Source organism: Rhodococcus sp. BE178 (assembly GCF_050433545.1).
Lineage (GTDB): Bacteria > Actinomycetota > Actinomycetes > Mycobacteriales > Mycobacteriaceae > Prescottella.
This window is the reverse complement of record NZ_JBNPXA010000003.1, coordinates 173,015-228,354: the sequence shown is the minus strand read 5'-3', so window position 1 is coordinate 228,354 and position 55,340 is coordinate 173,015. Positions and strand designations below refer to the sequence as shown.

The window sequence follows — 55,340 nt, the reverse complement described above, 5'->3', positions numbered from 1 at the left end:
CTCACCGTGCACGAGGCCGATCTGGCGACGCTCGACCTGCCGGGGGAGCGGTTCGACGCCGTCGTCGCGGCCGGCAACGTGCTGATCTTCGTCGCCCGCGGTACCGAGCGCCGGGTGGTCCAGCGGCTCGCCGACCACCTCGTGCCCGGCGGCATCCTCGTGACGGGCTTCGCGACCGACTACGAGTACACGGTGGACGAGTTCGACGCCGACCTCGCCGCCGCGGGCCTGGTCCGGGAGCACCGCTTCGCGACGTGGGATCTGCGGCCGTGGCGCGACGGCGCCGGTTGGGCCGTAACCGTCGCCCGCAAACCTGGGGACTGACCGACTCGTCGGTTTCGGTTACGGTCTCTGCCGACACAACGTCGTCAGACCCAGGGGGATCCCATGTCCGAACCGACCTACAACCCGGGCCCGAGCTCGCAGTTCGGGGGCGCGCCGGGCTACCCGCAGCAGCCGTACCCGTCCGCGCCGCAGTATCCGGTGCCGCCGGTCCCCGGCCAGTACGGCGGGCAGCCGCCGCTGCCGCCGTCGAACGCCGGTTGGGCCGTCGCGGCGCTCATCTTCTTCTGGCCGGTCGCGTTCTCGGCGTTCGGACACCTGCACGACATCTTCCCGAAGTGGTCGATGGGCGACTACCAGGGCGCGCAGTACGCGTCGGACCGCGTCAAGGCGCTCGGCAAGATCGCGCTGTGCATCGCCGCCGGCCTCATCGTGCTGTACGTGATCTTCATCATCATCCTGATCGCGGTCACCGCGAACGACGTCAGCTCCGGCTACTCGTACAACTACTGACCCACCCGGTGGTCGGCCGAAGCGTGGCCGACCACCGCCGCGGCGCCGGGACGCCGTAGAATCCCTATACCGTGAGCCTTACCCTCGGAATCGTCGGCCTCCCCAACGTCGGCAAGTCGACCCTTTTCAACGCGCTGACCAACAACGACGTGCTGGCCGCGAACTACCCGTTCGCCACCATCGAGCCCAACGTCGGCCTGGTCGAGCTGCCGGACGAGCGGCTGAAGAAGCTGACCGAGATCTTCGGTTCCGAGCGCATCCTGCCCGCCACCGTGTCGTTCGTCGACATCGCCGGCATCGTCAAGGGCGCCTCCGAGGGAGCGGGCCTGGGCAACAAGTTCCTGGCCAACATCCGCGAGGCCGACGCCATCTGCCAGGTGGTCCGCGTCTTCGCCGACGACGACGTCGTCCACGTCGACGGTCGTGTCGATCCGGCGTCGGACATCGAGGTGATCGAGACCGAGCTCGTCATCGCCGACATGCAGACCTTGGAGAAGGCGCTCCCGCGTCTGGACAAGGAAGCGCGCAAGAACAAGGAACTCAAGGCGCAGCACGACGAGGCGCTCAAGGCTCAGGCGTTCCTCGACGAGGGCAAGACGCTGTTCAGCGTCAAGGACAAGCTCGACTTCTCGCTGCTGCGTGAGCTGAGCCTGCTCACCACCAAGCCTTTCCTGTACGTCTTCAACGCCGACGAGGCCGTCCTCACCGACGAGGCCAGGGTCGCCGAGCTGCGCGCCTCCGTCGCGCCCGCCGACGCCGTATTCCTCGACGCCAAGGTGGAGCAGGAACTGCTCGAGCTGGACGAGGAAGATCGCCAGGAGATGCTCGACTCCATCGGTCAGTCCGAGCCCGGCCTGCACGCCCTCGCCCGCACCGGCTTCCACACCCTCGGCCTGCAGACCTACCTCACCGCCGGTCCCAAGGAAGCGCGCGCCTGGACCATCCACAAGGGCGACACCGCCCCGCAGGCCGCCGGCGTCATCCACACAGACTTCGAGCGCGGCTTCATCAAGGCCGAGATCGTGTCGTTCGACGACCTCGTCGAGACCGGGTCCATGAACGCCGCCAAGGCCGCCGGCAAGGTGCGCATGGAAGGCAAGGACTACGTCATGCAGGACGGCGACGTCGTGGAGTTCCGCTTCAACGTCTAGATCCACTGGTCAGAGGCTTGATTTCACTCCTCGGTACGCACTAGAACCCGCAGGGCTCGGAACATTTCGTTCCGCGGCCCTGCGGGTTCTGTCGTCTGCATCGGCCACGTACGCCTTCGATGTGTGTGAGCCGGGTTACGCTCGGCCGGCGGGTGTCGACGGTGAAGAGCCGTCGGTGTTCGAAGGACCGCTCCGCCGCGACAGCGCGCCGAACGTGTGGTTCCATGCCCGTGCGCGAGGAAGCCTGGGAACCCCCGTGTCCACACCGGCACGGTGATCGGAGGAGTCGGACACGATGGCAGGTTCCGAAAGCGACGCGATATTCGAGACCCTGTTGGAATCTGCCAAGCGACTGTCGTTCGATTCGAGGAGTCCGTTCGTGTACCGGCCCGAACCCGGCGACGACGAACGCCACGGCATGACGCCGCAGTGGTCACCGCTCTACGGAACCCCGCTGTGGGACGGCATGTCCGAGGAGGAGCGCGTCCGGCTGACCAGGAGCGAGGTCGCGCAGTTCCTGGGCATCGGCATCTGGCTCGAAGTGGGTTTGCAGGTGGCTTTGCTGAGGGCGAGCCACAGCGCGGATCCGGGACGCCCGGACATCAAGTTCCTCTTCAACGAATGCGCGGACGAGAACCTACATTCGTTGATGTTCGCCAACGCCATCGAGAGCATCGGATCCCACTTCTATCCGCGCGACCGGATGCTGGACTTCTTCGGTTGGCTGTTCCGCCACGTCGTGTGGGACGAAGTCGCGTACGGAATCGTCCTCGCCGGCGAGGAGATCTTCGACGTCATGCAACGTGACTGGATGAACAGTGACGACGTCGCGGCACCCATCCGCCGGTCCGCCTACATTCACGTCGTCGAAGAGTCCCGGCACATGGCGTTCGCGCGTCGGAAGATCCGCGATCGATTGGTCGGACGCTCCCGCTTCCGGCGATTTGTCAGCACCATGATCATCGCGGCAGGAATGCACCTCATCGCGAGAAGCCTGATCAATCGCCGGGTGTACGACGAGCTCGGCCTCGACTGGGATGTCGTGAAGGCGAACATCGACGGCAACGAACACCATCGGATGATGTTCCGGAGGGCAGCGGAACCGTTCGTGGAGTTCCTGAGCAGAGAAGGGCTGCTGAATTCCGGCGCTCGATGGATCTATCGAAAGTCGAACCTTCTCTGACTAGGAGTTGTCGTGGCCCACGTCATCCTGGGACATTGCTGTAAGGACGCCTCGTGTGTGCGGGTGTGCCCGCAGAACTGCATCCATCCCGCCCCCGGCGAGGACGGCTACGCGTTCACCGAGACGCTCTACATCGACCCCGACTCGTGCATCGACTGCACCGCATGCGTCGAGGCATGTCCGGCCTCGGCCATCAAATCCGAGCACGCGCTGACCTCGACCGAACTCCCGTACGCCGCCCGCAACAGGGAGTACTTCGTGCAGACCCCCGCCGCACCGCGCTCCCGCCCGCACGCGGTCTTCGAGCTGCCACTGGCCGGCCCGCGCGACCGACTCGAGGTTGCCATCGTGGGATCGGGTGCTGCCGCGATGTACACCGTCCGCGAACTCCTGCAGCGATCGTCGTCGATCCGTGTCACCGTCTACGAGCAGTACGACACGGTCGGGGGCCTGTTGCGTCGGGGTGTGTCCCCGGACCATGTCGGCGTGCGCGAGATGATCCGACTGTTCGACGTGCCCTTCGGCGACGACCGCGTCACGATCGTTCCCGGAACCGAAGTCGGCGTGGATATCTCGATCGAAGAGCTTCGGCGGGGATTCGATGCCGTGATCCTCGCCTGCGGGGCCTCGCAGCCGCGTCAGATCGGCTCCTCCGGTGCCGGTGACGAGATCCACCAGGCCATCGACATTCTGGTTGCCGAGAACTGCGGCACATCCCCGCCGCCCGCACCTGCCGGACCCCGATGCGTCGTGATCGGCGCGGGCAACGTCGCCTTCGACGTCGTCCGCTGGGTCGCGAAGACCCGCGACCGGGTGGCCGCGAGCGAACAGCTCCGCGAACTGGTGATCCTGTCGCGGTCGGCCCCGGACGGCGCCGCCTTCACTCCGTCGGCGTTCTACGAGCTTCTCGACCTCGAGCCCACCGAGGTCCTGATCGACCGCGCCGGCAGCGCACCCCGCGCCGCCGCGGACAGCCCGCTGCTGCACGCGTTGTCGCACCTGCCCTCAACCGATGTCCGCGCCGTGCCCGCCGCGGCGACCGGCGCTGCGGGGCCCCTGCGCATCGTCCTGTCGTTCGGACAGGAAGTGGCCGACCTGGCGAAGACCGAGCACAGCGCCGTCGCGGTCACTACGACCGCCGGCCGGACCTTCCACACCAACTCGGCGATCTGCGCCACCGGATTCACCACCAAACCGATCGACGGCGTCCCGCTCGGCACCCGCGGTGTCGTGCCCAACCGTCGCGGACAGGTGATCTCCCACGAGAGCGGCGATCCCCTCGAGGGGCTGTACGTCGTCGGCTGGGCGAAGCGAGGCGCGTCCGGCGGCGTCGGCGACAACCGCACCTGCGCGGCCGAAACCGTCACACAACTCGCCGCGGACCTCCGCTCACGGGTGTGACGTAACGGCGACGTCAATCTCCGAACTCGACGAGCGCCTCACTCAACGTCCGTCCGGTGACGAACCACCGCGGCACCAACTGTCGCCGAGGATTCCGACGCCGGACGCTGCCAGGTACACGCGAAGCTGGTGCATTCGTCCGGCGTGCGGGCGCAGGATCGTGTGCAGCACAGCACGTCCCGAGGCGCTCACGCCGGTGCCACACACCTCGATCAGCGTCTCGGAGCTGGGTTCGCGAGAGTCGACGTGCAGGATGTCCTCGTGGAATGGCGCCGGTTTCCTCCTATGTGGGCCACTCGCTCGTGTTCGGCAGTGCGGCGTCGCCGCGTCGTCGGTAACGATCTGCTAAGGCCTGTGGCCGAAGCTGGGCGTGGTGCGCCTGCTGTCATGGATGCTGCAGAGGTGACATTCGCCAAGCGAAGCTGTTCCGCCCTATGGGTGGTGATGCTGTGTGTCGCAGGCTTGTTGGTCGCGGCGTCGGGGAGCAGCGGGGCCGCACCGCCGCCGGGTTGGCGATACACGATGGTGGCGTTCAGTAACACCAGTGACCACGACATGGATGTGTTCGAGTCGGGGGACGGCTCCCAGTTCCAGCTCGTCCAACCGTCGGCGTATCGGCCCCCGTCAGGACTTGTGCGTGACCCGAGCATCTTCCGGAACGCGGACGGGCTGTACTACGTCACGTACACGACGGGCGGCGGGGCGAGTATCGGCTTCGCGCGCAGCAGTGACCGCGTCAACTGGACGCACATGGGCAACCTTCCGGTCCCGTTCTGCTGCGCCCTCATGCCGGGGACGGGAGACGGCACGGGTTCGGCGAGCCCGCCCGGCTCCTCCGGGTCGGCGGGGTCGGCCGACGGGCCGTCGCTGTCGCCGTTCGTCAGCAAGGCGTGGGCGCCTGAATGGTTCGTGGACGGCGACCGCGTCAACGTCATCCTGTCGATGTCGACCGGTGGGGGATTCGTGCCGTATCTGATGACGGCGCTGGAACCCTCGCTCCGGCAGTGGAGCCTGCCCGTTCCTCTCGCCGGGATCGGAGCCGACCACATCGACACCACCGTGGTCAAGGTTGGATCGACATATCATGCGTTCACCAAGAACGAGACGACCAAGGTCATCGAGCACGCGGTCGCCTCGTCGGTGACCGGTCCCTACTCTTTCGTCCCACCCGGAAACTGGGGCACGCTGGTGGAGGGCCCAGCCGTCGTCCAGCTGCCGAACGGTGCCTGGAGGATCTACCTCGACGCCTACACCGAAGGAAAGTATCTTTATTCCGACAGCACGGATGGTCTGAGTACCTGGTCGCCCGTGCAAGAGCTTCCAGGTTCTTCCGGGAAGGTGCGCCACTTCAGTGTGATGCGAGAGCCGGTATGACACCGACCCGATGACAGGCGCTCCGGGTCCTCCACCGGCAGATCGCGGTAGTACCAGGTGAACTGGTGCGCACCCGATGCCGTGCCGCGGCGGGGGGCCGCTCCGACCGACGATCCCGGCATCGCGGCGGTGGCAGCGTCGATCGGACCGGACGGGTCGATACCCGAGATCCGATCGGCCTCGCCCGTCAACGATGTAGCGAGTGAACGCAATGCGTCGGTGTCGACACCCAGCTGATCTCCCAAGGAAATTCTCCCCGTCCTTCTGCCCCGAGCGGCGGTACCGGCCGCGGCCCGGTCCGGGGCTCGCAGCGGAGCCCTGTGTGGTTTGACGCACGCAGGCGGTGAACGGTTCTCTCACGATTGCTGCGGGTTGGTGCCCCCTGTTCGGTCGTGGTCCGACGGAAAGGAGACAGTCGGTTTGCGCGGGGGATGACCACGCAACTCTAGGGAACACTGATGGTTCCGAATCCTGGGTTGACCTGAACCTGGAAGCCTCCCGGGGCGACGACCGAGTCGGTGTCGGCTGTTGCGGTCAGCGTGCCGCTGCCGGTGACCGCAGTGGCCGGGGTGTATCGGCACCATTCGTCCGCGGCGACGGGGCGGCTGTAGTCGACGGGCGTTCGGCGAAGCGCCGTGGTTCCGGTAGCGCCCGTGGTCAGATTCAGCCACCTCACCGACACGTCGGGGCAGGCGTAGGCCGTGCCGAAACTCTCGCGGAGAAGGTTGCCTCGCCGAGTCCACTGGTGGTTGCCGACGGCGTGACGGTCGTCAGCGTTGGTAGGCAAACCCAGGCAGTGAGTGTGCATGCTGTGCCGAACCTGGCCGGAACCTGGAACTCCGTTGTCGTCGCTGGGGGCGGCTGCGGTTCGGCCGACGCCATGGCCGGGGTGCCGAGCGCACCGAGGACGGCCATCGATGCGACGGCACCGGCGACGACCGGTCTAGGAAGCCGGACACAGCGCAAGGCGTGAACCTCCGAAGCGGAACCTGTCCCGACCTGCCGCGGTGTCAGAGTAGCTCGGGAACAGCCTGTGGCGGAACGGATGCCGTGGATTCCCGGTACGTCCGTTGCCTGGTGTCCTCACGGCGGCCGGCTGCGAGCCGGCCGCCTGAGCTGTTCGCGTTTCTGCGATCAGGAGCCGGTCTATTCGTTCGCGAGTGATCCGTTGATGATGGAACCGGTGGCGAGGGAACCGCCGAGCGACCCTGCCGCAGAACCGACCTCGAGAGACCCGACCAGAGGGTCGACCAGGGAGCCGACGTCGAGCGAGCCGAACAGGGAATGGAGAAAGCCGCCGTCCAGCTGGGTATCTTGCGTCCACTCGCCGCACCCGGAGGTGATGAACACGTCGTCGGTTTCTTCGATCTTCACCGTGGTCGGGCCCTTTGTCTTACCGGACGCGATCGGTTCCATGCGGAGCGTTTTCATGGTTCCGCGTACCCAGGTGCAGGTCTGGCCCCCGTCGACGAGTGCGCCTTCGGTGGAGTAGATGCCGGGTCGGATGTCCTTGTTCACGTAATACATCCCAGTCCCTTCGGGGATGGTCTTGGATGCTGCGGAGGCGATTCCCGTGCCTCCGAGGATGATTCCGACCGATGCTGCTGCGACGACGCCGGCAGCGATGGACTTGCGCATTCCGTCTTCTTCCTGAGGTTCCGTGGTGGGTCCCGGCGACTGTAGTGGGCAGTGCCGACCTGTCGGGCGGTTTTGAACACATGTCCTGACGACGCGCTCGCCGAGCGGTGCGCCGCTGGCTCTGCTCGGTCCGACGCAGGTCGGACGTGAATGGTTCCATCACGATTGCTGCGGGTGGTGACAGACGGTGCCGCGTGTCAACGCCCCGACGCGGGCGCCTCATCCAACGTCCGGCGGGTGACGAACCGCCGCGGCAGCCCCGACAGCGGATCGGTGAATTCCAGTTCCCGGGCGAGCAGTTGGAGGGGGAGGGCATGATCGTCCGGCGCCTCGGGAAGCAGTTCGGGATACCAACTGTCGCCCAGGATCCCTATGCCGAGCGCTGCCAGATGCACCCGCAATTGGTGCATCCTTCCGGTGTGCGGGCGCAGGATCGTGTGCAGCACAGCGCGTCCGGAGGCGCTCGAGCCGGCGCCACGTACCTCGATCAGCGTCTCGGAGTTGGGCTCGCGGGAGTCGTCGACGACGACCCGTAGCTCGCCGCGCCGCGCCTCGATGTGGCTGCGGTAGACGACGGGAACGGCGCGCCCGGCGAGCGCCGGTGCGTCCGGGTCCCACCCGGGCGGTAGCGCCGACACCGCCTCGTAGACCTTCACGACCCGCCGCTTCTCGAACAGTGACTGGTAGGCGCCGCGCGTCGCGGGGCGCGCCGAGAACATCACCAGGCCGGCGGTCGCGCGGTCGAGTCGATGGATCGGCGTCAGGTCCGGGTTGTCGAGGCGGGTCCGCAACCGGACGAGCGCGGACTCGCGCAGGTAGCGCCCGCCCGGGGTGGTCGGGAGGAAGTGCGGCTTGTCGATCACGACGAGGTCGTCGTCGACGTGCAGGATCTCCTCGTGGAACGGCACCGGTTCCTCCACCGGCAGGTCGCGGTAGTACCAGACGAACCGATGCGCGCTCAGCGTCGTTCCGCGACCGATCGGACGGCCGTCGGCGCCCACGATCTCGCCGGCGTCGAACCTCCGGTACAGGTCGTCGGCGTCCAGGTGGTCGAACCTCGCGACGACGTAGTCCGCGATCGTCACCCACGGCCCGGACGTCGGGACGCGCAGCCGCGTCGGTCCGACCCCGTTCTTGACGGGTAGCGGGGAGGGCATCGGCACCCGCTCATCATCCCACCGGCTGATCGCTCGGCCGCGCCGCGGGTCGCGACGAGGCACCCCACGACGGGCGGTTGCTGCGACAACGGCCGAGAGACGACCGCAGTAACCGCCCGTCGTCGTTGCCGCGTGTCTCAGTGCGCCGGGCGGGGGGATGCAGGAGGGCCCTGGTGTCCTCCTCCGAACGGGTGTTTCCAGCTGCGCTCGCCATCGGTGTGGGCGCTGTCGGGGGCGGCGGGGGCTTCCGCGGTGGTGTCCGCCGCGGCGTGACGGGCGGTGGTTGTCTGCGTCCCGGTGGCGGCGAGTTGGTCGCGTTCCTGGGTGAGTGCCGCCTCGTTGCGGCGCGATTGCTCCAACTCGTTGCGTGCGGCCCGTCCTCGTCTGGAGGCGCGCCGGGCACCCGTGAGTACGAGGCCGAGCCCCAGGAAGCCGACCGCCCCGACGACGATTCCACAGAGGAACAGGGCGCCGGTGGATCCGGTCACGTGGTAGCCGAGCACCGAGAAGTCGTCGGTCAAGGCGTGCTCGACGCCCCCGTTGGAGAGGACGCCGGCAACACCGACGACCACTGCCGCGATGAGAATGATCAGGCCGATGACGATCATGGCAACTCCAGGTGGGCGAGAAGGGTCCGTCCGGGTGGGAGTACCCGTTCCGGGCTCGCCTCACACCTGGACTGCTCAGTTCGGTTGCGTCAGCCGACGTGCTGCCGCACGACGTCCGCGATGGCCGTAGCGACCCTGTCCGCCTGGGTTTCCGGAAGGCACGCGTAACCGCAGACCAGGCCACGGGGACCGTCCGGGTCGGCGCGCAACGACGAGAGCGGCGGCAGGGTGATGCCGCGACCGCGGAGGGCCGACGCGATCGCGGTGTCGTCGGTGTCGTCGGGGAGCCTGAGCACCAGGTGCAGTCCCGCCTCGACGCCGACCAGTCGGGCATCGGTGCAGTGGCGCTTCAGCGCGCCGACCAGCGCGCCCCGGCGGGCGGCGTAGGTGCGGGACGCCTGGCGAGGTGTCGGGTCAGGGCGCCCGACTCGATGAACCGGGCGAACGCGAGTCCGGTTACGGTACAGACGCTCTCGCCGCTGAACGCGAGCGCCTCGGCGACCGGCTCACGAAGCCCCCGCGGCGGCAGCAGCCAGGTCAGGCGCAGCGAGGGCGTGAGCACCTTCGAGGCCGTACCGATGTAGGCGACGCAGTCGCGTCCACCGTCCAGGCTGCGCAGTGCGGGCAGGGCGGACACGTCGTAGCGGAACTCGCCGTCGTAGTCGTCCTCGATGAGCAGCCTGCCGGCCTCGGTTGCCCACGCGACGAGTCGGGCGCGCCGAGGAGCGGGGAGACGGGCACCGAGCGGATACTGATGCGCAGGAGTGCAGTACACGGCCGCGTCGGAGTCGCGCAGTGATCCGGGATCGAGGCCGTCGGCGTCGACATCGACGGAACGCGTTCGGGCGCCGGACATCTGGAGCACCCGGCGTGCCTCGACATAGCCGGGTTCCTCGAAGGCGACGTCACGTCCGGCGAGACCGGCCGCCACGGTGACGGCGCGCAGTGCGGAAGTCACGCCCGGCACGATGATCAAATCGTCTGGCTCCGAGACGATTCCGCGGGTGCGGCGCAGGTGCCCGGACAGGGCGAGCCGGAGCTCGGCGTGCCCGCCGGGGCCCGCCGGTGCGGATGCGACGGGTGCCGCGGCGGCCGCCCGCCACGCGCGGCGCCAGTCGGTGGTCGAGATCAGGTGGTGTCGGGGTGGCCCGGGGTGAGATTCCATATCGGCGGGGTCTGCCGTGGCGCGCGAGGCGGCGCGGTCGCCGGCGTAGCCGTGGGGACGTGCGGCGCGGCGCCCGCGGAGGCCGCGGTGTCGGCGCCGTCGGCAATCCGGGTGCCGGAACCCGGCCGCGCTACGACGTAGCCGGCCGCCGCGAGTTCGTCGTACGCGTCGACGACGGAAGCCCTGGCCACGGCGAGTTCCGCGGCGAGTGTGCGGGTCGACGGGAGCGCGTCCCCGGGGCTGAGCCTGCCGAGCCGGATCTGCTCGACGATCGCCTCCGCGATGCGATGTCGCAGTGGGGAGGTGCTGACGGGTAGTCGCAACGCAAGGTGCATGTCGGGGGAGATGCGGGACACGACGGTCAGGATAGTGGTCTGCCTGTTCGATGCAGTTCTGGACCTACTGGGTAGTCCGGAAATCGTGGACGATTCGTTGCATGGATCGGATCAGGAGATACCCAGAACTCGCCGGCGACCACCGGCGCGATCTCGACGCGGTGCTCGACGCGGCAGCGGTCGGCACCCTCGCGACGGTCGTGGACGGACTGCCGTGGGTTGTGCCCATGCTCTACGCACGCGACGGTGACCGCATCGTGTTGCACGGATCGACGGGTGCCGGGGCGCTGCGGCAGGTCGCGGCGGGTGCGCCTGCCGCGTTCTCCGTCACGATGCTCGACGGGATCGTGGTGGCGGACACCCTGTTCGACTCCACGGCCAACTACCGGTCGGCCGTGGTCCGCGGGTGCCTCACCGACTTCAGTGGAGACGATGCGGTGCACGCCCTGGACCTGATGTCCGACTCGCTGATCCCCGGTCGCAGTTCGGAGGTGCGGACTCACACGAAGAAGGAACTCGCGGCGACCCTGGCGATGGCCCTGCCCATCGAACCCGGATGCTGGACGGTGAGGGTGCGGGACGCGCCACCGCCCGAACCGTCCATGGATTCCGTCGGATGGGCGGGCGTGGTTCCGCTGCGGACGTCGGCGTGCGAACCGATCCCGGCACCGTGGGTGGGCGCGGACATGCCGGCACCCGAGTCGGTCCGGCGTCTGGTCGCGAACGGGAGCCCCTAGGCGCTCGATCGGGCGGTTGTCGGAACAGACGTCGAGTGACGATCCCGACAACCGCCCGTTCGGCGTCGAATCCGGGCGGTGGTCGCGCCCGCACGGCGTATGCTCGCGCAGCACAGGACGGGTCGGCGGCGCAGGCTCCATCGCGTGGCTGGCCCGATGTGCGATGTGAGGGGACTCGATAGAAACCGTCACGAATCCTTCTGTGGTTGAAGACGGCCCGGGCCGGGTCCTGGTGCGCAGCGAGTTCGCCCCGTTGCACACGGTGGCGGTGTCCCGATCGCAGTTCGGTGCCCCGGACGCGATGATCGAAGGCTGTCTGCGCTTGCCGCACCGCCGGCTCGAGGTGCTGGCCAGCCGAGAGATCCTCGCGGACAGGGCGCTCGGAGGCCGCTGCATCTATGTGGGCGCTACCGCAGCCGGCCGTGCCGGACGGTGCGGCCGACGACCTCGGAGCAGGGCCGTTCCTCGAGGGGGGCGATCGCGGGATATGGCGTCACCGTCGAGTACGTCGACTTCGCGGTTACCCGCAGCTTCGGCGGGGCGTTCCGGTGCACGACGCAGGTGCTTCACCGGGAATGAACTACCGACCCGAGGCGTCTCCCCGATAACCCAGAGCTCGAGCCGCTTCCAGACGCTCAACGGGTGGTTACTGCGACAACGGCCGAGAGCCGATCGCAGTAACCACCCGTTCTCCGCTGTGAGTCAGTTGGCCGACGACGCGGCCCGGGTCTTCCACCACGACCAGGCGGCCGTGACGATGATGGCGCCGGCGAGGGAGCCGATGATGCCGCTGGGGCGCAGTGCGAGTCCGTCACCGGCGAGGAGGCTGATGACCAGGCCGCCTACCAACGAACCGCCGAGGCCGGCGGCGCAGGCCAGAGCCCAGTCGATTCCGTTCCTGGATCTGCCCATGATGAGCTGGGCGACGACGCCGACAAGCAACCCGAACAGGATGATCCCGATGATCAGCATGGCGGGAGTATAGGCAGCCATATCCGGCGGATTCTCTGTTTTGTCGCAAAGACACGGTCTCCCGATGGCAACAATCGCGGCGGGTATCGAACTGGAGTGATTCAAACTCTTGAACCGCCTGCACAGGCGGGGGCCGGCCGTCGGTGACCGCCCGGGAGCCGTTGACGACCGCAGCGGTGGGGCACAGGATTCGCGGCATGACATTCAGCGTCGACACCCGGGCACACCGGCACGCCGTTCCGGCCTGCTGCGTGGCCGCCCCCTGTCCGCGCTCCTGTTGATGTCGCCGGCCCTCGGGAACTAGGGGCCGTCACTCTGCTCGCCCGCCGGTCGTCCACGACCGCTCGGGATCGTCTGTGCACTCCCCACGTACGTATCGGAGGTTTTCCATGCGTCGTTCGACGCGTCTACGCTTCTCCCTGACCGCCGCCGCGGTCATCGCATCCCTCGCTCTGACCGCCTGCAGCAGTTCCAGTGCCTCGGAACCGTCTGCCACGGCCGGAAACCCGCGGTCCGATGTCACCCTCCGGATCGGTGACCAGGTCAAGAGCACGCAGTCGCTCCTCGAGGCGGCCGGCGAGCTGGACGGCCTCGACTACGGCATCGAGTGGTCCACGTTCGAGGCGGGACCGCCGCTACTGGAAGCGCTGGGCGCCAACAAGATCGACGCCGGTGGCACGGGCGACGTGCCGCCGGTGTTCGCCCAGGCCACCGGGAATTCCGGCCGTATCGTCGCGGTGCAAGCGCGGACCGGCACCAACGACTTCCTGCTGGTGCCCGCGAACTCGACCGCGTCGTCCATCGCCGACCTGAAGGGCAAGAAGATCGCGGTCACGCAGGGCTCGAGCTCGCACGGCCTCGTCCTCGGCCTGCTCGAGCAGGCGAACCTGCCGGTATCGGACTTTCAGTTCCAGTTCCTCAGCCCCGCAGATGCATTGAGCGCGTTCGCCTCCGGCCAGGTCGACGCATGGGCGGTGTGGAACCCCTACGCGACCATCGGCACGAACACCGCCGGCGCCGAGGTGATCGCCGACGGCAGTGAGGTCGCCACCGGCCAGTCCTACTTCTCGGCCGCGTCGGAGGCCTTGGCGGACCCGGCGAAGTCGGCGGCGCTGGCCGACTTCTTCCAGCGGTTGTCCCGCGCCCAGGTGTGGGCCGACGCGCACCCGGAGGCGTGGGTGCCGATCTTCGCGAAGCTGACCAAGCTCCCGCAGGACGTTGCGGCGGCGTCGTTCGACACGTCGAAGGGCTCCTACGTTCCGATCGACGACCAGCGCATCGCGAAGCAGCAGAAGCTGATCGACCTGTTCGCCTCGGCGGGACTGCTGAAGCAGGCTCCCGTCGCCGGTGAGTACTTCGACGCCCGGTTCAACCCGCAGATCGAGGAGGGCGGGAAATGACCGCGGTCCTGACGCAGAATGTCGTGACCGTCGCCGCAGCGGATACCGCCGCGCCGACGCCGCCGCGCCGACGCCGTTCGTGGACGCCGCTGCTGCGACTGATCTCCCCGCTGGTACTGCTGGTGCTGTGGCAGGTACTCAGCAGCGCCGGAGTGGTGTCGGACAAGACGATTGCCTCGCCGGCGCAGGTGATCTCGGCGGCCGCCGAACTGTGGTCGGACGGCAGCCTGCAGGACGCACTCGCCGTGTCGGTGCAGCGGGTGCTCCTCGGTGTCGTGCTCGGGGTTGCGCTCGCCGTCGTGCTCGGCGTGCTCGCCGGGTTCTCCCGGATCGTCGAACTCGCCATCGATCCGCCCATCCAGATGCTGCGGACGGTGCCGTTCCTCGGGCTGGTCCCGCTGTTCATCATCTGGTTCGGGATCGGCGAGGAGCCCAAGGTGCTCCTGGTGGCGCTCGGGGTGATGTTCCCGCTGTATCTCAACCTGTTCGCCGGCATCCGGAGCATCGACGGCAAGCTGATCGAGGCCGCGGAGACGCTGGGGCTCAGCAGGTTCCAACTCGCGGTCCATGTGGTTCTGCCCGGGTCACTGCCGCAGGCGCTCACCGGGCTGCGGCTGTCCCTCGGCGTCGCGTGGCTGGCGCTGATCGTCGCCGAACAGATCAACGCGGACGCCGGGCTCGGGTATCTCGTCAACAACGCCCGCATCTACTTCCGCATCGACATCGTCATCTTCGGCCTGCTCGTGTACGCGTTCCTCGGTCTCGCAACCGACGCGATCGTGCGGGCCCTCGAAGGGAGGCTCCTGACATGGCGCAAGACGTACCAGGGGGCGTGAGCGACGCCGTCGTCACCGCCCGCGGCGTGCGACGCATCTTCGGCTCCGACGTCGTCCTCGACGGCATCGACCTGACCCTGCGCCGCGGCGAGATCGTCGCGCTCGTCGGACGCAGCGGCTCGGGCAAGTCGACGCTGCTGAGGACCGTCGCCGGGCTCGACCACGGACACGACGGCAGCATCGACGTCGACGGTTCGGTGGCCGTCGCGTTCCAGGAGCCGCGGTTGCTTCCGTGGAAACGGGTGCACCGCAACGTCTCGCTCGGACTGCCGGGTGCCGACGGCAGGCAGCGCGCGGTCGATGCCCTCGCGGAGGTGAACCTCGCGCACCGTGTCGACGCGTGGCCGCTGACCCTCTCCGGCGGCGAGGCCCAGCGGGTGTCGTTGGCTCGGGCCCTCGTCCGCGAGCCCGAGCTGCTGCTCCTCGACGAACCGTTCGGTGCGCTGGACGCGCTGACCCGAATCACCGCCTACGAGTTACTGATCCGGTTGTGGAAGCGGCGCGGCTTCGCGGTCCTGCTCGTCACCCACGACGTGGAGGAGGCGGTGCTGCTCGCGGACCGGGTGCTCGTCCTCGACGGCGGCCGGATCGCCCACGACGTCGCGGTCTCGGCGCCCCGCCCTCGGCTGCGTGCCGACCCCGACGTGGTCGGCCTGCGCAGCACAGTTCTCACTCATCTCGGCGTTCTCGAAGGGATTCCCGCATGACTCTGCATTTCCATTGGTACCTGCCCACCTCCGGGGACGGGCGGGAGGTGATCGGCGCGCTCGACCCGCAGGAGGCCGCGGGGCGCGCGTCTGCGTTTCGTCCGCCGTCGCTCGACTACCTGTCCCTGGTCGCCAGGACTGCGGAGCAGTTGGGTTTCGAAGCGGTGCTCACGCCGACCGGCACGTGGTGCTCTGATGCGTGGATCACGACCGCGGCGCTCATCCGGGAGACCCGCACGCTCAAGTTCCTCGTCGCGTTCCGGCCCGGGTTGATCACCCCGACGCTGGCCGCGCAGCAGGCCGCGGCGTTCCAGCAGTTGTCCGGCGGTCGGTTGCTGCTCAACATCGTCACGGGCGGTGACGCAGAGGAGCAGCGCCGGTTCGGCGACTTCCTCACCAAGGCGGAGCGCTACCAGCGGACGGGGGAGTTCCTCGAGATCGTCCGCGGTGCGTGGAGTGGGACGCCGTTCGACTTCGCGGGTACCCACTACACAGTCGAGGGTGCGGCGGCACTCCCCACGCCGTCGCCGGCGCCGGGGATCTTCTTCGGTGGGGCCAGCGAGCCTGCCCTGGACGTCGCCGCCCGGCATGTCGACACCTACCTCACCTGGACCGAGCCGCCTACGAGGGTGGGCGCCCTGATCGACGACGTCCGCCGCCGCGCCGCACTGCACGGACGGACCCTGAGCTTCGGGATCCGCGCGCACGTCATCGCCCGCGACACCTCGGAGGAGGCGTGGGCCGAAGCACACAAGCTGGTCGAGCGAATGAATCCCGCGCAGATCGAGCTGGCACGGAACCGCCTGGCGCAGAGCGAGTCCGAAGGCCAACGACGTCAGCTCGGCCTGAGCGCCGATCTGCGCAACCTCGAGGTGTACCCGGGGCTGTGGGCCGGGTACGGGCTGGTCCGCGGCGGCGCCGGAACCGCTCTCGTCGGCAGCCACGCGGAGGTGGCGTCGCTGATCCAGGAGTACGCGGCGGTGGGCGTCGAGCACTTCGTGCTGTCCGGTCAGCCGCACATCGAGGAGGCGTACTGGTTCGGTGAGGGGGTGCGTCCGATCCTGTCGCGGCAGGGGGTGCTGCAGGTCGCGTGATCGGTGCACGGCCGAGGACCGGGCGCCACTTCACGTGGCGCGCGGATCCGCGGACTCGGTGATCACACCATCTCGGGCACGTGCAGGTGGGCGATCGCGAGCTCGAACTCGCACACCTCCAGCACCTCGGCTCGGGCCTCACTCAGGGTTGCGTTCCGGATGGTCTCGCCCTGCTCGCGGCTGGCCGCCATCTGCTCGACGCTGTCGAAGGTCACCGAGGACACCGCGCGTCCGGCCGCATGGTCGGCCATCAGACTCGCGCTGCAGAACCCGTCGACCTCGCCCAGCGCGGGCAATGCCGCCAGCTTGTAGACGTCGACAGCGCGCGCCATCGTGCCCGGCTCCACCTTGAACCAGGCCGCGCGGACGCACGCGCCGTGGTGGGACGGATGATCGCGGTGCAGGACCTCGATGTCCCACCGCTCGACGTGCCAGGTGCCGTGGAAGACCTCGGCGGCCCGATCGCGAAGCTGCATGACGGGCCCCTCGCTCTGGCGGAGAGCGTCCTCGTCCATCCACGAACTGGTGGCGATGCAGCGCCCGGAGTCCCGGTCGACCAGCAGCGACAGTCCGGCGCAGCCTTCGATGTCGGCGAGTTCCGGCATCACGGTGTCGCGGACGTGCTTGATGCCGGCGTCGATGAACGAGGGATGCGCCTGGATAGTTGTAGAACGTGCGTACACGATCCACCTCTTTCTGCTCGAGGTGGCGCCCGGGGGCGCCACCGGCCCCATTCCTTACCCCACCTTCCTCCCGCGCGCGGGGCATGGCAATGGCCGGTCAGCGCCGTGCGGTAACCGGTCTCTCAGCCGGGCAGCGCCAGGCCGAAGTCCACCGAGCCGTCGGGGTTGACGTCGTAGATATCGACACCGTCGGCGATGTTGGCCTGATCGGTCCCCGTCGACACCGCGATCTTGTTGCAAGAGTTGCGCATCATGTCGAGCACCAACTCCACCGCCTCGGCGGGTGAGAAGTGTTCGCGCACAGCCGCGATCGCCTGCGGATCGAGATGGCCGGGCTGCCAGGTCAGCCCCTCGGCGAGGCCCAGCCCCGCCTTGTGGCGCGGGGACAGCCCGCCGCTGCGGTAGTCGTCGATCTCGGCGTAGACGGCTTCGTCGCCGCCCGCCAGCAGTGCGGTGCGGTTGCGCAGGGACTTGCACAGCCGGCAGTTGTGCTGGCGGGCCTGGTACAGGCGCACGACCTCGGTGGTCACCGGGTCGAGTTCGCGGAGCCGGGCGACGTCGACCAGCGTGCGCTGGATCAGCGGCCACGGTTCACCCTCGGTGGCCCACTCGATCGGGATGCCCCAGTCGGCGTCGGCGCCCTCGAACAGCGCGTCGAGTCCGGCGCGGACGCGCGGCACCCAGTCGGCGACGTAGAGCGACTGCACGAAGGTGCCGGTCCGGTCGCCGAGCGCCGACGCGAGCGCGCCCCGCATGGCGTCGTCGATCATGGACACGTCGGCGCTGAACTGCTCGGCGAACTCGAGCGGCACCTGGGTGGTCCCGTCGGCGTTCGCGGGTGCGGAGGTCACGGGCGGCGCGGGCAGCGGCGGGAGTGACAGCGTCCGCCCGCACACCTCGCGGGCCCGCGCGACGCCGGAGCCGTCGCCGATGGGTGGGACGAGGGCGACCAGACGGTCGAGCGTGGACGCAACCTCGGGAGCGTGGCGTCGCAGGGCGGTGGCGCCGTGATCGCGAGACCAGTCGTCGTGTCCTGTCATGCCTACCACCGTCCTGTGGATGCGCTCGCCGGTCCCGATCCATTGAACGCCGTCGCGCGGATATTCGCTTGCCCGGTCCCGAAATCGCTCTACGGTGGGACTACCAATCATTCGGACGACGCCGCGGGCGATCCCCGCGCGATCGTCCACGACCGGAGTAGGACAGTGACCCCCACCGAGCACGGCCACAAACTGTTGAACTTTGCCAGCCACGTCGACGACACCGCCCTTGCACAGGCGCGGGAAACCGCGTCCATGCCGTTCGTGTACCCGCACGTGGCGCTGATGCCGGACGCGCACAGCGGCAAGGGATCCGCGGTCGGAACGGTGATCCCGACCCGCGGTGCGGTGATCCCAGCGGCGGTCGGCGTCGATATCGGCTGCGGAATGATCGCTGCCCGAACCCAGTTCGACGCCGGTGACATCGAACGAGCCGGCGCCCGCGGCCGGACGCTCCATGCACTCCGCCTGCGGCTCGAGGATGCAATTCCGTTGTCCCCGGGCAACTACAACCTCACGGCATCCCTCGGGGAATGGTTCGCGGAGCCGAAGATCGCGGAACTCGAGGAGCGCGCGGCGAAGGGCGGCGTGGACCTGTCGCACTCCCCGAAGTGGCGTGAGCAGTTGGGGTCCCTCGGTGGCGGCAACCACTTCATCGAGCTGTGCCTCGACGAACAGGATCGGGTGTGGATGTTCCTGCATTCCGGGAGCCGAGGAGTGGGCAACAAGATCGCACAGAAGCACATCGCGATCGCCCAGAAGCTGTGCCGGACATGGCACATCGAGCTGCCCAACCGGGACCTCGCCTACCTCGCGGAGGGTGCGCCCGAGTTCTGGGCGTACATCCGGGAACTGCGGTGGGCGCAGCGGTTCGCGCTCCTGAACCGGGCCGAGATGATGGACCGCTACAGCGCGGTACTGGGGGAGTGGATCGGTGAGGGGGTGGTCGAGGCTGAGCGGATAAACAGTCACCACAACTACACCGAGCAGGAGGAGCACTACGGCGAGAAGGTGTGGCTCACTCGCAAGGGCGCGGTCAACGCCCACGAAGGAGTGGACGCCGTCATCCCGGGTTCCATGGGCACCCGCTCCTACGTGGTCCGGGGGAAGGGCAGCAAGCCCGGACTGTGCTCCGCCCCGCACGGCGCCGGCCGCAGGTTCTCCCGCACACAGGCCCGGAAGCGGTTCACCGTGGCGGACCTGGCCGAGCGCATGCAGGGGATCGAGTACCGGCACGGCGCCGAATGGATCGACGAGATCCCCGACGCCTACAAGGACATCGACGTCGTCATGGACGACGCCCGTGATCTCGTCGAGATCCGCCACGAGTTGCGGCAGATCCTCAACCTGAAGGGCACCTAGAAGGTTCGTCGACCAGGGGCCCGGGATCGTTCCCGGGAACGATCCCGGGAACGTTCCCGTCTGTTCACCCAGCGGTGCCGATGGCGCCACCGCCGTGTCGGTTCGACCATTGACGATCACTTTCGGAACGAGGTCCCCGAGAGTGAGGTCGTGTGATGGTGAAGCGGTCGGTGTTGGCAGTGGGTGCAGCTGCCTTGGCGGGTGTGCTCGCACTTGCGGGGTGTTCGTCGGGTGGTGGAGGGGAATCGAGCGCGGATTCGATCCTGGTCTATTCGCCGCAGGGCGAGGGGCCGCGAGGTGAGTACATTGCGTCTCACGCCAAAGATGCTCTCGGTCTCGATGTTTCGTTCGTCTCCGGTGGCGGCGGCGAGCTGACCGAGCGGCTGCTCGCGGAGAAGAACAATGCCCAGGCCGACGTCGTTCTCGGGCTCGGCGAGGCACAGCTGAACCAGATCGGGGCTGCCGGTGTGCTGGCCGACTACTCGCCCGTCTGGCGAGATCTGGTGCCCGGCGAGTTCGACTCGGGCACCGGGGCCTTCACCCTGTTCTCGCAGACTCCGATCGTGATGGCGTACAATCCGGCAGCTCTCGACGCGGTGCAGGCGCCACGCAAGTGGGAGGATCTGGCGGACGAGCGGTTCGCGAACAAGTTCGTGTTCCCGAGCGTGACGAGTCAGACCGGGCAGGCTGCGGTCGCGGGGATCTTGTGGCCCCACACCGACCGCGAATCGGGTGAGGTCACGGATGCGGGCTGGGACCTGCTGACTCGGATTCTGCGGAATGCGGTACCGGTCGCATCGGGCCAGAAATTCGACTGGAACCGGGTCACCTCCGGAGAACAGCCGGTGGTCGTGAACTGGCTCGGCGGCATCGAGACCGGCGCGAAGGACAACGGGCTGGATCTGCGTGTGGTCGATGCCGAGGGTGGTTCGCCCTTCGTGTCGACCGGCATCGGTCTGGTGGCCGGCAGCGATCGCGCAGATGCGGCGAAGCGCTTCATCGATTGGTTCGGGTCGGCCGAGGTCCAGGCGGACTTCGTGAAGACGACCGGCAGCGACACCCCGGTGAATCCGCAGGCGCTGGCGCAGCTACCGGAGGCCGAGGCGGCACTGGCGGAGATCGGCAAGCAGGACATCGACTGGGGCGTCGTGGCGCCGCGAATGTCGTCGTGGCTCGAGCGGATCCAGCTCGACATTCTCGGCGGCTGAGCGGTGCCGGTGCAACGGGGAGTGAGTGTCCGACGATGATCGGTATCAAGGGTGTACAGGTCCGGTACGGCGACAAGACAGTGATCCCCCCGCTCGACCTCGAGGTCGGCAGTGGCGAGTTCGTGGCGCTTCTGGGGCCGTCCGGGTGCGGTAAATCGACGCTGCTCCGGGCCCTCGGGGGATTCGTCCCGATCTCGTCGGGCTCCATCGTCGTCGACGGTCGCGACGTCACCGCGGTCGAACCGGAGCGGCGCGGAATCGGCTTCGTGTTCCAGAGCTACGCGCTGTTTCCGCACCTGACGGTGGCGCAGAACGTGCAGTTCGGGTTGAAGGTGCACAGGCTGCCCAGAGCCGAGGTCGTCTCGCGCACCGCGGAAGTCCTTGAACTGACGGGACTGGACGCGTTCGCGAACGCGACGCCGAGTGAACTGTCGGGGGGTCAGCAGCAGCGGGTCGCGATCGCCAGGGTCCTGGCAACGAAGCCGTCGGTGATGCTGATGGACGAGCCCCTGTCGAATCTCGATGCACGGCTGCGGGTCACGTTGCGCGATGAGATCAAGCGCCTGCACCGCGAGCTGGGTGTGACGACCGTGTACGTCACCCACGACCAGGAAGAGGCGTTGGCGCTGGCAGACCGGGTGGCGGTGATGAACTCCGGCCGCATCGAGCAGGTCGACAGCCCGCACGCGGTCTACCACTCGCCGGTCAACCGCTACGTCGGCGAGTTCGTGGGCTCGATCGACGTGCTCGAATCCGGGACCAGGGCATTGTTCGGCGTGGCCCGGGGAGGTCAGCTGGCGCTACGTCCCGAGCGGCTGCGGCTTGCCGACGGAGCCGGGCTCGACTGCGTGGCCGGCGGCACCGTCACCGACGCCGCGTTCCTCGGCTCGACGACGCGCTACCGCGTCGAGATCGGCGGGCAGGGACTGACGATGCTCGCCGGCTCGGACCGCAACGCGGTTCTCCACGTCGGTGACGAAGTGCGGTGCGGTTTCGACCTGCCCGATCTGATCGAGCTGTCGGCATGACCGGGACGACGGCGACGCCGACCGCGACGACGACCTCGCGGTCCGGTGGCCTCACCCGCCGTGTGAAGCGACTGTTGTTCGCCGCCGCGGTCGCCGCGTTCGGGTGGTTCGTCGTGACGTTCCTGTTCTTTCCGAATCTCAGCGTGATCGATGCGGTACTGCGCTCGGACCACGGATCCGTCGGACAGGTCGCGTCGAGGTTGATCGACTCGGGCCGGGTCGTGGGTGCCGTGCGCGACACTCTGGTGATCGCGGTGATCTCGACGGTCACGGCGAACGTGGTCGGGATTGCTCAGGTGTTCTTCCTCGAAGCCTTCGCGATCCGTGGAAGGGGTTTTCTCACAGTCGCCTACGCGGTGCCGCTGGTGTTCGGATCCATCGCGGCAGTGACCGGATACGCGATGGTGTACGGCGAGAACGGGCTCATTACCCGAACTCTGCAAGCAGTGATCCCGGGCCTGCCCGATGACTGGTTCTCCGGGATGGGCGCGGTGATCTTCGTGCATACCTTCACCATGACCGGGTACCACTTCCTGTTCCTGCGGCCGGCGATCCGGCGTGTCGACTTCTCGATGGTCGAGGCGGCCCGGTCGCTGGGAATGCGGCCGCTTCCGGCTCTGTTCCGGGTGGTGCTTCCGGTGCTGAAGCCGACGATCCTGGCGTCGGTGCTGATGGCCTTCATCTCGACTCTCACATCGTTCGCGGCGCCGACCATCCTCGGTGGGGCCGAGTTGACCATGATCGCCCCGATGATCCAGTCCCTGTCGGGGCTGGGGCGCATGGACATGGCCGCGCTGCTCGGACTGCTCCTCGGCGCGGCGACGACGGTGCTGCTGGTGTGGGCGCTGCGTCAGGAGCGCCGCAGCGGTGCCGTGATGTCGAGCAAGACGCCGCGGCCGTTCGAGCCGATTCGGCTACGCGGTCGGGGTACGAAGTTCCTCGCCTATGGGGCCGCGTACCTGCTGGCGATCGTCAATCTGGCCCCGCTGGTGGTGACGGCGCTGCTGTCGCTGGCTCCGGTGGAGGCGATCCGTCGCGGCGAGATCAGTCCCGAGCTCACGGTCGAGCACTACGTCCGGATGCTCACGAACCCGACCGCCTATGAGCCACTGGTCAATTCACTCACACTCGCCGTACTCGCCATCCCGCTGGCGCTCGTCATCGGAACAGTCGCTGCGCACCTCTCGTATCGGTCGCGACGAAGGTTCGTCGGTGACGTCATCCAGCTCACGATGTTCCTGCCGTACTTTCTCCCCGGAATCCTCGTCGCGTTGGGGTTCCTCATCGCCTTCGGTGCGGGGAGTGCGCTCGTCGGCGGTCAGGTCCTGGTCGGCACGTACTGGATCCTGCCGCTGGCGTATACCGTCCTGCTCCTACCGGTGGTGTCGCGCTTCGTCACCGCCACCTACGCCGGTCTCGATCCATCGCTCGACGACGCGGCCCGGTCGCTCGGCGCAAGCCCGACGAGAAGGTTCCTGACGGTGATCCTGCCGGCGTTGACGCCAGTGCTCCTGCAGGTCGCAGCGTTGGGGTTCAACGACACCCTCTCCGAGTACACCGTCTCGGTGATGCTCTACAACATCAACAACAAGCCGCTCGGTGTCACGCTCGGAACGCTGGCTGCCGAACAGGATCCGAACCTGGTGGGCCTGACCACCGCCTACGTCGTCACCATCACGGCGCTCTCGATCGTGGTCGTGCTGTTCGCCGATCGCATGGCGCTGCGGGCATCCAGACGTGGGGTCGGCCGACGATGATCCACCAACTATCCAGACGAACAGGAGTTGTCCTCCCGTGCCCGTGAGTCCCGCACCCACCCCCTGCGTCGGAGGGGTTCAGAGTGCCGAACCCTGCGCCCTCGTGGAGCTTTCCGGGGAGAACGCCTACGCGCAGGAATGGTTCATCGCGCCGAAGAGTGCCGTGTCGGCGTGCGAGGACGCTCTCGTCGTCACCGAACACTTCGCCGCCGTCGTCGACGGAATGTCGAGCCCGCTGCGCGACAGGGGACAGGCCCCGAGCGGTCGGCTCTACGCCGAGACCGTCGCCAGGGAGATCGCCCGGCTGGAGCCGAACGTGTCGGCCCGCCGTGCCGTCGACACGATCAGTCAGGCGCTCACACACATCCGGCCCGATCACGCCGGCCCGTCCGGTGCCGTCGCCGCGGTCTACTCGCGGGCGCGCCGCGAGATATGGAGGATCGGCGATATCCACCTGCGCATCGGCGACCGGGTAGTCCCGGGCGAGAAACGCGTGGATCAGGCTATGACCTTGTTCAGAGCGGCAGTCGTTGCGGCCCATGCGGCGGCCGGAGAGTCTCTCGACGCGCTGCGCGATCAGGACCCGGGGTTGGCGGCGAGCCGGCCGTTGCTCGAACTGCAACACCACCTCGCCAACCGGGACGCCGCCTTCGGCTACGGAGTGCTCGACGGCAGTGCCGTCCCCGACTGCCATATCGAGGTGTTCCCGGTCGCCGGCGCCGCAACCGTGGTCTTCGCGAGCGACGGGTATCCGGGGCCGGCGGCCACGCTCGCGTGCGCCGAACGCGAACTGTTCGCCGCCATTGCACACGACCCGGCCTGCATCGGCGAGCTGGCAGCCATGGGCAAGCCGCTCCGACCGGGCGCCGAGACCCCCGACGACCGCACCTACCTCCGGTTTGACCCATCGAGTTCGTACGCCGGTTTCGACACAGAGAGAGAGTCCTGACGATGAGCACACTGCGCGTGGTGACCTGGAACGTCCTGCACACGAACCGCCATCAGCGGGTCGGGCTGCTGGCGGCAGCCGTGGCGACCCGCCGCCCGGATGTCGTCCTCCTGCAGGAATCGAGCCCACGGCACGCCGAGGACCTCGCGGCGGAGCTGGGCATGCACGTCGCCGCCGTCCCGGACGACGCCGCCGACCTCGTCAGCGTCCCCGCCGTGCTGTCCACACGGGAGCCGTCGGAGGTCCGCGTCGATTGTCTTGCCGGGGACGACGGCCGCAACTACTACCTCACCACCGCGGTACTCGAGGTGGACTCGACGCGGATCAGAGTCGGCTCGACCCATCTGCGCCACACCCCGTCGGCATGGCAGATGACCGAGACCGGCAGGAGGTTCGCCCGAGATTCGGGGATTCGAATCGACTTCGGCGCAATCGAAGCCACCACTGCGGTGCGGCTGCGGCAGCTGGCCGAGATCGGTGATCTCCTGCATCGGAAGATGGAACCGGTGGATCACGAGATCCTGGGAGGGGACTTCAACCTCGTCCCCGACAGCCCCGAGTACGCCGCGATCATCGAGGACCGGCTTCGGGACAGCTGGAACGGCGCCACCGCGGCCGCCCGGGCGACGGTGCTCGCCAGGAACCCACTGGTCGGCGACACGCCCGCGCACCTTCGTTCGGACGGCCCGGCGGCGCGGGCGCTCGACTACACCCTCGACTACCAATTCCATTCGTCCGGAATGGAAGTGGTTTGCGCCGAGGTGATCGGCGAACCGGACGGTGAGGGCGCCTGGCCGAGTGATCATCTCGGACTGAGCGTCGACTACACGCCGGCGGACCGGGGCGCATCGGGCACCGGACATGGCTGACCGCATCACCATTGCGGATGTCGCGGCCGCAGCGGGGGTGTCGAAGTCGGCGGCCAGCCGTGCGCTGCTGGCGCAGCCCGGCGTCTCCGACGATGCCAGGCAGCATGTCGAGGCGGTCGCGGCCCGGCTCGGCTATATCAAAGATGTACGCGCCCAAGCATTGAAAGCGAAGAACACCAAGATCATCGGAGTGTTCGTCCGATCCGTGCGGCTGTCGTTCTACGGGGAGATGATCGCTCACCTCCAGGAACATCTCGAGGAGGCGGGATTCTCCCTCGCGGTCGGTACCGCATCGGCCGGTACCACGCCCGGCGATGTGCTGGCCGGACTGCTCGGACTGCGGCCCGAAGCCCTCGTCATCGCCTCCGGACGGATGCCCGAGGCGCAGATCGTTCCGGTGGCTCAGCGCCTCCCGACCGTCCTGATGGGGCGCGCGAGCACCTCGCCGTCGATCGGGTCGGTCTGCGACGACGGTCGTGGAGCGGAGGTCCTAGCGGGGCTGATCGCACATGCCGGCCACCGCGCTGTCGGGGTGCTGCATGTGGCTGCGGAGCATTCGACGACACTGCACCAACGATCGACCCGGATGCAGCGGGCCCTGACCGAGGCGGGCATCGACACCGTCGCGATCCCTCGGGCGGCCGCGGGTGACCATCCCGAGCCGGATATTCTTGCCCGCTGCCTCGACGACGTCTCGGTCATCATGTGTCCCAACGACCCCACCCTGCTGAGTACGTGGGAACAACTCACTGCGCTCGGCGTCCGGGTGCCGGACGACATTGCTCTCACCGGATACGACGGGATCGGACAACTCGCCAGCCCCGTTCTGGGGCTGACCACCTGGAGGCAGCCGATCGAGCAGATAACCGCAGCCACGGCCCGGCAGGTTCTACGCCGATTGACCGGTGACAGTCCACCCGAACGCATCGAGCTCCCCGGCGATCTGATCCGTGGACGAACGCTGCCCACGTACCTGCCGCTGGGATGACCCGGCGGATGGCGGTCAGGCCGCCGGGAGCCCGCTCGAAACGACGAACACCCCGGGATCGTCCCGGGGTGTTCGTCGACTATCGGATCAGCTGAACTCGATGGTGCTGCCGAAGTTCAGCAGGTTCCCGATCGTTCCGATCAGCGGGAACAGTGAGATGAGATTGAGGTTCATGGCGGACTCTCCCCTGACCAAGGTTTCGTCGAGCGATTGTGATCGAAACGAAATATAGGCCACGGGTCGCCTCGGATACGGCGTTTTCCCGAAATCCATTTGGACGATCGTCCAAATGAATTTCGTTACGCGGTGCGGGCGAGCATCGCGTCGAGGGCCGCGAAGCTCTCGTTGAGGCCCTGTTCCATGCCGGACTCGATCATTCCGTCCCGGTCCTCCGCCGTGAGGAAGATCGAGTCCAGCACCAACTTCGTGCGGCCGTCGCCGAGGTCGACGAAATCGATGGTCTCGACGGATACGTGAGTCGGCATCCCGTCCCATTCGAACGACCACACGATGCGGTCCTTCGGAGTGACCTCGCGGAAGCGCCCCTCGAAGCCGGAGCTCCCGCCCTCGTGGTGCTCGACGAAGCGCCAGTGCCCACCCCGCTCGAGTTCCCACTTCTCGATGTCGAGCCTGTTGCCGCGGCCCCACCACTGCGCGAGCAGCTCGGGTTCGGTGTATGCGGCCCACACGCGATCCCGGGGCGCATTCAGCGTGCGTTCGATGTGCAGGCCACGGTCGCCCGGGGTGGTGACGGTCGTGGCGGATGTCTGGCTGGTCATCGATCCTTCTCCGTTCGGTTGGGGTCGTCGTTCTCCAGGAATGCCTCGAGACGGTCCAGTCGCGCCTCGACCTCGCGGTGGTATCCGAGCATCCAATCGAGTTCCTGCCGAAGTGGATTGGTGCCCAGTCGGCAGAACCGGACCCGACCGCGCTTCTCGCTCACCACCATGCCGGCGGCCTCGAGGAGTGCCAGGTGCTTCTTGATCCCGGTCAGGGTCATCTCGAAACTCTCCGCCAGTTCGCTGACCGTTGCCGCTCCCCGTGTGAGGTGTTCGAGAATTCCGCGACGGGTGCTGTCCGACAGCGCTGCGAACGTGGCGTCGAGATCCGAATGCTGAATCATCTAGTTCAGTGTTGCGCGCCGCGCGGATGTTGTCAATGCGCCATTGATGCCCCAGTCAATGCCTCAGTTGATGCCCCCGGTCGATTGTCCCTAGTACGGAAGGGTTGTGTCGGTGAGCTTTTCGGCCACCGCCCACAGTGACGGTGCGAGGTCGACGCCACGCGAGCTGCGGGGCTGGTCGAGTCGGCGGGTCGGGCCGATCAGTCCCATTCGTCCGCCGGGCCCGTAGTACCCGCCCTGGGCGGCATCGGGACTGGTCGCGGCGAACAGGAGGGGTTCGGCGCCCTGCTGGACATCCTGGGACGGCAGGATCGTGCGGTCGCTGCCCGAGAACACACCGTGCCGCGCCCGGTCCCGGCCCAGGCTCGCACCCGCGGTCTGCAGGTTGGTGCGGGTGTAGCCGGGATGCGCATACGTGCTGAGTAGGTTCCATCCGCGCTCGACCGCGACGCCGGCGAGGTACTGCGCCATCAGCATGTCGGCGAGCTTGGACTGCGCGTAACTCAACGCCGGGCTGTACCGGTGTGCGGAGTGCAGGTCCCGGAAGTTGATTCGTCCGTAGTGCGCCGTGCCGCTGGTCATCGTGGCCACCCGGGGGGCCGGCGCGTCGAGCAGCAGTGGCAGCAGGAGATTGGTCAGGGCGAACGGGCCCAGGAAGTTGGTGCCGAACTGCAGCTCGAATCCGTCGACGGTCTCGAACCGCTCGGGCGGCGACATGACCCCGGCGTTGTTGACCAGGAGGTCGAGGGGGCGTCCGTCGTCGAGGAAACCGGCGGCAAATTCGCGGACGGATCCGAGATCGGCCAGGTCGATCCGGCGGATCTCCAGTTGCGCGTGCGGAAGGTCGTGCATGATCTCCGCGCACGCGGCCTCGCCCTTGCGCGGAGTGCGGCAGGCCATTACGACATGGGCGCCCGCCGCGGCCAGCCGTCGGGTGGCCTCTTTACCGGTGCCGCTGTTGGCGCCGGTGACGATGACGTACCGGCCCTGCATGTCGGGAACGTGGTACATGCGAACTCCCTGGCGATCGATGATTCGCGGGTGGCGTTCGCGTTCCAATCTACCGGTGTGCGCTGACGAGCGAGTGCGTCATCGGGGAGAGAAGCTGCTCGGTGGTGTGCCGAGCAGCTTGGTGAACATTGCCGTGAACGACGCCGGGCTGGCGTAACCGAGGCGGGCCGCGACAGCTGCGACGGGGCGTCCCGTTCCCAGTTCGGGGAGTGCGGCGAGGACGCAGGCGCGTCGACGCCAACTCGCCGAACTCATCCCGGTCTCGGAGGAGAACATCCGATCGAGGGTTCGGGTGCTGACGTGCAATGTGTGGGCCCACGCCTGGTTCCGGTCGTGGATGTCGGGGGCGTCGAGGAACGCCTGGCACAGTGCGCGAAGTTCGGGGTGTCCGGGTAACGGTAGTTCCAGCGGCAGCGGCGCGGTGTCGGCGATCTCGTGCAAGAGCAAGGTCATCAGTGCGCCGTCACGGCCGAAGTGGTCGTACCGGAGGGGACGTCGACCGCGGCGAGGAGCAGTTCCCGCAGGAGTGGACGTACGTCGACGACTCGGCATGCCCGGGGAAACCAGGGCGCCGCACCAGGCTCGATGTAGAGGCTGCGCGTACTGACGTCGAGCATCGTGACGCGATGCCGGGTGCGGGGAGGAATCAATACCGCTCGGTCCTGCGGTACGGTCCATGTGCCGCAATCGGTTTCGACCTGCATGACGCCGGAGGCGCCGAAGAGGAACTGGGCGCGGCGGTGCCGGTGCCAATCCAGCAGGTGGCGCGGCGGGTAGTCGGTGCCGATGGCGAGGACGGCGCGATCGGTGGTGTCGAGATCGTCGACCGGAACGTTGCGCACCAGAAGACGGTACGCCGGAAGGTGGCGGATTCGCGATAGAGGATGACGGGTCATCGATTGTGCGCCACTCGTGGGGTTCGTAGCGTCGGAGCCGTGAGTATTGCGGTTCTTCTTCTCTTCGGGTGCATCACCGGAATCACCACCGTCGCCTTCGGTTTCGGGGGCGGATTCGTCACGGTTCCGGTCGTGTACTGGTTCATCGGACGGTCGGCGACGGCGCCCGCGGATACGGCGATGCATGTTGCCGTCGCGACCTCGGCGGCGGTGATGGTGGTCAACGCGACGATCGCGACCTACACATATCGCCGGAACGGCGGACGCCGACTGGCGGGAACGGCGACGCTGCTTCCAGCCCTGGCGATCGGTGGACTGCTCGGCGCGTTTCTGGCGACGCGCGTCGACGGGGCGGTCGTTCACGCGTTCTTCGTGGTCTACCTCGTCGCCACCGTCGTCGACGTATCTGTCAGGCGCGGCTTCCTCGCCGCGCCGGCGACATACCGGCGGTCGCCGGGCGGCGCCGCGACCACGATCGGCGGAGTCGCGGTCGGATCCGTCGCGAGCTTTCTGGGAGTCGGTGGCAGCGTGATGACCGTGCCGATCCTGCGCCGACGAGGGATGTCGATGATCGACGCGACAGGCCTGGCCAACCTGCTGACGCTGCCGGTCGCACTCGCCGCGTCGGTGATCTACGCAACCACCGGCCCCGCAGCCGTCGCGTCGGCGACGGGGCTGCGAGTGGGGCTCGTGGATGTGGCCGCAGCAGGGGCGCTGCTGGCGGGTGCCCTACCGGCCATCGCGATCGTCCGACGGTCGATCGGGCGGATTCCGGACCGGGCCCACGCGGTCGGATACATCGGGCTCCTCGTCCTGGTCGCGGCGCTGATGACGGCTCTCCGATGAGTTTGCCCTGCACAAGCGGTCTGAATATATGAGTATTGGGTGGCCCGTATTCGTCAGGCTGTCGAAAGGGACCATGTCATGCAGAAGATCACTCCGTGCCTGTGGTTCGACACCGAAGGGGAGGCGGCCGCGCAGTTCTACACCTCGGTGTTCAAGAACTCGAAGATCCGGAACATCTCCCGTTACGGCCCCGACATGCACCGACCGGAAGGCCTCGCGCTCACGATCGAGTTCGAATTGGACGGGCAGAACTTCACGATCCTCAACGGGGGGCCCGAGTTCACCTTCGACGAGGCGATCTCGTTCCAGGTGAGCTGCGCCGACCAGTCCGAGGTCGACGCATACTGGACCCAGCTCACGGCCGATGGTGGGCAGGAGAGCCAGTGCGGTTGGCTCAAGGATCGGTTCGGGGTGTCGTGGCAGATCATTCCTGCCGCCCTGGGTTCGTACCTCGGGGGCCCGGACTCCGAGGGGGCGCAGCGGGCCACGCAGGCGATGCTGGGGATGCGCAAACTCGACATCGGTGTCATCCGCGCGGCCTACGAGGGATCCTGACGGTTTGGCCCACACCTGACCGGTGCGGTTCGCTGTCCCCATGGGATTCAGCCGCGCCGAACTCGAGTCGTTCCGGGACAAGGAGGTCCCTGATCTGATCGGTCCGGGGTGTCGCCTGCTGTTCGTGGGCATCAATCCGGGGCTGTGGACGGCCGCCACCGGGGCGCATTTCGCGCGCCCGGGCAACCGCTTCTATCCGGCGCTGCTGCGGGGCGGGATCGTCGACCGGCCGATCGATCCCACCGCCGGCATGTCCGACGCCGACCGCGATCTGCTCGTCCGGCGCGGCGTCGGCATCACGAATCTTGTTGCGCGCGCGACGGCCCGGGCCGACGAGCTCACCGCGGCGGAGTTGCGGGCGGGCGGACAGCGGCTACGCGACGTGGTGGCGACGGTGCGCCCGCGGGTGGTCGCGGTCGCCGGCATCACCGCCTACCGGGCCGCGTTCGGCGCGCGGGCGGCGCAGAAGGGCCGGCAGCCCGACGGCTTCGAGGGTGCCGAGTTGTGGGTGGTGCCGAACCCGAGCGGGCTCAACGCGCACGACACCGTCGACTCCCTTGCACACGCGTATCGCGCCGCGGCCGTCGAGGCAGGGGTGATCGTGGACTGACGTTTTCCGGTGGAGGCCGGTCTCGTGCCGTCCTCGCGAATCGGGACACAGCGGGGGCGCCGTCGAGGCACACTCGGAGGATGGCGGAGATCCGGCGCGGACGGTGGCATCGGCTGTGGACCAACGGTCTGATGGTGCTGATCGCGTTGGCGTTCGGGCTGGTGGGAGCCCCCCGCGCGGGCGCGGCGGTCGATTCGGTGATCTTCGCCGGCACCTCGAACCAAGTCATCACGGTCTTCGCCCCGACACCGGAGGCAACAGTCGCGGAACTCACGGCATGGGAGCGGGGCGCCGACGGCGTCTGGCACGAGGTTGCCGGGCCGGTGGTCGCGCAGGTCGGCGCGGAAGGGATCGGGGCGGCGAGCGAATTCTCGGCCCGCACCCCGGCCGGGGTGTTCCCGCTGACCGGGGCCTTCGGCCGGCTTCCCGATCCGGGCACCGCGATGCCGTACTTCCGTACCGATGTGCAGGACTGGTGGGATTCGAACCCCGCCTCACCCGGTTACAACACACACGTGCGGCAGTCGGTCAGCCCGGGCGCCGCCAGCGAGAACCTGTACGCCGCCGGTGCGGAGTACGACTACGCTGCGGTGATCGGATACAACTCCGCGCGCACGCCCGGCGCAGGATCGGCAATCTTCCTGCACGTCACCGACGGCGCTCCGACGGCTGGTTGCGTTGCGATCGACCGTGATTCGCTGGCGTCGATCCTCGGCCGACTCGACCCCGCACGGCACCCGTTGATCGCGATCGGCGTGGGGGAGGCGCCGCGGCCGTGACCGGCGACGGTTCGGCCCTGCCACTGTTCGCCACCGAACCGACCGCGGCGGTGATCCTCGCATTCGCGTTCGTCGCGTTGCTGTACTCCGAGTACCGGATCGGGCGAACTCATCCCGGCGGCGGCTCACACCGTGACGGATGGACCGGTCCCGCTGTCGGGCTCGGCCTGATGGTCTCGTATGTCGGTGGGGCGGCGGTGAGCGTGCTGGTGTCGACGACGGTGATCACGACGGGTGCGTGGTGGTACTTCTGGATCGGCCTGCTGGTGGCCGCGGCCGGGCAGGGACTGCGGCTGCGGGCGGTCCACGAACTCGGGGCGGCGTTCACATTCCAGGTGCAGACCGCACCGGGGCAGTCGGTGATCGACACCGGTCTCTACCGGCGGATCCGGCATCCGTCGTACACCGGTGCGCTGGTGTGCGCGTTGGGATTCACGGTCGCCTATACGAACTGGCTCGCACCGCTGACGGTGCTCGCCCTGGCCGCCGCGTACGTGGTCCGGATTCCACACGAGGAGCGGGTGCTCGTCGACGGGCTGGGGGAGCCGTACCGGCAGTACATGCGCCGGACCAAGCGGCTGGTTCCGTACGTGCTGTAGCCGCGGAACGCCGAAGGCCCGGCGGAGCGAATGCTCCACCGGGCCTTCGGTGTTCGACGCGCAGGCTCAGATGCCGGGGCGCTTGCCGATCGTGAGAGTGACCTCGCCGGTGTGGGCGAAGAAGTCGTTGCCCTTGTCGTCGACGACGATGAACGCCGGGAAATCCTCGACGTCGATCTTCCAGACCGCCTCCATGCCGAGCTCTTCGTACTCGACGATCTCGACGTTCTTGATGCAGTCCAGCGCCAGACGCGCCGCCGGGCCGCCGATGGAGCCGAGGTAGAAGCCGCCGTGCGTGTTGCACGCGTCGGTGACCTGCTTGGACCGATTTCCCTTGGCCAGCATGATCATCGATCCGCCCGCCGCCTGGAACTGCTCGACGTACGAGTCCATGCGGCCGGCCGTGGTGGGGCCGAAGGAACCCGATGCCATGCCCTCGGGGGTCTTGGCCGGGCCGGCGTAGTACACCGGGTGGTCCTTGAGGTACTGCGGCATCTCCTCGCCGGCGTCCAGGCGCTCCTTGATCTTCGCGTGCGCGATGTCGCGCGCGACGACCAGCGGGCCGGTCAGCGACAGCCGGGTCTTGACCGGGTGCTTGGACAGCTCGGCCAGGATCTCCGGCATCGGGCGGGTGAGGTCGATCTTGACCGCGGCGCCCTTGCCGGTGCCCGAGATGCCGTCGGTCTCGGCGTCGAGCTGGGTGTCGGTGACCTCGGGCAGGAACTGGCCGGGGTTGAACTCGAGCTGCTCGAGGAAGACGCCCTCGGGGGTGATCTTCGCCTTGGCCTGGCGGTCGGCCGAGCACGAGACGGCGATCGCGACGGGCAGCGAGGCGCCGTGGCGGGGCAGACGGATGACGCGGACGTCGTGGCAGAAGTACTTGCCACCGAACTGCGCGCCGATGCCGATCTTCTGGGTGAGCTCGAAGACCTGCTTCTCGAGCTCGTGGTCACGGAAGCCGCGGCCGGTGATCGCGCCCTCGGTCGGCAGTTCGTCGAGGTAGTGCGCCGACGCATACTTGGCCGTCTTGAGCGCGAACTCGGCGGACGTGCCGCCGACGACGATCGCGAGGTGGTACGGCGGGCAGGCCGCCGTGCCGAGCGAACGGATCTTGGCCTCGAGGAACTGCATCATCGAGTCCGGGTTCAGGATGGCCTTGGTCTCCTGGTACAGGTACGACTTGTTGGCCGATCCGCCGCCCTTGGCCATGAAGAGGAACTTGTAGGAGTTCTCGTGGCCCTTCGCGGTGTCCGCGTACAGCTCGATCTGCGCGGGCAGGTTGTTGCCCGTGTTCTTCTCGTCCCACATCGTGATGGGGGCGTTCTGCGAGTAGCGCAGGTTCAGCCGGGTGTACGCGTCGTACACGCCGCGCGCGATCGACTCCTCGTCGTCGCCCGGGGTGAGCACGTGCTGGCCGCGCTTGCCCATGACGATCGCGGTGCCGGTGTCCTGACACATCGGCAGCACGCCGGCCGCCGCGATGTTGGCGTTCTTCAGCAGATCCAGTGCCACGAACTTGTCGTTGTTCGACGCCTCGGGATCGTCGAGGATGCTCGCGACCTGCTTGAGGTGGTCGGTGCGCAGGTAGTGCGAGATGTCGTGCAGAGCCGTCTCGGTGAGGAGCCGCATGGCCTCGGGCTCGACCTTCAGGAAGGTGCGGCCGTCCGGTCCTTCGACGGTGGACACCCCCTCGGTGGTGAGCAGCCGGTACTCGGTGGGGTCTTCACCGATCGGCAGCAGGTCCTCGTAGAGGAATTCGGCCATCATCTCTCCTGAACACGGGGGTGCGAAGTTCGACGTTCAGGCTAGCCGCGTGGCGCGAACGGCCCGAATCGGGGCGTCCGGTGCGCGCATATCATCGAGGTGTGCCGAACATCGTGTGTTCGAGGTCACCGCAGTGGACCCGCAGATTTCCGTAGGCTTGTATAAATAACAACCGGATAACGATCTGTAGCGCGTCGTCTCGTGACGAGCCGCAGGGGTTGGGGGCAGCACCGCATATGACTGTCGAAACTGTGGGCGTGGGCCATTCCGTGAATTCCGGCCTCGGCCACGCGTCGGGACTGCATCGGATCCGAGCAGCGCACGCCTGGCTCGACGTGGCCGTCGTCGTCGCGGTGCTCGTATCGACCAATCTCATCGCGCACTTCACCACCCCGTGGGCGAGTATCGCGACCGTGCCGATCTCCGCGGTGATCCTGGTTGCCCTCACTCGCCGCCGTGGCCTGGGCTGGGCCGAACTGGGGCTCTCGCCCCGGCACTGGCGCAAGGGTTCGCTGTACGCGCTCGCGTCCGTCGGGCTGGTGCTCGCGGTCGTCGGGATCGGGATCGCGCTGCCCCTCACCCGCCAGTTCTTCATGGCCGACCGCTACGCCACCATTTCCGGTGCCCTGATCGCGTCGATGATCGTGATCCCGCTGCAGACGGTCATCCCGGAGGAACTCGCGTTCCGCGGTGTGTTGCAGGGGACGCTGTCCCGGGTCTCCGGCGCCCGCGGCGTCTTCGCGACCGGTTCGCTCATGTTCGGCTTGTGGCACATTGCGTCGTCGCTGGGGCTGACCACCAGCAATCGTGGTCTCACCGGGATCCTGGGTGGCGGGTTCGTCGGCCAGGTCCTCGGTATCGCGGGTGCGGTCGCCGCGACCGCCGCGGCCGGCTTCGTCTTCACGTGGTTGCGCCGCCGCAGCGGCAGCCTGCTGGCCCCGATCGCGCTGCACTGGTCGCTCAACGGCATCGGTGCCCTCGCCGCGGCCCTGGTCTGGCACGCCTCGCTGGGCTAGACCTTCTCGGTGACGCCCGCGAGCGTGACGCCCCGGAACTCCGCGAGCGCCGCCGCCTGCTCGTCCAGCGAGCGGCGATCGGATCTCGACAGCTTCTCCCACGGCGTCACCTCGATCGAGAGCTTCTTGCCCGATGTCCGCGGCCGCCACAGTCCGACGATCTCGCCGCCGATCGCGATCGCGCCGGGGCGCCCGAGCGTGGGCCACAGCGCCTTGCGGCGCGCCTCGTCGGAGACGAGGAGTTCGCGATCCTTCAGCTGCAGATAGGGGTCGAACGGGCCGAGCAGGCGCGCGGATCGATCCGGTGGCGCGGCACCCAGCCCGTCGCGGTCGGAGGCGAGCATCGAGCGCGGCGCGCCCCCGACGACCACGTCCACCGTGTCGTCGGGCCAGTGCGCCTTGACGTCCTTGACCGGGGCGTCGATGTAGGCGGCGACGGCCTTCGGGTCGGCGGGGCCGAAGAAACGCAGGTAGCCGCGGATCACGTCGAACCGCGGATCCGCGTCGGCGCCGGTGCGGCTGTACGGCTTCGATCCCCATCCGGGGATGCGTTCGAGAACCGGCGGCGAGGTGTTCGGGCGTAACTCGAGCCCGGCCTGCAGGGCCGCGAGCCGGAACGGCATCTCGTACATGTGGGTGGCGTTGCACGGCCGGCAGAACCGCAGATACGGCTCGCTCATCCGCCCGGTCAGTGCCGCCGACATCTCGCCCTTGACGGTGGGGGCGTCGACGATCTCCCGCATCGCACCCGCCACCTCCCGCAGCGCGTCGAGCGTCCCGATCCCGGCCGCCTTCAGCGGACGGTTGGCGTCGAAGATGCGTTTGGCGGCGTCGGCGTCCGACAGGGGCGCGGTGGCGACGGCGACCTGCGGCAGGTCCGCCCGCCGGTAGCTGTGCGGGGCGCCGCGCAGCGTCCAGGCGAGCGCCAGGTCGCCGGGGGAGGCCTGCGGTGTGCCGCGCACGAACAGGGCCCACGCGGCGCCGTCGGGTCCGGTGTTCTGGATCCCGAGATCGAGGATGTCGCAGTCGGTGGGTCCGGTGGCGATCCCGCTGCCACGATCGAGTTGCTGGACGTGCCAGCGATACGAGAGCACCTGAGCGCGTGTGACTTCGACAGTCATGGCGGGAGTGTAAGGCCGGTCACTGACAGATATCGACTGTCATTAGACTCCCGGTATGGGAACTGAACCCGCCGAGCAGTTGTCGTTGCGTGAACTGCAGAAGCGTCAGAGTCGAGCGCATCTGCTGGAAGCGGCGGCACGGCTGATCGGTGAGCGTGGGTTCCGGGAAACCACGATCGACGACATCGCCAAGGCAGCCGGGGCGAGTCGGGCCACCCTCTACGCCTACTTCCCGAGCAAGGACGCGATCGTCCAGGCCGTCGTGGAGGAGATGTGGGATCGGGCCGAATCGTTGTACCGGGACTTCGGACGGCTGCCGGATTGGTCGCGGGCCACGATCCGTGCCTGGGTGCAGAGCGTGGTCGACGCGTGGGAAGCGAGCCGCGACAAGCTGCGGGTGCAGGCCGCCGGCCTGGTGCGGTTCGACGAGTTCTATCTGGACTACCACCGCCGGTTCGTCGACGCCCTCACCGCGAACGCCGAGCTGTGGAGTCGATTCGATGCCGCCGACGCGGAGCGCCGGGCGCTGCTGCTGATCAGCGGACTGGAGCTGTTCCTCAACACGTGGCTCGTCCGCGGCTGGGACGCCGACCGTGACGGTGCCATCGACACCGTCACGGACGTGTGGTGCGCCGCCCTCACCCGAACATGAACTTGGCCCGCATCAGGCCGCCGATCTCGGCGAGCGCCAGACGGGCACGGACGTGACGGTCGGCGTGCATCAGGAATCCGTGTGCGACACCGGGATAACGTAGAACGGCAGTCTGCACACCGGCGTCGCGCAGCCGGTGTCCGTACTCCTCGGCGCCGTCTCGGCTGGGGTCGTGCGACGCGGTGACGATGATGGCCGCGGGCAATCCGGACAGGTCCTCGGCGAGACTGGGCACACCGTACGGATGGTCCGCGCCCGGATCGTCGCCGAGATACAGGTTCTTGGTCCACGCGAAGTCGCCCGCGGTGATGATCGGGCCGTCCGCGAACTCGAGAACCGACGGCCGGGTGTCGTCCCGGTCGATGCCGGCGTAGATGTGCAGCTGGAACACCAGCGGCACCCCGCCCTCCTCGCGGATCTGCAGCGCGGCGCCGGCCGCGAGCGTCGCGCCCGCGCTGTCCCCGGCCACGGCGATCCGCGCCGGATCGACCCCGAGGTCGGCGGCGTTCGCGCCGAGCCACTGCACCGAGAAGTAGGCCTCGTCGGTGGCGACCGGATACCGGTGCTCGGGGGCGAGCCGGTAGTCCACGCTGACGACGACCGCCTCGGCGGCCTGCGCGAGCATCCGGGCGAGGATGTCGAACGTGTCGACGCTCCCGATGACCAGTCCGCCGCCGTGGAAGTACACGATCGCCGGGAGATCCGGCGCGTCCACCGGACGGTAGATCCGGAGGGGCAGGGGCCCGTGCGGTCCGTCGACGACGCGGTCCTCGACGCTGTGCATGTCGGGTCCGGGGCGTCGAGGTAGGGCGTTCAGTGCCGCGCGTGCGGCCTCGACGCCGGCCTCGTGCATGGGTACCCAGTTGTCCTGGCGGGTGCCCAGATAGGCGGCCACATCGGGATCGAGCTCGAGCATGATGGGATTCTCCTGGTGATCGGGGGTCAGGCCTGGACCTTGCCGGTGACGTCGGGCGCGATCTTCACCGCGGCCCAGTCCGCGCGCGCCTGGGGGCTCATGCGGCCGACGAACGCGTCGAGGTGCGACCACATGGACGGCGGGATGATCATGTCGTCGGGCTGCATCACCTGATCGATCAGCGCGGGCCAGCTCTCGGGGGAGTGGTCGGAGGCCAGTGCACCGGCCGTCTCGGCCTGAACGACGCGGGCGACGAGACCGCCGCCCACGGCGAACGCCTCGCCGGTGATCGCCGTGTCGGCGTGGAGCAGGTAGGTCGCGAATGCAGCAACGGCTTCGGGCGGGAAGTGCGACTGCAGGAACTCGCCGAATCCGGGCTGCTCGATCCCGGCGGTGGAGCGCGTCCACGCCGAGGGGAGGATCGCGTTGGACCGGACACCGTCCCGCGTCCCGAGGATCGCCTGGGTGCGGGTGAGCGAGAGGATTCCGCCCTTCGCGGCGGCGTAGCCCGGCATGGCCGGAGCGCCGAAGCTGCCGCTCGACGAGATGTTGAGGATGCGTCCGTTTCCGTTGGCGGACAGGTGCGTCCAGGCCGACTCGCTGATCCGATTGGCGCCACGGAGGTGCACGTCGATCAACGTATCGAAGTTGCCACCGGCTCCCGCGTTGTTGATGACGATGTCCAGGCGCCCGAACGCGTCGACGGCGGCCTGGACGATCGCGTCCGCCTCGGTCACGACGTCGCCGGTGACCCCGATCGCGGAACCGCCGTCCTCGGTGATCAGCCGAACGGCCTCCTCGGTGCCGGGGGTGCTGGCCGACCCGCTCCAGTCCCGGCCGAGGTCGTTGACGACCACCGCACAACCCCGGGCGGCGAGGAGGCGGGCGTATGCGAGCCCGAGTCCGAACGTGGACACGCCGGTGATGAGGGCGACTTGTCCGTCGAATCGCAGAGGGTCCATGACAGGCAACACCTTTCGTGTGGTGAATCCGCGGATGCGGGCTCCGCGCGGGTGGCGATGGTGGGACGGTAGCCCACCCGGGACGTCTTCGGTAGACCTTTGGGCAAAAAGTCAGACTGACAGTCTGCTAAACGGGATATTGGTATGGACACGGGCTGTCGGGTGGCCTAATGTCCCGATTCACGCCGCCGCCGGTCCCGGTCATGCGGTAGGTACTCCTGCTCCACGACGAACGCCACCAGGCCTCGGACATTCAGGCCTGCAAGGAGATTCCCATGACATCAAGTACCACTGCACCACGGTTCGCGGCAGACGACTCGGTCGATCCCGGGCTGCTGCGGGCCCACCTTCGCCTCGCTGACCCGGCCGTCCTGTTGGCGGTGCTCGCGCAGCTCACGGGTGAGCATGCGGTGCTCGATCGCCACGTCGACGCCATCTCGCACATCTCGGACCCGCCCGAGATGGCGGCCGTGGCGGACAGCGACACGGTCGCCGAGATCATCGAACGTTTGGTGGACGTGCTCGGGTCGGAGGAGCGGCCCGCGCCGGACCTCGCGCCCGACGACCCGGCCTTCTTCGCCCGGCTCGCCCCGCTCGCACTCGGGGTGGCGATGGGCGAGGAGTTCTTGCCGATGCTGCTCGAGCAGGGCGGATTCCACTCCGCCCGACCTGTGCTCCCGCGCACGACGCCGCTGCCCGCCGACCTGGACGTGGCGATCATCGGTGGCGGCCTGGCGGGGATCGCGGCGGCCCTCGCCGCGACAAAGGAGGGTATCGCGTACCGGATCTACGAGCGCAACGAGGACGTCGGCGGAACCTGGCTGATCCAGAACTATCCCGGCGTCGGGGTCGACACGCCGTCGTCGTACTACTCGCTGTCGACCGAGCTGAACCCCGACTGGACCAGCTACTACCCGAAGGGCGGCGAGTACCAGGACTACCTGCGCGGCGTCGCGGACCGGCACGGGATCCGCCGCCACACCCGCTTCGGCACCGAGGTGGAATCGCTGGTCTGGGACGACGCGTCCTACCGGTGGAACATCCACGTGCGCAGCGCGGACGGCACTCGATCGACCGAGCACGCCGCGGCGGTGATCACCGCCGCGGGCTACCTCAACCGCCCGCAGTTCCCTCCGGTGGAGGGTCGGGAGATGTTCGCGGGCATCAGCATCCACTCGGGGGAGTGGGATCCGGCCCTGGACCTGACCGGCAAGAGGGTCGCGGTGATCGGGGCCGGCTGCACGTCGGCCCAGATCGTCGATTCTATCGTCGACGACGTGCGACACCTGACGCTCTTCCAGCGGCAGCCGCACTGGGTCGCGCCCCGCAAGCGGGACAGCGACGACGTACCCGAGCATCATCGGTGGCTCTCTCGGCACGTGCCGTACTACGCGAACTGGCTGCGACTCAAGGCGTTCTGGGGATCGGCGGACAGCGCCTATCCGGTGGTGATCGTCGACCCCGAATGGGCTGCGTCGCACCTGTCGATCTCCCGAGCCAACGACATGCTGCTGCAGGACTGCCTCGCGTACATCGACCGGACCTTCGGGGCCGGGTCGGAGCTGGCGACCAAGGTGACGCCCGACTTCGCGCCGTTCGGCAAGCGCATCATCCGGGATCCGGGCGGCTACTACCCGGCGCTCACCCGCGAGCACGTCGAGGTGGTCGCGGCCGAGCCGGCCCGCGTCATACCGGAGGGGATCGTCACCCCCGACGGGGATCTGATCGAACTCGACGCCATCGTCTATGCCACCGGCTTCCACCTGGACTTCCTGTCCACCATGGAAATCCGGGGACGGGACGGCAAGTTGCTCACCGAGGAATGGGCCGGGAACGATCCGCGCGCTTACCGCGGTGGGACCGTGCCCGGGTTCCCGAATCTGTTCATCACCTCGGCGCCCAATGCCAACCCGAGCCACGGCGCCGGCAACAACTTCGGTATCGAGGTGGCGGTCCACTACATCGTCGAGTGCCTGCACCTGCTGGCCGAGCGCGGGGCACGATCCCTCGAGCCGACCCGCGCGGCGTACGACGCGTACGTCGAGGAGATCGATCGTGCCATGGAGAAGACGGTCTGGAAGCACACCCCCGGCGCACACACCTACTACCGCAACGACAGCGGCCGCGTGATCGTGGCCAGCCCGTGGCGCCTGGTCGACGTCTGGCAGCAGCACCGGACTCCGATCGAGGAGCACTTCGTCATTCGCTAGCCCACGAGTGAAAGGGAGTCATGTCATGTCTGTTTCGACCTCTGCCGGCGGATCCGACGAACCGTAGGTGTCCACGCGCACTGCCGCGACCGAACGGCCGACCCGATACTGGGTTCGCACGCTTCTGATCCTGCTCCTGCTCACGGAGCAGTCGGCGCTGGGCTTCTCGCTCTTCGCGCCGACCCTGCCGAAGGTTGCCGCCGAGTTCCAGACCACCCAGGTGGTGTGGGTGATGACGGCCTTCACGCTCTCGGGCGCGGTGGCCTCACCCATCATCGGCAAACTCGCCGACCTGTACGGCAAGAAGAGGATGCTCGTCGTCACCGCCGCGATCGGTGCGCTGGGCGCGTTGATCTCGGCGATCGCGCCGACATTCCCGATCCTGGTTGCCGGACGCTTCCTCTCCGGTGCCGGCTTTGCTTGTCTCGCGCTGGGGTACACCCTCATTCGGGACACGTTCCCGACCCGGTTGCAGCCAATCTCGATCAGTATCGCCAATACGGGTGTCGGTGCCGTCGGTGTCGGTGCGCTGCTGCTCAGCGGTGTGCTCATCGACCACCTGGGTATGCGGTCTGTGTTCTGGTTCGCGTTCGGATTCTGCGCGGTCGGCGCCCTGCTGACGTTCTTCTTCGTGCCCGAGACCCCGATTCGTGCACACGCACGCATCGACTGGTTCGGCGCGGTTCTGCTCGCGGCGAGCATGTTCGTCGTCCTGGTCGGACTGTCCCGCGGCAAGGAGTGGGGCCTCACCGACGGTCGCACACTCACGTGCGTCGGTATCGCCCTCGTCGGATTCGCGGTGTGGGTGTGGTGGGAGCGACGCACCGAGGAACCACTGATCCGTCTCGACCTGATCACGAAGCCCGCGCTGCGGTACACCCTCATCGGCGGTGGCATCGCGTACGGTGCCACGACCCTGCTGGCCAGCCTCACCCCGATGCTGCTGCAGGCCCCGGAGAGCACCCCGTACGGCTTCGGGCTGTCCGCCACCGAGATGGCGGGGTGGTTGCTGCCCGGCCAATTGATGATCGTGGCAAGTGGATTCATCGTCGGGGCCACCGCGCGCTCGATCGGTTTCCGCAACCACCTCATCTTCGGCGCGGTGTTCATCGCGATCGCGGCCGCCGTCCTGTCCGCCGTTCCGACGGTTCCTGCGGTCATCGTCGTCGCGTGGATGCTGTTCGGCCTCGGCTGCATGATCTACGCCGCCGTCCCCAATCTCGCTCTGCTGGCGCTCCCGGAGACCGAGCGCGCCGTCGGATCGAACTTCGTCGGTGTCGCGCAGACCCTGGCCGGCACGCTGATCTCCACGATCGGCTTCACCGTCCTCGCCCACTACGTGCTCGCGACCGACGGACAGGGTGTTGCCTACGAATCCGCCGGATTCCGAGGTGCGTTCCTCGTCGCGGCGGGCGCTGCGGCACTCGGCGCGCTGGTGTCCATCGCCGTGCCGAAGATCAAGCAGTCCGTCTCGTCCCTCAATTAGTCTCCCGGAGACATCGAATGCTTCCCGAACCGAGATTCGTCGACACCAACGGCGTCCGCCTCGCCGTCTTCGAGGTGGTACCCGAGCAGGTCACCCGCGACGTGTGAGCACTGGTGGACCAGGATGCCGAGCGCTTCTTCCGGTTCTTCATGCGCCGCGACATCGGTGCGGGTACGAACCTGTCCCGCACCGGCCGGCACGATCCGGAGTCGACGAGCTACATCCACTGGCTCGCCGACGACGAATCCACCTGGCCCGGTGAGGTGGTGCTCGACGCCGAGGAACTGCGGTACTACGAGGACACATACTCGTGGACTCGCTCATCCGGTACTTCTGATGGGGATTGGCGCCCAGGTTTCGGTGCGCCACATTACGCTCAGAGATTGACCTGACATCCGATGGCAGTTCGAGTGTGGACGACACAAGGAGCCAGCCTTCACTCGATACTCTCGCCCGAAGGCTGCCTCCCACCCGTTCAGTGTGGTCGGACCCGATCGTGATGGTGAAACCTGACGTCAGGATCCACCATCACGACGGGCTTCTTGCGTTCGTTACTCCGGGAGTTCGTACTTGTCGATCACGGACTCGAGCAACTCTGCGGCTCGGGAACCGCTGATGACGTCCTCAGGCGCAACCTTGTTGACTGTCTTGGAACTTGCATCCTCGTAAACGTGTTCGCCGATCAATCGGACGTCGTTGTCGTAGTGCCAGACGAATGCGAGCGTGCGACGGACCAGGTAATACGCGTCATCGTCGTACTCCGAAGCACTGCTGGATGTGCTCTCATCGAGACTGCCGAAGACGTTGTCACCAAGCATCTTTCCCGGAACAAACTGACTGAATTCCGCCTCGCCGGCGAATCCCCAGTCCGCGACCGCCATCTTCTGCTTGCCCGTCCACATCACCAGCATGTCCATGCCGGCCAGTGTCTGGTAGAAGCCGCGAACCTCGGTCATTCCGTCGAGGATCACACCTTGGCCGCCTTCGAAGACCCGGTAGTGAGGCGAGTCGACGGTCATATTGGGAGCGAGCAGTTCGTCGTAGCGTCCCGACACCTCCAACAGGCCGTGGCGGCGGTAGTTGACAAGAATCTTGCGGTGGATGGGATTGGTGGTTCTGTCGATGAGGGTGTCGATGTCGTCCATCATGTGGACGAACTCCTCCTCGTACGAGGTTCGGGGGGCTGCTGCCGGCAGGTCGGAAAATGCTGTGCTCATTGTTGTTCTCTCCCTAAAGGTACTTGCTGAGGTCGGGGTAGCTGCCGACTTCGTAGCCGCCGTCGACAACAAGGCTGGTGCCGGTGATGTAACTGGCGCCCTCTCCCGCCAGGAAGATTGCGGGAGCGGCGAGCTCTGCGGGCTGTGCAGGACGCTTGAGAACGGCATTCGCATAGAACTCGTCCATGATGCCTTCGTTCTCGAGGATGAAACCCGCCATCGGAGTCTCGACGAGTCCGGGAAGCACAGTGTTGACGCGGATTCCGTGCCGGGCCAGCTCCAGTGCGGCGTTCTTGCCGAACATCTCCGCGCCGGCTTTGCCCGCGGCGTAAGCGCTTCCGCCGTACAGGGGTAGGTGTGCGTTGACCGAGGAGATGTTGACGATCGCGCCACCGACTCCCGTCCGGATCATGGACTGCGCGACGTATTTGGTACAGAGGTAGACGCCAGTGAGCACCACGTTCATGGTGAAGTGCCAGTCGGCTTCGGCGAGATCGGTGATGGGGGCGGGGCGCAGTCCGCCCGCGACGTTGAACAGGCTGTCGATTCCCCCGAGGGAAAGTTCGGCCTTCTCCACCGCGGCTTTGACGTCGTCTGGTTCAGCGACGCTGCCGGAAAACGTTGTGTAGGAACTTCCGAGCTTCTCGGCCGCCGCGGCCAGACCGTCCTTGTCCAGATCGAAGGCAAGGACGGAGGCTCCGGAGGCGATGAGTTGCTCGGCAATCGCATAGCCGATTCCGGATGCGGCGCCGGTGATGAGTGCTCGTTGAGGAGACTTCGCAGTTGCTGACATGGGTTCCCGTCTTGGATGGCTTTTGGGTGGTTGAATGCCCGATCATGTTCCGGCTCTTGGATTTCTTCCGGTCTCAAACACCTTGACACCGTGCGGCTGACCAGTAAATTGAGATCCACGACACAGGGTTAAGTAGTTGCTTCATCGGAGGAGTCGGTTGTGTCCTCGTTCTTGAATCTGACTTTGGTCAATTCGTTGGAGGTGCTGATCGAAGAGGGAAGCTTCGCGCGTGCGGCGGCGCGATTGTTCGTCACACCGCCGGCGATGACCCAGCAGATCCAACGCCTGGAGGGCGCCGTGGGTTACAAGTTGGTCGAGCGTGGCACCACCCCGATCCGGCTCACCGACCGTGGCAGGGAGTTCATGGTGCATGCGGGCGCCGCGCTGGCGTCTTCGCGCATCGCGCTGGGAGAAAGGACCGACCAGGAGGTCCTGCGAATCGGGTTCATCAATGGCTTTCCGGGCCGGAGAGACGAGGGTTTTCTGGCGGACTTCGCGGCGAAGAACCCCGGTGCTCGGCTGCAGTTCATCCAACTCGAGTGGGGTGATCAGCTTTCGCGACTGGCTCGTGGTGACGTCGATGCGTCTCTCGCTCGTCCACCCTATCGAGAGATGGCGGACAAGTTGGACCGCATTGTTGTGCATCGAGAGAAGCGGGTGGCGGCGGTGCCAGTCGACTCGCCACTCGCGACGTATGGGGTATTGACCCTCGGGGACCTCGACGGCTACGCGGTCGTCGGCGCAAAAGGCATCGCCCGTGAGTGGACGAAGGAGTGGGTGGTAGACCCTCGTCCCAGCGGACGGATCGTTCAGTATGGTTGCTGGGCAGCAACAATGGAGGAGGCGATCAACGGCGTTGCGCTCGGCGGCAATGTTATGATCACCGCGCAATCGGTGGCCAATCGCTATCAACACGACGGCGTCACCTACCGAGACATTGCTGACGTGGACCTTTGCCAGGTTGATCTGATTACTCGATCCGCAGACCGTAGACCACTCACCAAAGAGTTGCGCCGCGCAGCTCTTGCTCGACTTGACGACTTGACGACTTGACGCCCATCCCCGCCCAGTGCGCGATACTCGAGCCCCTCTGGGGTGTCGATGAGGATGCCAGCCCCAGTCGGTCGGAGTGCTGAGTGTCAGAGCGATGAGTATTGATTGGTTACAACAACTTTGGCGGCCTATCCGTTCCCGATATCGAGTGGTTGTCGGATGGAATCGAAGGGCGCTGAGCTTGTCGCATCGGCGCAGCTCGTCCGTGTCACCGCGCCCGAGGTGTGACGCTACGGATCAGCGTGCCGCGGCCTTCGCGGGTCGGCGCGTCCGCCGGGCGACGGTCGGTTCCACGGTTTGGCGGATTCGTGCGTCGAGGGCTTGAACCCCACCGACGATCAGACCGACGACTGCGCCCCAGATCGCCGACACGACGAGACCGAGCAGTAGCGCGAGCGCGTAGGTGCCGATCCCCTGATGGGTTTCGAAGCTGAGGAACACGATCCGCACCAGATTCCCGACGGCGACGCCGACCACGGTGGCGAGAAGGCCGGCGAGAAACGGGCGGCGGACCTCGCACTGCAGTCGCGCCCAGACCGCGGCAGGAGGCCACGGTCACGCTCACGCCCCGCGGCTGATCCTCACGCCCCGGGACGCGGCGCGAACTCCCGGCGCAGGGCGTCGCCGCAGTCGTCGAGCGTCGGCGACGGAATGGTCGATCCCAGCGAGTCCCAGGTCCCGAACTTGAGCGGCGTGCCGGGGACGTCGAAGCCGCCGACGTTCTTGATCATCCCGCGTACCGCGATCTGGTCCAGCTTGCGGGTGTCGTCGACGTTGAGCACGATCCCCACCGGCACGCCCGCCTCGATCAGCCGTCCTCGCCATGCCTCGCCGGTGTCGGACTTGAGCACGTCCTCCATCGCGGTCTTGAGTTCCGCGTGATTGGTGCAGCGGTCGACATTGGTGGCGAACCGGTGGTCCGACGGAAGATCGGTCAGTCCCATTGCCTCACACATGAGTTCGAAGAGGTGGTCGTTGCCGACGGCGATCGCGATGGGGCGGTCGCGGCAGTCGAACGTGTCGAACGGGTACATGAAGGGGTGCCGGTTGCCGAGCCGTGTCGGCCGCACGCGTGGGCCGAGGGCGTCCATCAGTCCGTGCTCCATAATCGCGAACGTGCTGTCGAGTATCGCGACGTCGATGGTGGTGCCGCGGCCGGTGCGTTCGCGGGCGACGAGGGCGGTGACGATGCCGCAGTAGCCCATGACCCCCGCGATGATGTCCGAGATCGACGTGCCGACCCGGGTCGCCGGACCGTCCGGCCAACCCGTGGCGTCCATGATTCCCGACAACGCCTGGATCACGGTGTCGTAGGCCGACTCCTGGTGCATCGGGCCGTACTGGCCGAACCCCGACACCGAACACACGATCAGCCGCGGATGCTCGGCGACGAGATCGTCGGGAGCCAGGCCGAGGCCCGCCATCACCCCGGGCCGGAAGTTCTCGACCACCACGTCGGCGTGCGCGATCATCGTCCGGACCACCGCCATGTCGTCGGGATCCTTGAGATTCAGCGCGATGCTCTCCTTTCCGACGTTCGCGAGGCGGTAGTACTCGGAACTGCCGTCGTCGGCGAACGGGCCCATCTGCCTGGTGTCGTCACCGATGCCGGGCCGCTCGATCTTGATCACTCGTGCGCCGGCGTCGGCGAGCATGCGCGTGCAGGTCGGTCCCGACAGCACGTGCGTGAAGTCGACGACGGTGATGCCCTCGAGGGCTTGCGGTTTGGTGGGATCGAGATGGCCGCCGGGATCGTGTTCGGTCATGTTTCCTCCTCGTGCACCGGACGATTGAGCTTCTGTAGATGCCCGCTCTCGGTGCCGGCCGCGGGATCGATGACACAGTGGATGAGGGCCGGATCGGTCGTGGTGAGGGCGGAACGGAGCGCGGACGTCACCTCGTCGGGGGTCTCGGCGTGGTAGCCGACGCCGCCGAAGGCCTCGATCAGCGTGTCGTAGCGGCTCGAGTGCAGCAGCACCGTCGGGGCCGGATCCGCTGAGCGCGTATTGATCTCGTCACCGCGGTAGACGCCGCCGTTGTCGAACACGATGACGATCACGCGAAGTCGGTAACGGCAGATCGTCTCGATCTCCATGCCGCTGAAGCCGAAGGCGCTGTCGCCCTCGATCGCGACCACCGCCGCGCCGGTCTCCACGGCCGCGGCGATCGCATAGCCGAGGCCGACGCCCATCACGCCCCACGTTCCGGTGTCGAGTCGATGCCGGGGACGGTGGATCGGAATGATGTTGCGCGCGTTGTCGAGAGTGTTGGCGCCCTCGCTGACGACGATCACGTCGCGGTGTGTGTCCAGCACGTCCCGGATCGCGCGGAGCGCTACCGCGAAGTTCATCGGATGCGCGTCGGCGTACAGTCGGGCCTCCATCTTCTCGGTGTTGGCGCGCTTGCGTTCGTCGATCTCGCGCAGCCAGTCCGGTGCCGGGGTGATCCGTTTCGGGCGCAACGCCGCCAGCAGCGACGCCGTCGACGACGCGATGTCGCCGAGGACCGGGGCCGCGATCGGACGGTTGCTGTCGAACTCGGTGGCGCTGATGTCGAGTTGTACGAACCGGGCGTCGGGCGACCATTGCGGTGGCTCGCCGTGCTCGAGCAGCCAGTTGAGGCGCGCGCCGACGAGCACCACGACGTCGGCGCTGCGCAGGACCAGGGAGCGGGCCGCGGCCGCGGACTGCGGGTGATCGTCGGGCAGCAGACCCTTCGCCATCGACATCGGCAGGAACGGTGCGCCCGTGGCCTCCACGAACGCGCGGATGTCGGCGTCGGCGCGGGCATATGCCGCACCCTTGCCGAGGACGATCAGCGGGCGCTGCGCCTGCTCGAGCAGGTCGATCGCGCGCGTGACCGCGTCGGGTGCCGGTATCTGACGCGGCGCCGGATCGACGATGGGGGGTCGGCGCGTGCGCGGTGCCGACGCCGTCAGGACCCGCGCCGGCAGATCCAGGTACACCCCGCCGGGGCGGCCCGAGACCGCCGCGCGGATCGCACGTCCGACGCCGACGCCGATCATGGCGGGGGAGTCGACCCGGTAGGCGGCTTTGGCGAACGGTCGCGCCGCCGCCAGCTGGTCGAGTTCCTCGTAGTCGCCCTGCTGCAGGTCGACGATCGAACGGTCACTGGACCCGCTGATCTGGATCATCGGGAAGCAGTCGGTGGTGGCGTTCGCGAGCGCGACGAGGCCGTTGAGGAAGCCGGGCGCGGACACGGTGAGGCAGATGCCGGGACGTCCCGTGAGGTAGCCGGCGGCCGCCGCGGCGTGCCCGGCGGCCTGCTCGTTGCGGAACCCGAGATAGCGGATGCCGCGGGCCTGCGCCGTGCGGGCGAGGTCGGTGATCGGGATGCCGGCGACGCCGTAGATCGTAGTGACGCCGGCGGCTTCGAGCGCGTCGACGACGAGGTCGTTCCCGTCGGCAGTCTGGGAGTCGGCCATGTGAACATCCCCGAACGGTCGGACTCCGCCTCGATGGGCGGCGGTCTTCTCCGAGTATCCCCCCGCGGGGTCCGCAGGTCAGCCCGCGCCGACATGCCGGACCGAAACGTCCGTCATGTCCACCACGCGAGCACCCCGACCGGACGAAGTCTGCGCACCTCGACAGAATTGGTCATATGACCTATTTTTGATCTCATGAACGACGAACTCGCGCACGACCCCGCCGGACCGGTCCTGATCGTCGGCGGATACGGCACCGTGGGAGCGGCCCTGGCCGACCTCGCCGGACCCGAGTGGCCGTTGCTCCTCACCGGTCGCAACCCGGACAGGGGTGCCCTCCTGGCCGAGCGGCACGGGGCGTCCGTGCGGCGCTGGGACCTGTCCGACCCGGAACCCTTCGCAGCGGGTGTCCGCGCCGTGGTCGGTGCGGTCAACGACCCGGGCGATCGGGTGCTCCGGGCTGCGGTGAGGGGCGGCGTGCCCTACGTCGACATCACGCGGTGGACCTCTCGCCTCACGCGCGCGGTCACGGTCGCAGCCCTCGCCGAACCGACTGCACCGGTGTTGCTTTCGTCGTCCTGGATGGGCGGCGTCACGAGTATCGTGGCGGCCGCCCTCGTCGCCGAACGAGGCGGTGACGCGACGTCGGTCGACATCGCGATCCGATATGACGTGAAGGATTCTGCCGGGATCGACTCTGTGGACTTCATCGATCGGCTCGGCTACGACTACGAGGTGCGGCGCTCCGGCGTTCCGGTGACCGTGGCGCCGCTCTCCGACACCCGATGGGTGGACATCGGCGGTTCGCGGACCAAGGTCGCGCGCCTCGACACCCCCGAGCAGTTCACACTGCCGTTGACGCTGGGGGTGGACACCGCGACGACGCGGATCGGTTTCAGCTCGAACTCGGCCACGACCGCCCTCCTTGCGGCGAAGAAGGTCGGGTTGTTTCGGTGGGGCCGCGGCGAACGATGGACCTCGGTGCGCCGATCCCTGCTGTACTCACCGGGCGACGGGGGTAGCGCACAGATCCGCATCGACGTGGCCGGTGATGCCACCGCCACGTCCGCGACCATCGTCGATCCCCGCGGACAGGCGCATCTCACCGCGGTCGGTGGATTTCTGGGGCTCCGCCGGGTGCTCGCTGCCGACGCGGTCGCCGGAGTCACCTTCCCAGAACTGCATCCGCGTCTCGACTCCGCGCTGCGGGAGCTCGAGGAGCAGGGGGTGGAAGTATTGACGTCATGACCATGTCCAAGGGCGCGCAGCGGCAGGCCGAGCTGCTCGACGCCGCCGAACGTGTGCTCACCACGCGGGGCAATGCGAACGCCGCGCTGCGGGACTTCGCCGCGGAGGCCGGGGTGCGGATCGGCCACCTGCAGCACTACTTTCCCACCCGCGCCGACCTGATCAGGGCGGTGCTCGACCGTGCACTCGATCGTTCGCTGGCGCGCCTGTCCGCCGCCACGGGGCAGCCGGTCGGCGGCGGTGACGCGAGAACCGTGACACGCGAGGACACCGCGCGGATGCTCCGGGTGCTCCTGTCCGAGCAGGACGACCCGGCCTGTCTACGGCTGTTTCGGGAAATCTGGGCGATCGCCGGGGGGGACGAGCAGACCGCGGCGGTGGTGCGCGCCTTCTATCGCACGTACGTCGGACACGTCGCCGACCTGATTGCATGTGCCCGGCCGGCGTTGCCCGCGAATCGGCGAACAGCGTTGGCGGAGAACGTTGTCAGCCTCCTCGAAGGATCCGCCGTCGTGCGTTCGGAGATCGGGGTGCGGCGGACGAAAGCGGGAGACGTCGAGATGGTTCGAGCCGCGGTGATGCTGATCCACGGCGACGGAGGCCGCCCGGCGTGACCGCCGGGCGGCCTCCCCGTCGTCCGACTGTCAGCCCTTGGCCGCGCTGATCCCGGCCCGACGGCCGAAGAAGCTGCCGTCGCCCAGAGACGTGCCGCTCGCGTAGCCCCACGCACAGACACCGGCGGTGCAGCGTCCGGCCGCGAAGAGCCCCGGGATGGGATCGCCCGACACGTGCAGCACCTCCGAGTTGGTGTTCGTGCGCAGGCCTCCGAGCGTGAAACCCGCGGTGAAGTTGCGCAGGTCCAGTGCAGCGATCGGCGAACCGATGGGCTTGACCCACTCGGGCTTCTTACCGAGGACCGGGTCCTGACCGTTCTCGGCGTGCTTGTTGTAGACCTCGACCGTCGACTGCAGGGTGCCCTCCGGCAAGCCCATCTCGGACTCGAGTTCCTCCACCGTCTCGGCCACCCACTTGGGCTGGAAGCGGAAGAACGGTGTGGACGACGGCGTCGTCTTCGCCTCCTCGTACGCGTCCTCGTCGATGATCAGGTACGCCTGATTGTCGTTCTGCAGCAACGTGAGCTGACCGATGCGGCCCGGGTAGGTGTCCTCGTTGACGTAACGCTGGCCGCGGCCGTTGACGAGGATGCCCCGCACCATCATCTGCGGGTCGCCGAAGAACGCGACCTCCGTGGCGTCCATGTGCGCCAGGTCGGCGCCGAGGGCCTGCGCCATGCGGATCGAGCGGCCGTCGTGCTCCTCGATCGCGGCGCCGGGACGCCCGATCAGCCGCGGTGCGAACGCCTCGACCATGTCCTTGTTGTACGCGAAGCTGCCGGTCGCGAGGACGACACCCTTGCGCGCGCGGACCACGACATCCTTGCCGTACTGCTTGGCCTGCACACCCACGACGCGGCCGGAGGCGTCGGTGATCAGCGTCTGTACCCGCATGTCGTACTGGGCGCGGACTCCGAGCTTCTCCGCGGTCTCCACGAGCGGCTTCATCAGCATGTAGCCGCCGCCCTTCTCGCCCACCTTCTTGTCGGCCATCTGCGGGACGTGCCCGCGCGGGGCCGGGGTGGCGATCGCGTTGAACGGCGCCGCGTTCTCGCCGCCGGAGTACATGAGTCCGTCGTCGAACGGCGTCTCCCAACCCGGCTGGCCGTAGAAGCTCTCCTTGAACGGGACGCCGCACTCGACCAGCCAGTTGTAGTGGTCGACGCTGCCCTCGCAGTAGTCGGTGATCTTGGCTTCGTCGGCGCCGGGCCCGAGGGCCGCCATCATGAACGTCTTCATGTTCTCGGGGGTGTCGTCGAACCCGAGTGCCTTCTGCAGCGGGGTGCCGCCGCCCATGTAGATGAACCCGCCGGCCAGCGACGCCGCGCCGCCCCAGCCGCCGGCCCGCTCCAGGACCAGGACTTCCGCACCGGCGCGGGCGGCCTCGACGGCGGCGCTGACGCCGGCGATGCCGTAGCCGGCGATCACGACGTCGGCCTCGTAGTCCCAGGTCTCGATGCTCTCGGCGGACAAGGGACGAACGGGGGTTGCCTCGGACATTGGGGTAGATCCTTTCGACGCGAAACGGGTAGAACGTGTTCTATAAATTAGTATCCGCGCCGAGGACGGTCGCCGTGCCCGAATCGCCGGACTATCCGTCTCGCTGCGTCTCCGCCGCGCGTGCCGCCTTCCTCCGGTCGGCCTTGACCGAGATAAACGCGTTGTTCAGCCCGGTGCCGAGGGGCCAGCCCACGTAGTGACAGAGGAAGATCGCGGCCTCCTCCACCTGCTGCTCGGTCAGCTCCTCGTTGTGGAGGGCGGCGTTGATCTGGATCTTCGCGACGTCGCTCTGGCCCTGCGCCGCGATCGCGCCGAGGAGGAGCAGGCGCCGGTCGCGGATGCTCAGCCCGGGCCGGGTCCAGATGTCGGCGAACAGGTGGTCCGCGGTGACGGCGAAGAAGTCGCCGGGCACGTCCGACGGCATCTCCCAGCCGTACACCTGGTTCATCATCGCGACTCCCCGCGCGCGAGTCTCCGCCGCGGCCGCGTCGCCGTTCGGGTGGGTCATGCGTGCTCCTTCTGATCGGGGGTGGAATGGTCCGCGGCGGCCCCGGTGCCGACGCCCAGTCCCGGGCCGAGTCCGGTCAGGGCGCGCCGGGCGAGGGGCAGGTCCACGTCGAAGCGGTCGCCGAGGCCGAGCGCGAGCGCCAGGTCCTTCTCGCCGAGGTTGCGGACGTGGGAGAGGATCGAGAACCACGGGTCGTCGTCGGAGACGGGGGCCGTGGTGTCGCGCAGCATGATCGCGCCGGCGCCGCCGGTGATGGCGTCGGTGTGGCGCACCACCTTGCCCAGTGCCCGGATGTCCAGCCCGGCGGCCTCGGCCAGACGCTGGGCCTCGGATGCGGCGGTGAACGAGACGAAGTGCAACAGGTTGCGTGCCAGCTTCATCCGGGTGCCGGCACCCACCGGTCCCGCATGGATCACCAGTTCGGCGAAGTGGCCGAACGGCTCCCGCACCGACTCGAACGCGTCGTCGCTGCCGCCGACCATGACCGCCAGTCGTCCCTGCCGGGCCCCGGGAGCGCCCCCGCTGACGGGAGCGTCGACGAGGTCGACGCCACGTGCCCGGCAGGCGTCGGCGAGTTCGACAGCGGTCACGTCGCTGATGGTCGAGTGCACGGCGACCACCGTGCCTGGGCGGGCGGTGGCCAGGATGCCGTCCGGCCCGGTGACGACGTCGCGGACCTGGGTGTCGTCGAGGACGGTCACCGAGATGACCGTCGTCCGGTCGGCGACCTCGGCCGGCGTGGCCGCGGCGATCGCGCCGGCCGTGGTGAACGGTTCGAGTGCCTCGGCACGGGCATCGCACACGACGAGTGTGCCCGGCCGTTCGAGCAGGCGGGTCGCCATCGGCGCGCCCATGTTGCCCAGGCCGATGTAACCGACGGTGGGAAGTGCGGTGCTCACGACCGGATCACCTGCCCGCCGTCGACGTTGAAGATCTGGCCGGTGATCCAGCTCGCCTCGTCGGAGAGCAGGAACAGGCACATGCCCACCAGGTCGTCGGGGGTGCCCATGCGCTGCAAAGGAATCCGCTTGACCATGTCCGCGACGATGTTGCCGGGCGTGACGGTGCGGGTGGCCTCGGTGTCGATCGGACCGGGTGCGATGGCGTTGATCCGGATGTTGGACCAGCCCAGCTCGAACGCGAGCTGCTGCGTGAGACCGTTGATGCCGACCTTCGCCAGCCCGTAGAAGTTGGAGTACACCCAGGCGGCGGTGGACGACTGGTTGACGATGGAGCCGCCGCTCGCCCGCATGTGTGGCACGACGGCCCGGCACACGTTCAGTGCGCCGTCCATGTTCACGCTCATGAACTTCTTGTAGTAGTCCCACGGCACCGTCAGCAGCGAATCGATCTTCATGCCGCCGTAGATCGCGGCGTTGTTGACGAGATGGTCGATGCGGCCGAACTTCTCGATCGTGAACGAGGCCAGCTCGAGCGCCGAATCCGGCTCGGCCACATCCACTTCCTTGAACACCGCCGATCCGCCGTCCGAGGAAATCTGTTTGGCGACGGTCTCGCCGAGCTCGCGGTTGAGGTCGGCGACGACCACGTCGGCACCCTCGGCGGCCAGTGCGCGGGCGTAGCTTTCGCCGATGCCCTGCGCGGCGCCGGTTACGATGGCGGTGCGTCCGTCGAAACGTCCCATGTCCGTTCTCCTTACGTCGACTCGCTCTATGCCGTTGCGGGTTCCGCGACGAGCTTGGTCTCCAGGTACTCCTCGAATCCGGCCACACCCATCTCGCGGCCGATACCGGACTGCTTGTACCCGCCGAACGGTGCGTCGGCGGCGTACCAGACGCCGCCGTTGACAGCGAGGGTGCCGGTGCGCACGCCCGCAACAACTCGGTCGACGCGTCCTCTGTCGGTGCCCCACACCGAGCCGGACAGCCCGTACGGGGAATCGTTCGCGATGCGCACGGCGTCGTCGTCGCCGTCGTGGGGGAGGATCACCAGGACCGGCCCGAAGGTCTCCTCCTGAG

The 55,340-nt window shown here is 67.8% G+C and carries 56 protein-coding genes and 3 pseudogenes (2 of these 59 running past the window's edge); 31 read left to right on the top strand and 28 right to left on the bottom strand.

The window, feature by feature from the left end; all coding sequences use genetic code 11:
* From J2X34_RS08045 to J2X34_RS08025, 5 genes are all read left to right on the top strand, one after another.
* Positions 1–324, top strand: partial view of a class I SAM-dependent methyltransferase gene (locus J2X34_RS08045; RefSeq protein ID WP_114718339.1) — the 3' portion only. It extends 264 nt beyond the left edge of the window; only the last 324 of its 588 coding nucleotides appear in the window; its start codon lies off the left edge, out of view; it ends in the stop codon at positions 322–324.
* A 63-nt stretch (positions 325–387) separates the two neighbouring features.
* Positions 388–795: a CD225/dispanin family protein gene (locus J2X34_RS08040; protein ID WP_114718340.1), complete on the top strand. Its 408-nt coding sequence runs from the start codon at positions 388–390 to the stop codon at positions 793–795.
* Between the two features lie 71 nt (positions 796–866).
* Positions 867–1,946 carry a redox-regulated ATPase YchF gene (gene ychF / locus J2X34_RS08035; protein ID WP_114718341.1) on the top strand — a complete coding sequence of 360 codons (1,080 nt, stop codon included), beginning with the start codon at positions 867–869 and terminating at the stop codon, positions 1,944–1,946.
* A gap of 295 nt (positions 1,947–2,241) precedes the next feature.
* Positions 2,242–3,129 (top strand): AurF N-oxygenase family protein, encoded by an 888-nt coding sequence (locus J2X34_RS08030; protein ID WP_114718342.1) that lies wholly within the window; start codon positions 2,242–2,244, stop codon positions 3,127–3,129.
* A 12-nt stretch (positions 3,130–3,141) separates the two neighbouring features.
* Entirely contained in the window at positions 3,142–4,530 is a 1,389-nt protein-coding gene (locus tag J2X34_RS08025; protein ID WP_114718343.1) for an FAD-dependent oxidoreductase, read from the top strand.
* 75 nt (positions 4,531–4,605) lie between these two features.
* Here the strand turns inward: J2X34_RS08025 and J2X34_RS08020 are convergent.
* Positions 4,606–4,773: pseudogene (locus J2X34_RS08020) on the bottom strand (pseudouridine synthase); the annotation flags it as partial.
* 144 nt (positions 4,774–4,917) lie between these two features.
* Here J2X34_RS08020 and J2X34_RS08015 point away from each other — a divergent pair.
* A complete protein-coding gene (locus J2X34_RS08015; protein ID WP_114718344.1) occupies positions 4,918–5,904 on the top strand; it encodes a glycoside hydrolase family 43 protein in 987 nt (328 codons plus the stop codon).
* A gap of 445 nt (positions 5,905–6,349) precedes the next feature.
* On the opposite strand, the gene J2X34_RS08010 is transcribed toward J2X34_RS08015, so the two are convergent.
* The 5 genes and pseudogenes from J2X34_RS08010 to J2X34_RS07990 all read right to left on the bottom strand — a co-directional run bounded on the left by J2X34_RS08010 (position 6,350) and on the right by J2X34_RS07990 (position 10,828).
* Positions 6,350–6,691 carry a hypothetical protein gene (locus tag J2X34_RS08010; RefSeq protein ID WP_254622848.1) on the bottom strand — a complete coding sequence of 114 codons (342 nt, stop codon included), beginning with the start codon at positions 6,689–6,691 and terminating at the stop codon, positions 6,350–6,352.
* Positions 6,692–7,050: 359 nt separating this feature from the next.
* A complete protein-coding gene (locus J2X34_RS08005; protein ID WP_114718346.1) occupies positions 7,051–7,542 on the bottom strand; it encodes a hypothetical protein in 492 nt (163 codons plus the stop codon).
* Between the two features lie 197 nt (positions 7,543–7,739).
* Complete coding sequence (locus J2X34_RS08000) at positions 7,740–8,699, bottom strand: pseudouridine synthase (protein WP_174914539.1); 960 nt, start codon at positions 8,697–8,699, stop codon at positions 7,740–7,742.
* Positions 8,700–8,836: 137 nt separating this feature from the next.
* A complete protein-coding gene (locus tag J2X34_RS07995; RefSeq protein ID WP_114718348.1) occupies positions 8,837–9,307 on the bottom strand; it encodes a hypothetical protein in 471 nt (156 codons plus the stop codon).
* An 89-nt stretch (positions 9,308–9,396) separates the two neighbouring features.
* Positions 9,397–10,828, bottom strand: a pseudogene (locus J2X34_RS07990) (PLP-dependent aminotransferase family protein).
* An 80-nt stretch (positions 10,829–10,908) separates the two neighbouring features.
* On the opposite strand from J2X34_RS07990, the gene J2X34_RS07985 reads away from it, so the two are divergent.
* Positions 10,909–11,544: a pyridoxamine 5'-phosphate oxidase family protein gene (locus J2X34_RS07985; RefSeq protein WP_429516515.1), complete on the top strand. Its 636-nt coding sequence runs from the start codon at positions 10,909–10,911 to the stop codon at positions 11,542–11,544.
* A gap of 702 nt (positions 11,545–12,246) precedes the next feature.
* Here the strand turns inward: J2X34_RS07985 and J2X34_RS07980 are convergent.
* Entirely contained in the window at positions 12,247–12,516 is a 270-nt protein-coding gene (locus J2X34_RS07980; RefSeq protein WP_114718351.1) for a GlsB/YeaQ/YmgE family stress response membrane protein, read from the bottom strand.
* Between the two features lie 389 nt (positions 12,517–12,905).
* On the opposite strand from J2X34_RS07980, the gene J2X34_RS07975 reads away from it, so the two are divergent.
* The 4 genes from J2X34_RS07975 to J2X34_RS07960 are packed head-to-tail and all read left to right on the top strand — an operon-like array spanning position 12,906 to position 16,553.
* Positions 12,906–13,916, top strand: coding sequence for an ABC transporter substrate-binding protein (locus J2X34_RS07975; protein ID WP_429516514.1), 1,011 nt, complete (start codon positions 12,906–12,908; stop codon positions 13,914–13,916).
* Complete coding sequence (locus J2X34_RS07970; protein ID WP_114718353.1) at positions 13,913–14,752, top strand: ABC transporter permease; 840 nt, start codon at positions 13,913–13,915, stop codon at positions 14,750–14,752. The genes J2X34_RS07975 and J2X34_RS07970 overlap by 4 nt, the downstream gene beginning before the upstream one ends.
* Positions 14,725–15,459, top strand: coding sequence for an ABC transporter ATP-binding protein (locus J2X34_RS07965; protein ID WP_429516513.1), 735 nt, complete (start codon positions 14,725–14,727; stop codon positions 15,457–15,459). The genes J2X34_RS07970 and J2X34_RS07965 overlap by 28 nt, the downstream gene beginning before the upstream one ends.
* A complete protein-coding gene (locus tag J2X34_RS07960; protein WP_114718355.1) occupies positions 15,456–16,553 on the top strand; it encodes an LLM class flavin-dependent oxidoreductase in 1,098 nt (365 codons plus the stop codon). The genes J2X34_RS07965 and J2X34_RS07960 overlap by 4 nt, the downstream gene beginning before the upstream one ends.
* A gap of 62 nt (positions 16,554–16,615) precedes the next feature.
* On the opposite strand, the gene J2X34_RS07955 is transcribed toward J2X34_RS07960, so the two are convergent.
* A complete protein-coding gene (locus J2X34_RS07955; RefSeq protein ID WP_114718356.1) occupies positions 16,616–17,287 on the bottom strand; it encodes a hypothetical protein in 672 nt (223 codons plus the stop codon).
* Positions 17,288–17,358: 71 nt separating this feature from the next.
* Complete coding sequence (locus J2X34_RS07950; protein WP_114718357.1) at positions 17,359–18,276, bottom strand: carboxymuconolactone decarboxylase family protein; 918 nt, start codon at positions 18,274–18,276, stop codon at positions 17,359–17,361.
* Positions 18,277–18,441: 165 nt separating this feature from the next.
* On the opposite strand from J2X34_RS07950, the gene J2X34_RS07945 reads away from it, so the two are divergent.
* From J2X34_RS07945 to J2X34_RS07915, 7 genes are all read left to right on the top strand, one after another.
* On the top strand, positions 18,442–19,638 hold the full coding sequence (locus tag J2X34_RS07945) for an RtcB family protein (RefSeq protein WP_429516512.1): 1,197 nt from the start codon (positions 18,442–18,444) through the stop codon (positions 19,636–19,638).
* A gap of 179 nt (positions 19,639–19,817) precedes the next feature.
* Positions 19,818–20,846, top strand: a complete 1,029-nt coding sequence (locus tag J2X34_RS07940) for an extracellular solute-binding protein (RefSeq protein WP_429516511.1) — start codon at positions 19,818–19,820, stop codon at positions 20,844–20,846.
* 35 nt (positions 20,847–20,881) lie between these two features.
* Positions 20,882–21,874, top strand: coding sequence for an ABC transporter ATP-binding protein (locus tag J2X34_RS07935; protein ID WP_114718359.1), 993 nt, complete (start codon positions 20,882–20,884; stop codon positions 21,872–21,874).
* Complete coding sequence (locus J2X34_RS07930) at positions 21,871–23,631, top strand: ABC transporter permease (RefSeq protein ID WP_114718360.1); 1,761 nt, start codon at positions 21,871–21,873, stop codon at positions 23,629–23,631. The genes J2X34_RS07935 and J2X34_RS07930 overlap by 4 nt, the downstream gene beginning before the upstream one ends.
* Positions 23,632–23,734: 103 nt before the next feature.
* Complete coding sequence (locus tag J2X34_RS07925) at positions 23,735–24,580, top strand: hypothetical protein (RefSeq protein WP_174909009.1); 846 nt, start codon at positions 23,735–23,737, stop codon at positions 24,578–24,580.
* 2 nt (positions 24,581–24,582) lie between these two features.
* Positions 24,583–25,449: an endonuclease/exonuclease/phosphatase family protein gene (locus tag J2X34_RS07920; RefSeq protein WP_429516510.1), complete on the top strand. Its 867-nt coding sequence runs from the start codon at positions 24,583–24,585 to the stop codon at positions 25,447–25,449.
* The gene (locus J2X34_RS07915; protein WP_114718361.1) at positions 25,442–26,437 is read left to right on the top strand and encodes a LacI family DNA-binding transcriptional regulator; all 996 of its coding nucleotides are present in this window, start codon (positions 25,442–25,444) and stop codon (positions 26,435–26,437) included. The genes J2X34_RS07920 and J2X34_RS07915 overlap by 8 nt, the downstream gene beginning before the upstream one ends.
* Before the next feature lie 87 nt (positions 26,438–26,524).
* Here J2X34_RS07915 and J2X34_RS07910 read toward each other — a convergent pair whose 3' ends face one another.
* The 5 genes and pseudogenes from J2X34_RS07910 to J2X34_RS07890 all read right to left on the bottom strand — a co-directional run bounded on the left by J2X34_RS07910 (position 26,525) and on the right by J2X34_RS07890 (position 29,413).
* Positions 26,525–26,710, bottom strand: coding sequence for a hypothetical protein (locus J2X34_RS07910; RefSeq protein ID WP_147283443.1), 186 nt, complete (start codon positions 26,708–26,710; stop codon positions 26,525–26,527).
* Positions 26,711–26,736: 26 nt separating this feature from the next.
* Positions 26,737–27,216, bottom strand: a complete 480-nt coding sequence (locus J2X34_RS07905) for an SRPBCC family protein (RefSeq protein WP_114718362.1) — start codon at positions 27,214–27,216, stop codon at positions 26,737–26,739.
* Entirely contained in the window at positions 27,213–27,560 is a 348-nt protein-coding gene (locus J2X34_RS07900; RefSeq protein ID WP_429516509.1) for an ArsR/SmtB family transcription factor, read from the bottom strand. The genes J2X34_RS07905 and J2X34_RS07900 overlap by 4 nt, the downstream gene beginning before the upstream one ends.
* Before the next feature lie 90 nt (positions 27,561–27,650).
* Entirely contained in the window at positions 27,651–28,571 is a 921-nt protein-coding gene (locus tag J2X34_RS07895) for an SDR family oxidoreductase (RefSeq protein WP_114718364.1), read from the bottom strand.
* Positions 28,572–28,649: 78 nt separating this feature from the next.
* Positions 28,650–29,413, bottom strand: a pseudogene (locus J2X34_RS07890) (AraC family transcriptional regulator).
* Positions 29,414–29,512: 99 nt separating this feature from the next.
* Here J2X34_RS07890 and J2X34_RS07885 point away from each other — a divergent pair.
* From J2X34_RS07885 to J2X34_RS07865, 5 genes are all read left to right on the top strand, one after another.
* Positions 29,513–30,313, top strand: coding sequence for a sulfite exporter TauE/SafE family protein (locus tag J2X34_RS07885; protein ID WP_429516776.1), 801 nt, complete (start codon positions 29,513–29,515; stop codon positions 30,311–30,313).
* A 78-nt stretch (positions 30,314–30,391) separates the two neighbouring features.
* Positions 30,392–30,868: a VOC family protein gene (locus J2X34_RS07880; protein WP_429516508.1), complete on the top strand. Its 477-nt coding sequence runs from the start codon at positions 30,392–30,394 to the stop codon at positions 30,866–30,868.
* A 40-nt stretch (positions 30,869–30,908) separates the two neighbouring features.
* Entirely contained in the window at positions 30,909–31,478 is a 570-nt protein-coding gene (locus J2X34_RS07875) for a mismatch-specific DNA-glycosylase (RefSeq protein ID WP_114718368.1), read from the top strand.
* A gap of 80 nt (positions 31,479–31,558) precedes the next feature.
* Positions 31,559–32,257, top strand: a complete 699-nt coding sequence (locus J2X34_RS07870; RefSeq protein WP_429516507.1) for a L,D-transpeptidase family protein — start codon at positions 31,559–31,561, stop codon at positions 32,255–32,257.
* Positions 32,254–32,856: a methyltransferase family protein gene (locus J2X34_RS07865; RefSeq protein WP_429516506.1), complete on the top strand. Its 603-nt coding sequence runs from the start codon at positions 32,254–32,256 to the stop codon at positions 32,854–32,856. Before J2X34_RS07870 ends, J2X34_RS07865 begins: the two co-directional genes overlap by 4 nt.
* A gap of 66 nt (positions 32,857–32,922) precedes the next feature.
* On the opposite strand, the gene J2X34_RS07860 is transcribed toward J2X34_RS07865, so the two are convergent.
* Positions 32,923–34,620: a fumarate hydratase gene (locus J2X34_RS07860; RefSeq protein WP_174914541.1), complete on the bottom strand. Its 1,698-nt coding sequence runs from the start codon at positions 34,618–34,620 to the stop codon at positions 32,923–32,925.
* 236 nt (positions 34,621–34,856) lie between these two features.
* Here J2X34_RS07860 and J2X34_RS07855 point away from each other — a divergent pair, with 236 nt between their 5' ends.
* Complete coding sequence (locus tag J2X34_RS07855; protein WP_429516505.1) at positions 34,857–35,636, top strand: CPBP family intramembrane glutamic endopeptidase; 780 nt, start codon at positions 34,857–34,859, stop codon at positions 35,634–35,636.
* Here J2X34_RS07855 and J2X34_RS07850 read toward each other — a convergent pair.
* Complete coding sequence (locus J2X34_RS07850) at positions 35,633–36,757, bottom strand: winged helix DNA-binding domain-containing protein (RefSeq protein WP_429516504.1); 1,125 nt, start codon at positions 36,755–36,757, stop codon at positions 35,633–35,635. The genes J2X34_RS07855 and J2X34_RS07850 overlap by 4 nt on opposite strands.
* 55 nt (positions 36,758–36,812) lie before the next feature.
* Here J2X34_RS07850 and J2X34_RS07845 point away from each other — a divergent pair, with 55 nt between their 5' ends.
* Positions 36,813–37,409, top strand: a complete 597-nt coding sequence (locus J2X34_RS07845) for a TetR/AcrR family transcriptional regulator (protein ID WP_429516503.1) — start codon at positions 36,813–36,815, stop codon at positions 37,407–37,409.
* On the opposite strand, the gene J2X34_RS07840 is transcribed toward J2X34_RS07845, so the two are convergent.
* Together J2X34_RS07840 and J2X34_RS07835 are read right to left on the bottom strand one after the other, a co-directional pair.
* The gene (locus J2X34_RS07840) at positions 37,396–38,325 is read right to left on the bottom strand and encodes an alpha/beta hydrolase (protein WP_429516502.1); all 930 of its coding nucleotides are present in this window, start codon (positions 38,323–38,325) and stop codon (positions 37,396–37,398) included. The genes J2X34_RS07845 and J2X34_RS07840 overlap by 14 nt on opposite strands.
* Before the next feature lie 26 nt (positions 38,326–38,351).
* Complete coding sequence (locus J2X34_RS07835; protein ID WP_174909036.1) at positions 38,352–39,287, bottom strand: SDR family oxidoreductase; 936 nt, start codon at positions 39,285–39,287, stop codon at positions 38,352–38,354.
* 275 nt (positions 39,288–39,562) lie between these two features.
* Here J2X34_RS07835 and J2X34_RS07830 point away from each other — a divergent pair, with 275 nt between their 5' ends.
* From J2X34_RS07830 to J2X34_RS07820, 3 genes are all read left to right on the top strand, one after another.
* Positions 39,563–41,497 carry a flavin-containing monooxygenase gene (locus tag J2X34_RS07830; RefSeq protein ID WP_429516501.1) on the top strand — a complete coding sequence of 645 codons (1,935 nt, stop codon included), beginning with the start codon at positions 39,563–39,565 and terminating at the stop codon, positions 41,495–41,497.
* A gap of 67 nt (positions 41,498–41,564) precedes the next feature.
* On the top strand, positions 41,565–42,983 hold the full coding sequence (locus J2X34_RS07825; RefSeq protein WP_429516500.1) for an MFS transporter: 1,419 nt from the start codon (positions 41,565–41,567) through the stop codon (positions 42,981–42,983).
* A gap of 113 nt (positions 42,984–43,096) precedes the next feature.
* Entirely contained in the window at positions 43,097–43,375 is a 279-nt protein-coding gene (locus tag J2X34_RS07820) for a hypothetical protein (protein ID WP_429516499.1), read from the top strand.
* A 159-nt stretch (positions 43,376–43,534) separates the two neighbouring features.
* Here J2X34_RS07820 and J2X34_RS07815 read toward each other — a convergent pair whose 3' ends face one another.
* Complete coding sequence (locus J2X34_RS07815; RefSeq protein WP_429516498.1) at positions 43,535–44,131, bottom strand: hypothetical protein; 597 nt, start codon at positions 44,129–44,131, stop codon at positions 43,535–43,537.
* A gap of 82 nt (positions 44,132–44,213) precedes the next feature.
* On the bottom strand, positions 44,214–44,993 hold the full coding sequence (locus tag J2X34_RS07810) for an SDR family NAD(P)-dependent oxidoreductase (protein ID WP_429516497.1): 780 nt from the start codon (positions 44,991–44,993) through the stop codon (positions 44,214–44,216).
* Between the two features lie 159 nt (positions 44,994–45,152).
* Here J2X34_RS07810 and J2X34_RS07805 point away from each other — a divergent pair, with 159 nt between their 5' ends.
* Positions 45,153–46,046, top strand: a complete 894-nt coding sequence (locus J2X34_RS07805) for a LysR family transcriptional regulator (protein WP_429516496.1) — start codon at positions 45,153–45,155, stop codon at positions 46,044–46,046.
* A 237-nt stretch (positions 46,047–46,283) separates the two neighbouring features.
* Here the strand turns inward: J2X34_RS07805 and J2X34_RS07800 are convergent, their stop codons facing one another.
* From J2X34_RS07800 to oxc, 3 genes are all read right to left on the bottom strand, one after another.
* Complete coding sequence (locus J2X34_RS07800) at positions 46,284–46,523, bottom strand: hypothetical protein (protein WP_258557595.1); 240 nt, start codon at positions 46,521–46,523, stop codon at positions 46,284–46,286.
* 104 nt (positions 46,524–46,627) lie between these two features.
* Positions 46,628–47,812 carry a CaiB/BaiF CoA transferase family protein gene (locus tag J2X34_RS07795; protein WP_429516495.1) on the bottom strand — a complete coding sequence of 395 codons (1,185 nt, stop codon included), beginning with the start codon at positions 47,810–47,812 and terminating at the stop codon, positions 46,628–46,630.
* Positions 47,809–49,491, bottom strand: coding sequence for an oxalyl-CoA decarboxylase (gene oxc / locus J2X34_RS07790; RefSeq protein ID WP_429516494.1), 1,683 nt, complete (start codon positions 49,489–49,491; stop codon positions 47,809–47,811). The genes J2X34_RS07795 and oxc overlap by 4 nt, the downstream gene beginning before the upstream one ends.
* Positions 49,492–49,686: 195 nt before the next feature.
* Here oxc and J2X34_RS07785 point away from each other — a divergent pair, with 195 nt between their 5' ends.
* Both J2X34_RS07785 and J2X34_RS07780 read left to right on the top strand, forming a co-directional pair.
* The gene (locus J2X34_RS07785; RefSeq protein WP_114718383.1) at positions 49,687–50,739 is read left to right on the top strand and encodes a saccharopine dehydrogenase; all 1,053 of its coding nucleotides are present in this window, start codon (positions 49,687–49,689) and stop codon (positions 50,737–50,739) included.
* Entirely contained in the window at positions 50,736–51,353 is a 618-nt protein-coding gene (locus J2X34_RS07780) for a TetR/AcrR family transcriptional regulator (protein ID WP_114718384.1), read from the top strand. The genes J2X34_RS07785 and J2X34_RS07780 overlap by 4 nt, the downstream gene beginning before the upstream one ends.
* 30 nt (positions 51,354–51,383) lie before the next feature.
* On the opposite strand, the gene J2X34_RS07775 is transcribed toward J2X34_RS07780, so the two are convergent.
* From J2X34_RS07775 to J2X34_RS07755, 5 genes are all read right to left on the bottom strand, one after another.
* Entirely contained in the window at positions 51,384–52,853 is a 1,470-nt protein-coding gene (locus J2X34_RS07775) for an FAD-dependent oxidoreductase (protein ID WP_174909054.1), read from the bottom strand.
* Between the two features lie 91 nt (positions 52,854–52,944).
* A complete protein-coding gene (locus J2X34_RS07770) occupies positions 52,945–53,361 on the bottom strand; it encodes a carboxymuconolactone decarboxylase family protein (RefSeq protein ID WP_429516493.1) in 417 nt (138 codons plus the stop codon).
* Positions 53,358–54,260, bottom strand: coding sequence for an NAD(P)-dependent oxidoreductase (locus J2X34_RS07765; RefSeq protein WP_429516492.1), 903 nt, complete (start codon positions 54,258–54,260; stop codon positions 53,358–53,360). Before J2X34_RS07765 ends, J2X34_RS07770 begins: the two co-directional genes overlap by 4 nt.
* Positions 54,257–55,006 carry an SDR family oxidoreductase gene (locus J2X34_RS07760; RefSeq protein ID WP_114718387.1) on the bottom strand — a complete coding sequence of 250 codons (750 nt, stop codon included), beginning with the start codon at positions 55,004–55,006 and terminating at the stop codon, positions 54,257–54,259. Before J2X34_RS07760 ends, J2X34_RS07765 begins: the two co-directional genes overlap by 4 nt.
* A 26-nt stretch (positions 55,007–55,032) precedes the next feature.
* A protein-coding gene (locus tag J2X34_RS07755) for an aldehyde dehydrogenase (protein WP_114718388.1) crosses the window boundary here: on the bottom strand, positions 55,033–55,340 show its final stretch. Its footprint extends 1,165 nt past the window's final position; 308 of the gene's 1,473 nt are visible here — the last part of the coding sequence; its start codon lies beyond the right edge, outside the window; it ends in the stop codon at positions 55,033–55,035.

Excerpts from the sequence above, each read along its gene's own strand:
- J2X34_RS08040 (WP_114718340.1), top strand. The coding sequence starts at position 388 with ATGTCCGAACCGACCTACAACCCGGGCCCGAGCTCGCAGTTCGGGGGC.
- J2X34_RS08030 (WP_114718342.1), top strand. The coding sequence starts at position 2,242 with ATGGCAGGTTCCGAAAGCGACGCGATATTCGAGACCCTGTTGGAATCT.
- J2X34_RS08015 (WP_114718344.1), top strand. The coding sequence starts at position 4,918 with ATGGATGCTGCAGAGGTGACATTCGCCAAGCGAAGCTGTTCCGCCCTA.
- J2X34_RS08005 (WP_114718346.1), bottom strand. The coding sequence starts at position 7,542 with ATGCGCAAGTCCATCGCTGCCGGCGTCGTCGCAGCAGCATCGGTCGGA.
- J2X34_RS08000 (WP_174914539.1), bottom strand. The coding sequence starts at position 8,699 with ATGCCCTCCCCGCTACCCGTCAAGAACGGGGTCGGACCGACGCGGCTG.
- J2X34_RS07995 (WP_114718348.1), bottom strand. The coding sequence starts at position 9,307 with ATGATCGTCATCGGCCTGATCATTCTCATCGCGGCAGTGGTCGTCGGT.
- J2X34_RS07985 (WP_429516515.1), top strand. The coding sequence starts at position 10,909 with ATGGATCGGATCAGGAGATACCCAGAACTCGCCGGCGACCACCGGCGC.
- J2X34_RS07980 (WP_114718351.1), bottom strand. The coding sequence starts at position 12,516 with ATGCTGATCATCGGGATCATCCTGTTCGGGTTGCTTGTCGGCGTCGTC.
- J2X34_RS07975 (WP_429516514.1), top strand. The coding sequence starts at position 12,906 with ATGCGTCGTTCGACGCGTCTACGCTTCTCCCTGACCGCCGCCGCGGTC.
- J2X34_RS07970 (WP_114718353.1), top strand. The coding sequence starts at position 13,913 with ATGACCGCGGTCCTGACGCAGAATGTCGTGACCGTCGCCGCAGCGGAT.
- J2X34_RS07965 (WP_429516513.1), top strand. The coding sequence starts at position 14,725 with ATGGCGCAAGACGTACCAGGGGGCGTGAGCGACGCCGTCGTCACCGCC.
- J2X34_RS07960 (WP_114718355.1), top strand. The coding sequence starts at position 15,456 with ATGACTCTGCATTTCCATTGGTACCTGCCCACCTCCGGGGACGGGCGG.
- J2X34_RS07955 (WP_114718356.1), bottom strand. The coding sequence starts at position 17,287 with ATGGGGCCGGTGGCGCCCCCGGGCGCCACCTCGAGCAGAAAGAGGTGG.
- J2X34_RS07950 (WP_114718357.1), bottom strand. The coding sequence starts at position 18,276 with ATGACAGGACACGACGACTGGTCTCGCGATCACGGCGCCACCGCCCTG.
- J2X34_RS07935 (WP_114718359.1), top strand. The coding sequence starts at position 20,882 with ATGATCGGTATCAAGGGTGTACAGGTCCGGTACGGCGACAAGACAGTG.
- J2X34_RS07930 (WP_114718360.1), top strand. The coding sequence starts at position 21,871 with ATGACCGGGACGACGGCGACGCCGACCGCGACGACGACCTCGCGGTCC.
- J2X34_RS07920 (WP_429516510.1), top strand. The coding sequence starts at position 24,583 with ATGAGCACACTGCGCGTGGTGACCTGGAACGTCCTGCACACGAACCGC.
- J2X34_RS07915 (WP_114718361.1), top strand. The coding sequence starts at position 25,442 with ATGGCTGACCGCATCACCATTGCGGATGTCGCGGCCGCAGCGGGGGTG.
- J2X34_RS07910 (WP_147283443.1), bottom strand. The coding sequence starts at position 26,710 with ATGGATTTCGGGAAAACGCCGTATCCGAGGCGACCCGTGGCCTATATT.
- J2X34_RS07905 (WP_114718362.1), bottom strand. The coding sequence starts at position 27,216 with ATGACCAGCCAGACATCCGCCACGACCGTCACCACCCCGGGCGACCGT.
- J2X34_RS07900 (WP_429516509.1), bottom strand. The coding sequence starts at position 27,560 with ATGATTCAGCATTCGGATCTCGACGCCACGTTCGCAGCGCTGTCGGAC.
- J2X34_RS07895 (WP_114718364.1), bottom strand. The coding sequence starts at position 28,571 with ATGTACCACGTTCCCGACATGCAGGGCCGGTACGTCATCGTCACCGGC.
- J2X34_RS07880 (WP_429516508.1), top strand. The coding sequence starts at position 30,392 with ATGCAGAAGATCACTCCGTGCCTGTGGTTCGACACCGAAGGGGAGGCG.
- J2X34_RS07875 (WP_114718368.1), top strand. The coding sequence starts at position 30,909 with ATGGGATTCAGCCGCGCCGAACTCGAGTCGTTCCGGGACAAGGAGGTC.
- J2X34_RS07870 (WP_429516507.1), top strand. The coding sequence starts at position 31,559 with ATGGCGGAGATCCGGCGCGGACGGTGGCATCGGCTGTGGACCAACGGT.
- J2X34_RS07860 (WP_174914541.1), bottom strand. The coding sequence starts at position 34,620 with ATGGCCGAATTCCTCTACGAGGACCTGCTGCCGATCGGTGAAGACCCC.
- J2X34_RS07855 (WP_429516505.1), top strand. The coding sequence starts at position 34,857 with ATGACTGTCGAAACTGTGGGCGTGGGCCATTCCGTGAATTCCGGCCTC.
- J2X34_RS07850 (WP_429516504.1), bottom strand. The coding sequence starts at position 36,757 with ATGACTGTCGAAGTCACACGCGCTCAGGTGCTCTCGTATCGCTGGCAC.
- J2X34_RS07845 (WP_429516503.1), top strand. The coding sequence starts at position 36,813 with ATGGGAACTGAACCCGCCGAGCAGTTGTCGTTGCGTGAACTGCAGAAG.
- J2X34_RS07840 (WP_429516502.1), bottom strand. The coding sequence starts at position 38,325 with ATGCTCGAGCTCGATCCCGATGTGGCCGCCTATCTGGGCACCCGCCAG.
- J2X34_RS07835 (WP_174909036.1), bottom strand. The coding sequence starts at position 39,287 with ATGGACCCTCTGCGATTCGACGGACAAGTCGCCCTCATCACCGGCGTG.
- J2X34_RS07830 (WP_429516501.1), top strand. The coding sequence starts at position 39,563 with ATGACATCAAGTACCACTGCACCACGGTTCGCGGCAGACGACTCGGTC.
- J2X34_RS07815 (WP_429516498.1), bottom strand. The coding sequence starts at position 44,131 with ATGATGGACGACATCGACACCCTCATCGACAGAACCACCAATCCCATC.
- J2X34_RS07810 (WP_429516497.1), bottom strand. The coding sequence starts at position 44,993 with ATGTCAGCAACTGCGAAGTCTCCTCAACGAGCACTCATCACCGGCGCC.
- J2X34_RS07795 (WP_429516495.1), bottom strand. The coding sequence starts at position 47,812 with ATGACCGAACACGATCCCGGCGGCCATCTCGATCCCACCAAACCGCAA.
- oxc (WP_429516494.1), bottom strand. The coding sequence starts at position 49,491 with ATGGCCGACTCCCAGACTGCCGACGGGAACGACCTCGTCGTCGACGCG.
- J2X34_RS07785 (WP_114718383.1), top strand. The coding sequence starts at position 49,687 with ATGAACGACGAACTCGCGCACGACCCCGCCGGACCGGTCCTGATCGTC.
- J2X34_RS07780 (WP_114718384.1), top strand. The coding sequence starts at position 50,736 with ATGACCATGTCCAAGGGCGCGCAGCGGCAGGCCGAGCTGCTCGACGCC.
- J2X34_RS07775 (WP_174909054.1), bottom strand. The coding sequence starts at position 52,853 with ATGTCCGAGGCAACCCCCGTTCGTCCCTTGTCCGCCGAGAGCATCGAG.
- J2X34_RS07770 (WP_429516493.1), bottom strand. The coding sequence starts at position 53,361 with ATGACCCACCCGAACGGCGACGCGGCCGCGGCGGAGACTCGCGCGCGG.
- J2X34_RS07760 (WP_114718387.1), bottom strand. The coding sequence starts at position 55,006 with ATGGGACGTTTCGACGGACGCACCGCCATCGTAACCGGCGCCGCGCAG.